We start from the raw sequence: 52,475 nt of genomic DNA on the forward strand, positions 1-52,475 counted from the left end.
GGCGCGATCCAGCATCTGGCCGGCATGAAAGACAGCCGCGTCATCGTCGCCATCAACAAGGACGAAGAAGCGCCGATCTTCCAGGTTGCCGATTACGGCCTCGTCGGTGATCTCTTCACCGTGCTGCCGGAAATGGAAAAGCTGGCCTGATCTTTCCGACGGAGCGACAGAATGAAAAACCCCGCATAAGCGGGGTTTTTGTTGCTTAGTCTGCCAGCACCAGCAGATCGTGTGCCGCGAAATGTACGGTCACCTTGTCACCGCGCTGTGGCGGCGGCTGTGTCGGATCGTTGAACGTGTCGAAGGACAGGCGGTTTTTGCCGAGCGCCACGCGCGTGCGGATGACGGAGCCGAGGAAATGCACATCCTCGATGGTCGCATCCAGCGAAGTGTCGTGGCTCTTGCGCGCTTCGAGGCTGACGGCTTCAGGACGCAGCGCCAGTGTCACCGGTTTGCCCTTTGGATGATGGCCGAGCGTGTCGCGCACGGTGATCATGCGGCCGTCGAGGTCGATGCTGTTCTTTTCCGGTTCACTGACCGAAGCTTCCAGCATATTGAGCGTGCCCACGAAGGACGCCACAAAACGCGAGGCCGGACGGTTGTAAATGTCGAAAGGCGAGCCGATCTGGTCGGCGCGGCCTTCGTGCATAACGACGATGCGATCGGAAATCGACAGCGCTTCTTCCTGATCGTGCGTCACGAAAACCGTCGTGATGCCGAGCTTTTGCTGGATGGTGCGGATTTCTTCGCGCAGGCTGATGCGGATCTTGGCATCAAGCGCCGAGAGCGGTTCATCGAGCAGCAGCACCTGCGGCTTGGTGGCAAGCGCGCGGGCAAGCGCCACACGCTGCTGCTGGCCGCCGGACATCTGATAGGGATAGCGGTCCGCCAGATGGTCGAGGCGGATGAGGCCGAGCATTTCCTTCACCGTGGCGTCGATTTCCGCCTTCGGCTTGCCAGCAACGCGCAGGCCGAACGAAACGTTCTGCGCAACCGTCATGTTGGGAAACAGCGCATAGGCCTGAAACACCATGCCGATATTGCGCTGGTTCGGCTTGAGGTCGACCACGTCGGTGCCGTTGATCTCGATGGAGCCGTTATCCGGATCTTCGAAACCGGCGATCATCCGCAGCACGGTGGTCTTGCCGCAGCCCGATGGCCCGAGGAAGGAGACGAATTCGCCCTTTTCCACGGCGAGGTTGAAATCGTGGACGACGGTATTGGCGCCGAAGCTCTTTTTCAGGTTCTTGATATTGAGAAAAGCCATGAACGTTACCCGGCGGTTGTCTTGAATTTATTGAGGCGCGAAACGAGCTGCAACATGATGATCGCCAGCCACGTAATGCCAAACGAAATGATCGCCAGCGCGGACGGTTCATAAGCGCGGTTGGCGCCGACCAGCTGGAGATAGGGTCCGAAGGCCGGACGGTTCAGCAACGAAGCCAGCGTGAACTCGCCGATGACGATGGCGAAAGTGATGAAGGCGCCGCTCATCACGCCCGAAATCACATTCGGGAAGATGACCTTGAACATGATGGTGGGCCAGCTTGCACCAAGGCTTTGGGCCGCTTCCGTCAGCGTATTCACGTCGATGGTGCGCATGGCGGTATCAACGGCGCGATACATGTAAGGCAGCGACAATGTCATATAGCCGAACATCAAAAGCACGTCGGTTGCACGTGTCGATGCGGTGAACGGCAGCCAGGAAGACGAGTTGTAGATGCGCAGATAACCGAACACGATGACGATGGCCGGAATGACCAGCGGCATCAGCGTGATGAATTCCATCACCGGGCGCAATTGCGGCAGGCGCAGGCGCACCCAATAGGCGGTCGGTACAACCAGCAGGACACCGAAAATGATGGTCAGAATGCCCAGCAGGATCGAATAGCCGAAGGTTGCCTGGAAATTCGGGTCGGTGAAGACGACGCGATAGGCGTCGAAGGAATATTCGCCGCGCCGCATGCGCAACGAGAATTCGAACGTGCCGATGAGCGGCACGAGGAAGTAGACCGCGCCAATGAAAAAGGCGATCCACGCTCCGATTTTCTGAGCTGTCGAGCCTTTCATCGCTGCCACCTTTCGGCGCGGATACGCAGCCAGATATAGATCAGGTTGGATATGCCGGTGATGACGATCATGCCGAGCGCCAGCGCATAGCCGAGATTCTGGTTATGCAGAACGTCGCCGCGGATCTGCGCATAAAGCAGGATCGGCACGATGTTGAGCGAAGAGCCGGTCAGCGCATAGGCGGTAGCAATTGCGCCGAAGGCATTGGCGAAAAGCAATAGCGTCGTGCCGAGCAGGCTAGGCCACAGGATCGGGAAGGCCACCATGCGCCAGTATTGCGCATTGGTTGCACCGAGGATCGAGGAAGCCTCGCGCCATTCCTTCTTCAGACCATCGAGCGCTGGCGTCAGGATGAGCACCATCAGCGGGATCTGGAAGAAAAGATAGGTCAGCGTCAGGCCGAAGAAGCTGAGGAGGTTAAAGCCGGTCGAATAGAGATTGAAGCCGAACCACTCGCGCAGCAGGATCGTCACGAAGCCGGTGCGCCCGAGCGTCGCCAGAAAGGCGAAGGCGAGCGGTACGCCCGCAAAGTTGGACGCCACGCCGGAGAAGGTCAGAACGGTCGGGCGCAGCCATGACGGCAGATTGCCCAACACCACAGCCCAGGCCAGAAAGAAGCCGATAATTGCGCCGCCGATGGCCGATGCAAGGCTGACCTTGATCGAAATCCAGTAGGCGCTCATGATCTGCGGCTGGAACAGGTCGTTGATGTTCTGGAGCGTGAAATTGCCCGCCGGGTCCTGAAACGCGCCGATGATGAGATACATCGTCGGCCAGATCAGGAAGAGAATGGCGAAGAGGAAAAACGGCGCCACGCCAAGCCATGTCAACGGTAGTCGGCGTTTGCGAACGCTACCGACCGGACTGGCTGGGGCTGCTGTATCGGCTACTGAACTCATGCGCTCTTTCTTCGGCTGTTTGTTTCGCACGCGCTGCATGCGAAAACAGGCAAGATACACGACATATCCGTCGAGTAGAGGCCAACAAAACGGGAAAATCGGAATTGGACCAACCGGGAAATGCCCGGCTGGTCCAACGCCTTTTTCACAGGTCCATCGTCAGAAACGAACGAAGTCGCTTACTTGACGTTGGCGCCGACGACGCTGTCCCATTCCTTGGTGATCGTTGCCTGTGCGGCGTCAATCTGTTCCAGGGTCGGGAAGATTGCCTTTTCATAGGCGGTTGCGTCCGGCAGCTTGTCGAGCAGATCCTTCGGGATCTTGCCAGCCTTGCTCATCGCATTGAAGCGGATCGGGTGGCAGTAGCCCTTCAGATAGCCGATCTGGCCTTCATCCGAATAGATGTGTTCCATCCAGAGCTTGGCTGCGTTCGGATGCGGTGCGTAGGCGCTGATGGCCTGCACGTAGACACCGGCAATCACGCCCGACTTCGGGATGATTGTTTCAACTTCCGGGTTGCCCTTCAGCGTGTCGCGGTCGGCAAGCGCGTTGTAATCCCAACGGATGATGATCGGGGTCGAGCCCTGCGCCAGCGACGCGGCCTTGCCGATAACCGGCACGAAGTTGCCCTTTGCATTCAGGTCCTTGAAGAACTCGAGGCCCTTCTTGCCAGCGGCTTCGCCCGGCTCTGCGCCAGCAGCAATACCGGCAGCGTGAACGCCGAGAATGGCCTGTGCCGAAACGCGCGGATCGCCAGCCAGCGAAACGGCATTGGCATAATCGCTCTTCAGAAGGTCAGCCCAATCCTGCGGAGCGTCCTTGATGATGTCCTTGTTCACTTCGAAGGCCAGAACGCCGTAATAGTCGCCGTACCAGAAGCCTTCGGCATCCTTGGCGCTATCCGGAATTTCGTCCCAGGTCGAAACCTTGTAAGGCTGGATCAGGCCGTCTTTCTTGGCCGAGGTGCCGAAAGCAAAGCCGACGTCGATGACGTCCGGAGCCTGCGGGCCCTTATTGTCCTTGTTGGCCTTGATGGCTTCAATTTCATCGCCCGAACCGGCATCCGGGTTCAGCTCGTTGACCTTGAGGCCATACTTGTCCTTGAAGCTCTTGATGATTTCGCCATAGCCGCACCAGTCGTGCGGGAGTGCGATGGTGGTCAGTTCGCCTTCTGCCTTGGCTGCAGCGATCAGTTCGGCTGACGGCTCGGCAGCGGCGATGGAAACTCCGGCAACGGCGATAGCGGTCGAAAGCGACAGCAGACGCGCTGTATAGCTAAGCATTGTTTGACTCCCCTAATATAGGTCGACGAAAGCCCCCGGCCAATTCCGGAGCCCGCCTACCCGTTACCCGCCCGACATGACGGTTGGATGACAGTTTGCTGCTTGTCACAAATTGCCAACAGCAGAAAGTGAAACACGTTTTCAGTAGCTTAGCAATTCATCCCTGTGGGGAAGGGGCATTTTTATGACAAGAAATGTGACAGAAGTTTCGCGGTTGTCACATTTTGAACGGAAGCTGTTCCCGCTACGACAAGGATTTGCCTGCTCGCGGCGTGGTTGTGTTTTCGGGCCCTTTAAACGAAAAAACCCGAAAGGCTTATGAACCTTTCGGGTTTCGTATGAAAGCTTGGGAGGGTGCTTTCAGGGTGTCTTTTCCGGCTCGCGGAGCTGGCTAGTGCCCGCCACCACCACCGGCCACCTGCTTTGGCTTGCGCAACAGGATGGCGCAGACGGCCAGCGAACAGAACATCATCGTCAGGATGAAGAACACGTCGATGAAGGACAGGAGCGTCGCCTGCTGCCGGACCATGCCCGACAATTTGGAAATCGCGATTGTTGCGCCGTCGAGACCGGCGGCATTGTATTTCGCTGTCAGGTCGGCGAGCATCTGCTCGGCTTCCGCATTGCCCCAGCGCACATGTTCGGCAAGCCGGTCATAATGCATGTCGCCGCGGCGCGTCAGGATGGTGTTGATGACGGCAAGGCCGACAGCGCCGCCGAGGTTACGCGTCAGGTTGAAGAGGCCGGAGGCGTTCTTCAAAAGCGCAGGTGGCAGCGTGCCCAGCGCCAGATTGTTGATCGGCACCATGCAGAGCATCAGCGAACAGCCGCGCAGGATCTGCGGGATCAGCAATTCATGGAAATCCCAATCGGCGGTCAGGCCAGTGACGGTCCATGTACCGGCGGCAAAACCGAGGAAGCCGATCATCATCATCAGGCGCGGGTCCATGCGATTGGACAGGAAACCTGCAACCGGCGCGGTCATGAACATGGCAAGACCGCTGACGAACAGCGCTTCGCCGATCTGCAACGCATCATAGCCACGCACGCTGGCGAGATAGAGCGGATAGAGATAGGTCAGCCCGTAAAGTCCCACGCCCATGACGAAGGAAAACAGCGAGCCGAACGCGAAATTGACGTTCTTGAAGGCACGCAAATCCACGATGGGTTCTTCGGATGTGAAGGCGCGATAGAAGAAGAGAATGCCGCCAACGGTCATCACAATGGTCAGGATGAAAATCGCCTGATCCTGCAACCAGTCGTTACGCGGGCCTTCTTCCAGCACATATTCCATGGAGCCGAGGAAGGCTGCCATGCCGATAAGACCCCACCAGTCGAACTTGCTGAGAAGCGAGCTGTCGCCTTCGTCGAAGTCGATCAGGTTCCAGGCGGCGATGGTGACCAGAATGCCGGGGCCGACATTGACCAGAAACAGCCAGTGCCAGGAAAAGGCGTGGCTGAGATAGCCGCCGACCGTCGGGCCGATGGTCGGTGCAAGCGTGGCCACAAGGCCGATCATCGGTGACACGATGGAGCGCTTGGAGGGTGGGAAGATGGTGAAGGCTGCCGCGAACACGCTGGGGATCATGCCGCCGCCGATGAAGCCCTGAATGGCACGATAGACGATCATCTGATCGATATTCGTCGCGGTGGCGCAGAGCATACTGGCCAGTGTGAAGCCCGCCGCCGAAAGCGTAAACAGCACGCGCGTCGACAACAGTCGTCCGAGGAAGCCGGACAGCGGGATCATGATGACTTCCGCGATCAGATAGGACGTCTGCACCCACGAAATTTCGTCGGAGCTGGCGCTCAGGCCCGCCTGAATTTCGGACAGCGATGCCGAGACGATCTGGATGTCGAGAATCGCCATGAACATGCCGAAGACCATGGCCAGAAAGGCGATAGCCTTTTTGGGGTCGATGCGGTCATCTACCGGGGCTATTGGCCCCATTGTCGTGTCTGCGGCCATGATGGCGCACTCTCCAGGACAAAGCATTTCCAGCAAAAGTGCGAAGCGGTTTTGCGTTGGACAATGCAGTGCGAAACAAGACTGCATTTCCAGCAAAAGTGCGAAGCGGTTTTGCGTTGGATAATGCGTAAAAATAACTAGAGCGGTTCCGGCGATTCCGTAAAGCCGGAACCACTCTGGAAGAAAAGACGGCGCGGAACACAAAAGCCGCGCCGCTGCTTATCCTTGCGACAATCGTATCGTCGAATTTTTAGTTCGACTTGTCTTCAGGGGCGGTACGCGTATCGATGTCCACGACAACGCTCAGACCGGCGCGGATTTTACCGGATCCCAGCGCATCCTGCGGAATGGCGATACGGACCGGCACGCGCTGCACCACCTTGGTGAAGTTGCCGGTGGCGTTTTCCGGCGGCAGAAGCGAGAACACCGCACCCGAAGCGGGGGCAACCGAAACGACCTTGCCGTCAAACTTGGTACCGTCGATGGCGTCGACATAGATATGCGCCGTCTCGCCGGTCTTGATGTTGGCGAGCTGCGTTTCCTTGTAGTTGGCGTCGATATAGAGCTGACCGACTGGCACCAGTGCTGCGATCTTCTGACCGGCGGATACGAGGTCGCCCTTCTTGCCGGAGAGATTGCCAACCACGCCGTCAAACGGTGCGCGTAATGTAGTGAAGGCCAAATCACGGGCCGCTTTATCACGAGCAAGTTCTAGCGATTTTGTGCCGCTGTCGGTTTCTTTATACTGCGCATTGAGAACGTCGATATTCGCCTTGGCGGAAGCGATCTGCGCATCGGCGCTGGCGACATTGGCGCGTGCCTGGTCGAGCGACGACTGGGCCGTATCGAGGTCGGCCTGCGCGACAAAACGCGTGGCGTGCAATTTCTGCACGCGCGTCAAGGTGGCCTGAGCATTGGTCAGGACAGCGTTTGCTGCCTGTTTCTGTGCTTCGGCCTGCTGTTGGGTTGCCTTTGCTGCGGTCGTCTGCGCGACGATGCGGGCCAGCGTTTCCTTTTGCGTGGAAAGCTTGGCTTCCGTTTCGTCGAGAGCGATCTGATAATCGCCGGAATCAAGCTGGAAGATCACATCGCCAGCCTTGACATGCTGGTTGGCGACGACCGGAATATTGTCGATATAGCCCGTAACTTTCGGCGCAATGGACGCGATATCGCCCTGTACATAGGCGTCGTCGGTCGAAACCATGAAACGGCCTACGGTCCAATAATCATAGCCATACCAGAGGCCTGCGGCCACAGCGACGATCAAAACACCCGGCAGCACAACGCGCTTGCCGAAGCCCTTTTTCTCGCCACCTTTCGCATTTTCCTTGTGCGGCGTCTCCTGTGGACGCGCATTGGGTACAGCGTGGGGCTGCGTTCTCTCGTTCTGCGGTGCATCATTTGTTGCCGGAGCTTCGTCCGGCGTAAAGGTTTTGGCCGTCGGAAACTGGCGAATATCGGCCTGATCTACAGACTTCTTGGCAGTCATAGGAGAAACTTTCTGCACATCCAGTGGATTGAACCGCTCGGTTCGATGTTGACATAATCCAATAAGATGCGCATATCAAGCGATATCGAACCGCTCGGTTCGAAAAAATATAAGAGTTTTGTGATATGAAGCCCGAACGGCATACCGAAGGAAGCCCAGAAACGCTCACCACGCCTGATCTCGATCGGCAAGATGCGGGCGAAGTTGCGGCCAATTTCGTCAAGACGGGCTCAAAATCCGAAAAGCTTGCAAAATCCGAAAAGTTTAAAGCCAGTTCGCTTGCATGCGCGCCTGAAACCGAATGCGGACGCACGCGGCTTGGCGCGGGTCAGGACCCGGCAAAGCGCAGCCAGATACTGGAAGGCGCGCAAAGCGTATTCCTGCGCATGGGCTTCGATGCCGCCAGCATGAACGATATCACCCGTGAAGCGGGCGTGTCGAAGGGCACGATCTACGTCTATTTCAACAGCAAGGAAGACCTGTTCGTCGCTTTGTGCGAACACTACCGTCATACCATGTTCAGCACGCTGATCGGCAAGCTGGACAATGGTTTTTCCAATCGTGAGGAACTGACGGAGTTCGGCATCGCGCTCGTGACGCTGATTACGTCTTCGACCGCCATTCGCGCGCAGCGCATCGTTCTGGGCGTCAGCGAGCGTAAGCCGGAACTTTCCGCCCGTTTCTATGACCGGGGTCCGAAGCGCAGTCTGGTCGCCATGGCCGAATATCTTGAAAAGATGATCGAGGACGGCGTTCTGGAGCCGTTCGATGTCGATCGGGTCGCCTATCAGCTCTCCGATCTGTTTCTCGCCGGGCTTTATCGCCCGCGTCTGTTCGGTGTGATTGCCGACGAGCCATCAGACGAAGCCATTCGCAAAAACGTGGAAACGGCGGTGGATTTCTTCTTCCGAGCCTATGGCAAGACTAGTTAAGCGGCGTATTTGTTCCAATTGGGAACAAGCTTTTTGAAACTGTGCCTTATTTTCACTCTGTTCTTGTGTGTAACAACTTGCGGCACAATAATTGCGAGTTGCCATGAGGCGTATTTTTTTTGTCACTTATAAACAATTAAGCAGTTTGTCGGGCGCGATTCGAAACATGGTCGCCAGCAGGACATAAGGCGACGGACCGAAAGCTTAAGCGGCTTGATTCTTAAGGATATTTCGCATGACTCTTGACCTGATTCATTTTCCTAATTTCAAGAAGACGTTTTTTGGAGCAGCATTTCAGAGCGATACGCTCACACTTTTGACCCGCATCCGCGATGAAGTTGGCTGCCGGCACATCATGCACGCCTATCGTGGCCGCATGAATGAGTGTGCCAAGCTCAATTCCAACGATCTGACGCTGGTGATGACCGTTCCGACCGCCTGGTCGGCGCGCTATTCGACGAAGAACTACTTCGCCATCGATCCGATCTTTCAGGAGGATGCACCTTATTTCTCCAATGACGGCAGCGGCATCGTGCATGATCTGCAGGAAGACGCCAATATTTGTCCGTCAGTTGCGGAACTGTTGCAGGATGCTGAAAAGCACGGGCTCGGCAATATTTTCATTGCTGTTTCCGCGCGCAATCCGAAGGGCGCTTCCGGCTGCACGCTGTTCTCGTTCGAGATCGACAAGGACGAGGATCGCGAACAGTTCGTGGCCAAGCTGCGTCCGCGTCTGCTCAGTGTGTCTGGTGTGATCCACAATGCGCTGTGCGGCCATAAGGATGCCAGCTCGGTGGCGAGCCTGCTCACACCGCGTGAGGTGGATTGTCTGCGTTGGGCGGCAAATGGCAAAACCGACGGTGAAATTGCTGATATTCTCAGCATCGCCCGCTGGACGGTGGTGACCTATCTGCAAAACGCGAAAATCAAGCTGAATTGCTCCAACCGCACGTCGGCTGTGGCGACAGCTTTGTCACTTGGCATTATTGAAATGCCGGGCACCGAACATCTTATGTAATTCAGCAATTGCCGGCTCGGTGACGGGCCGGTCACGATGCTTCCGGATAGACCGGAAGCGCAGACTGTTTTGATTTATTTTGTTTTATTGATTGCATTTCCGAACGCGGGGCGTTCAGCCCCGCTGGAAATAAACTAGCCGCTTAAACTGCTTGATGGCACCGGATGCGTTTGCTCGCGTCCGGTGTCATATTTTCAGGCCCGTTTCTTGAGAGGCAGTCTTGCCTCGCGGAAAGCGTTTCGCAGGTGCGCCGTGTTCTTTGCGGGATCCTGATCGGCATCTTCAAAGGTGATGTGGTTCAGCTCCACGCCAGCCGTTTTATCCGTCAGGATCAGCCGGAAATAGGCATAGACGCCCTGATTGCGGAATTCCATGTCCAGCACCACCGATGGCGGTGATTGCCAGTCGCAGCGATAGTCGCCGCCATGGCCCAGTTCCAGCGTGCCGGGGAAGAAGTAAAGCTCCGTCGCAGAGCTGACGACATCGGCAATATTGGCAAACAGTTCGCAGCGGATGAAGGCGATGTAGTCAGCCGGATCGACAAGACGCAGCTCTGTCACCACTTCATGCAGGTTCTCGGCGATGATCGCTTCACGTTCGTTGGAAAATTGCAGACTCTTCATCGTGTCACCATCGATCGTTGAGAACAGGCCAATAATATTTGGGAATAGGGCAAAGTCATAGCTATACCATTAGTGTAATGCATGCCGCGTATTGATGATGCGGATGAGTTCGGCAACGGCTTTATAGAATTCCGGTGCAATCATCTGATCGACATTCACCTGTTTATAAAGTGCGCGTGCGAGAGGCACGTCCTCGAAGACTGGTATCGAGTGCTGGGCGGCCACTTCTCTTATCTTGAGCGCGATCAGATCCTGCCCCTTTGCAACGACGACCGGTGCGGCGTCTTCATTCGGCTTGTAGCGTAGTGCTACGGAGAAATGCGTCGGATTTGCGACAATCAGCGTGGCGGTCGGCACGGCGCTGATCATACGGCGGCGGGCGCGATCACGTCCGAGTGAGCGCAGGCGCGATTTGACCAGCGGGTCGCCTTCCGACTGCTTCAGCTCGTCCTTGACTTCCTGCCGCGTCATGCGCAGTTCCTGACGCCAGTGGATGCGCGACCAGGCAAGGTCGAAGGCTGCGATCGCTGTAATTGCCAGCACATTGGCGACCAGAAGGCGCACCATGTTTTCGCGCAGGAATTCCGGCAGGGCGCTCGGTTCGGTCGCAACCGCGTCCGTGAACAGGCTGTTGCCCTGAAAGAAGACGATGAAAACGATGAGGCTGGCGGCGAGAAACTTCGCCACCGATTTCAGAAATTCCACCTGACCGCTGCGGCCGAAAATGCGCTGCCACCCCTTGAGTGGCGAAATGCGCGAAGCCTGCGGGCGAATACGCTCGCCGACGATGCGCGGCGCGTTCTGGAAGGCGGAGGACGCGATGCCTGCCAGCGGAATGATGATGAAGACCGGCACAAGTGCTGCGCCGACCGCCAGCGCCAGCACGCTGAACAGGCGGCTTGCATCTTCGGCGCTGTTGAGAACCCAGTCCTCGGGACGGTCGATCAGTTCGCGCAGAAACACGGCGAGTTTTGTCGTGGCGGGTGCGGCGACAAAGACGGCGATGATCAGAAACGAGGCGACGCCAGCGAGGATCGGCGTTTCGCGGGAAAAGGGCATATTGCCCTTTTCCAAGGCGTCGCGGATCTTCTGCTCGGTCGCTTCTTCTGTTTTGCTTTCCTTATCGGTATCGTCCGCCATGCGTCACACCGGTCCTCAGGCAGAAGCTTCGTTCGCGTCGAGGGTGATGATGCCGCGCTCGGAAAGATCAATGGCAATGCGCGAGATCGTACGGCGTGCGTCGGCGATATTCTGGGCGGTGATATTGCCCTGCTCGGCGCCAAGTTCCGTTTCCACCATGCGGCGACCGCGGGTGGAGAGCGAGGACAGGACGAGTTCCTGAAGCTTGGCATCTGCGCCACGCAGCGCAGTTGCGATCTGTTCGGTCTGCACTTCATCGAAGAGCAGCAGACGAGCGCGCTGTGACAGGCGCTCGATGTCTTCGAAGGTGAAGAGCTTGGCCTTGATGCGATTGAGATCGTCGCGGTTGAGGTCCTCAAGGCTTGCCATCAGTTCTTCCATCTCGCTCTTGTCGAGTTGGTTGAAGATATTGGCAATCTGGCCGTGATGGGCTTTGACCGGGCCGGAATCACTGCGACCCAGAAGATCGCGGCGCAGCACATCTTCCAGCAGTTCGGCTGCGGCGGGCGCGACATTGCCGATATGCAGCGAGCGCTGCACGACGGCATTGCGCAGCTGCGGCGGCAAGGCCACGAACAGGCGCGCGGCAAGGTCCGACGGCAGTTTGGAGACGATATAGGCGATGATCTGCGGATGCTGGTCGGCCAGATAGGCTTGCAGGCTGTCGACCGGCAGGCGACCGAGCTGCACCCAGACCGATTCCTGTACCAGCTGTGGCTGCACGCGCTCTTCGAACACGGCGTCCACTTCTTCCTGCGGCAGCGTATCGCGCAGCAGGCCCTCAAAGCGTTGCCCGGCTTCCGAAACCGGCGCGCCCTCGGCGAACGAGTCCTCGAATTCCTTCACGAGCTGTTCGAAATCGAGCGGCGAGATCGGGTCCAGCGTGCGGGCATGACCGGCAAGCTTGCGCAGATCCTCGGCGCTGAAATGCTTGAGAAGGCGCGACGCAGCCGGGCGGCCGATAGCCACCAGAATAGCTGCCGCCTTTTGCGCGCCGCTCAGCGTATCGATGATGCCGCTGGCGCTTTCTTCAGCGAGGTTTTGCTGCTCTTTGTCGGTCATGGAGATGTCCGGGCCGTTCCGTTACTTGCCGATGATTTCGGTGAGGCTGACGCCGAAACGCGAAGAATCGTCTTCGAGCACGATGACTTCACCGCGTGCGATCACGCGACCGTTCACGACGATATCGACAGGATCGCCGATCTGCTTGTCGAGGGTGATCACCGCGCCGCGACCGAGCTTCATCAGATTGGCGACCGGCATGGTCGTGCCGCCGAGAACCACCTGCACATCAACGGGAATACCCATGATGAGTTCGAGATTGGGCTTGGAAGCACCTTTCTGTGCGCTACGCGGCTTATCTTCGCGCAGTTCCTCGATGGCTTCGTCCAGTTCCTGCTGCATGTTCTTGTCCTTGTTGTCAGCGCTCATGCCTGCCCCGCAATTTCAACGGTCGCCTTGCGGACCGCGCGATGCACGAACACCGGCAGCGCATTCTTTTCTTTCTGTTCGACGGCTGGCTCGCGGTTGCGGCCAGCACTGTCAGCGACCGAGCGGGCCAGGGTATCGGCCTGACGCATGTCGCGGGAGAGCGCCTTGCGCAGGCGGTTCAGCTCCTCAATGGCTTCTTCCATCTCGCGGCGCACGCGCTGGGTTTCGCCAAGGCGGGCCTCAAGCTTCACATTCTCATCGACGAGATCGGTGCGCTCGCTCTGGATCGCCTTTACGGCGCGTTCCAGACCATTGGAGGCAGCCGCGACGCGTAGCGCCAGCACCTTGCCGAGCTTGATCGTTTCGTTGGCCTTGCGACCGACCACGATCAGCGCGCCCAGCGAAGCAAGAGCCATCAGCGTGGAAAGAATATTAGCCAGCAACAAGCTCATCGATGAAATCCTCTTCCTGATTGACCGGGTCGCCGACCTTGACGGTGAAATGAATGCCCGATTTGCCGAGCGAACATTTGAAAAGCTGCTGGTTGCCTGCGCGCAGACGCACCTGCTCCATGGCGTCGGCAGGCAGTTTCAACACCTGTCCGATCTCCAGTTTGGACAGCGCGTCCAGCGTCATCGAACCTTGCTGAATGAAGGCTTCAAGCTCAATGCGGGCGCGGCTGACTTCATTGCGCAGCTTCTTGGCCCAGGTCGGGTCGGCCTGATTCATGGGGCGACGCAGGAAGGCAGCGACGGCGTCCTGCATCGGCTTGTGGGTGCTGCGCGGCAGCAGAAGATGCACCTGTCCGGTCTTGCCCGCTGCCGTCACATCAATCCGGCAGGCGAAAAGACGCGACCGTTCGAAATTGGTGCGGTCGAATTCGGCGATGTCGACGCATTCACCGGCGGCGAACATCGACTGCACACTGCCCGCCCAGCCCGACAGGGAGCCCGCGTTGAACACTTGATCCAGCGCACCGGCAAGATGGTCGGCGAGAAGGGCGGAAATCTTGTGTTCGACCATGCCGAACGGGCGCTCGACATCGACATTGCCGAGATTGCCTTGCGCGCCATACATGGCTTCGATGATCGAGAAGACCAGCGGCGCATCGACAGTCAGATAAAGCGTCGAGCCCCAGCGCTCCACCTTGAGCGGCGCAATGATGGCTGCGCTGTCGAGAATGGCGGAGAAAGCCGTGTCGTCCGCGCTTTCCACCGCACCGGCCTCAACTTCGAAAGCCGCCGCGCAACCATGCTTCAACCGCTCGCAGAAATGCGTGGAGGCATCCTTGAACACATGGGCAAGCGACTTCAGATCGTCGCCAGACAGTCCGGCTGCGCGCAGCAGATTGTCGGCCAGCACGTCATTCTTGCGGTGTTGTTCCGACATGGTCGCTTCAACAGTCGTTTCGGACGTTGTCATCTTATGCGGCCTGCTGTGTCGGCGCGCTCGCCATGGTTTCCTGTTCGACCACGTCGATGGTCGGGCGGTCGTAAGCGGAGATGGTCTTGCGTCCGTATTCAACCGCGATCTGTGGCAGCGAACCGTTCATATAGGCAAGCAGCGTCTGCTTCACGACGACATAGAGACGGTTCTTTTTCTCGCGGGTCGATTTGATCTTGGTCGCGATGGGACCGACAACGCCATAGGAAAAGAAGATACCGGCGAAGGTGCCGACAAGGGCTGCACCAATCAGGTGGCCGAGCACTTCCGGTGACTGGTCCAGCGCGCCCATGGCCTTGATAACGCCGAGAACGGCGGCAACGATGCCAAGCGCTGGCAGGGCTTCCGAGATCGTGACCATGGCCTGATAAGGCTTCAGCTTGTCGCGGGCGATGGTGTGGATTTCCTCGTCCATCAGCGCTTCGATTTCGTGCGAGCGCACATTGCCGACAATGATGAGGCGGCAATAATCGCAGATGAAGTGGGTGAGGTCTTCGTTTTTCAGAACGCTCGGATAGGCCAGAAAGATCGGCGATTCCTTGGGATTGTCGATATGGACTTCCACTTCATTGCGCGACTTGGCGCGCAATTCGCGCATCAGGCTATAGAGCAGGCCCAGAACATCCAGATAATCGCGCTGCTTGGGCACGGCGTTGGTGAACGCTTCCATGCAGGCGCGGCCGGTATCCTTCACGAGCGAAAACGGGTTGGCGACGAAGAACGTGCCGAGCGCCGCGCCCAGAATGATGACGAACTCCCATGGCTGGATGAGCACGCTGACATGTCCGCCCATGGCGATAAAGCCGCCCAGCATACAGCCCAGTGTGATGGCGAGACCAATGATAATGCCCAAAGCCCGAGACTCCCGCAGAATAGTTCTTTGAATCAAACATAGGCAGCGCGGCTTGCGCGAAACTTGCCGATGATCACCCGAGGGCCACGGAGTTTCATCAGCTTCGGACAAGCTTGGTCTCGCATAAAGGATGGAACTATCAGCAGGGGGTCATGCACATGGTCGATACGATGACGAGCTATCGCCTGATCGCGTCGGATATGACGCGGTCTTTGCAGCGCGTTTCGAAAGAACCGGTAGTGTCTCGGGAAACGGCGTATTTCCAGGAAAACATCGGCAATGTGAAATCAATCGACGATTTCATGTCGGATACCCGCCTTTTCAATTATGCGATGAAGGCGTTCGGTCTGGAAGACATGGCCTATGCCAAAGCTTTCGTGCGCAAGATCCTGACGGAAGGCGTCACGGATGACGACGCCATGGCCAACAAGCTGACCGACAAGCGCTATAAGGAATTTGCGACCGTTTTCGACTTTGCGGGCAAGGGCGCCGAGGCAACCCAAAGCACCGATGCACAGCAGGGCGTGGTGGATAAATATCTACGCCAGACGCTGGAAACTGAAGCCGGTGACCAGAATGAAGGTGTGCGTCTGGCGCTCTATTTCCAGCGCAAGGCTTCGACCATCACCAATGCTTATGAAATCCTTGGCGACAAGGCTTTGCTGACCACCGTGCAGACCATGTTCGGCTGGCCGACCACCATGTCCAATGCCGATATCGACAAGCAGGCAAAGATGGTCGAAGGCAAGATCGATATCTCGCAATTGTCCGATCCCGACTATGTGTCGAAACTCATTTCGCGCTTCACGGCCATGTATGAAATGAACAATCCGAGCGCCAGCAGCCCTGCCTCCATCGCGTCGTTTCTGCTCGGTAGTACGTCGTCTATCGGCATCTCGACGGCTATTCTTACCACCTTGCAGAACTTCAAGCCGGGCGGTCGCTGATCCATGCAGAATAATTCGATCTATGTCGGGCTTTCCTCGCTCATTACGCTTGAACGGCGAATGGATTCGATTGCCCAGAATGTCGCCAACGTTTCCACCGTCGGTTTCCGGGGCGAGGGCACCAAGTTCGATTCGATTGTCTCCAAAAAGGCAAGCGACGATGTGAGCTTTGCCAGCGCGGGCAAAAGCTATATTCGCACCGAGCCCGGCCCGATGGTCAAGACGGACAATCCGCTCGACATCGCCGTCAAGGGCGATGCGTGGCTGTCGCTCAACACGCCGCAGGGCCAGATCTACACGCGCGACGGGCGCATGAAGATGCTGGCGACTGGCGAGCTGGTTTCGATGATGGGCTATTCGGTGCTTGATGTCGGCGGCGCGCCGATGATGCTCAATCCGGATGGCGGCGCGCCCAAGATTTCCGCCGATGGCGCGGTCTATCAGAATGGCGCGCAGATCGGTTCTCTTGGTCTTTATTCCATTCCTGCCGATGCCGAGCTGAAATATGCGGGCAATTCCGGCGTGATCCCCAACAAGGCTGCAACGCCGGTTTTCGACGACAACAGCGTCGGCGTGGTGCAGGGCATGATCGAAGGCTCGAATGTTGACGCCATGACGGAAATGACGCGCCTCATCAGCGTCAGCCGCGCCTTTGAACAGGTCAATAATCTGCTGTCCCAGCAGGAAGCGACCGTGTCTGAAGCCATCAAGACGCTGGGCTCCAAAAACGGATGACGCCAGATTTACCGCTCGCGCGGCTTGCCGCCTTTGCTCGTCAACAGGCCGTGGAACCGAAGTCCTTATCCGGCATCGGGGGCACGGTCAGCGACGTGTCACGCTCGGCGATAGCCGTGCGCGGGCTGTCGCGCGATGCGCGGCTTGGCGATGCGGTGGCGATAAGGGCTGCGGGCGGCACCAGTCTGGCGGAAATCATCCGCGTTGCGGATACGCAGGTTCTCGTGAAGCCCTTCGATGACCGGATCATTCCCTCATTGGGGGCCGCGGTTTTCGAGGAAGGTCAGCTCAGCATCCGTCCGGCGCTCGAATGGCGCGGGCGGGTGATCAATGCGCTGGGGCAGCCGATTGACGGCAGGGGCGCGCTTCTGCCCGGTCCGCGTCCGATGGCGTCTGAAAATCTGGCGCCGGCTGCTTTGCGCCGGGGTCGTGTGGATCGCGGGCTGCGCACTGGCGTCGATGTGATCGACATTTTCACGCCGCTTTGCTTTGGCCAGCGTATCGGCATTTTTGCCGGTTCCGGCGTCGGTAAATCCACGCTGCTGGCCATGATGACGCGTGCTGCCGATTTCGACACGGTGGTGCTGGCGCTGACCGGCGAGCGCGGACGCGAAGTGCGCGAGATGTTGGAAGAAACCATGGCCGGCCATCTCGACAAGACCATCACCGTCGTCGCGACAGGTGATGAAAGCCCGATGATGCGCCGTCTCGCACCCAATACGGCGACGGCGATTGCGGAATATTTCCGCGATCTTGGCCAGAATGTTCTGCTGATTGTTGATTCCGTCACGCGCTTTGCCCATGCGGCGCGCGAGGTGGCGATTGCGGCGGAAGAGCCGCCGGTTTCGCGCGGTTATCCGCCGAGCGTGTTCAGCCAGCTGCCGCGCCTTCTGGAGCGTGCCGGGCCGGGCAGCGCTGATACAGGCGGTAGCATTACCGGCATTTACTCGGTGCTCGTAGATGGCGACGATCATAATGATCCGGTATCCGATACGATTCGTGGCACGCTGGACGGCCATATCGTGCTCGACCGTACGATTGCAGCGCTGGGGCGCTTTCCGGCGGTCGATGTGCCGGGCTCGGTTTCGCGTCTCGCCAAGCACAACTGGACGGCGGAGCAGCGCAAGCTCGTCAGCCAGCTTCGCAGCATGGTGGCCCGCTTCGAGGAAACACGCGATCTGCGCGCCATTGGTGCGTATCAGAAGGGACATGACGGGATTCTCGATCAGGCGGTGGATCTCGTTCCGCGCATCTATGATGCCTTGCAGCAATCCCCCGAGACACCGCGTTCAGACGATCCCTATCAGAAACTCGCCGCCGCGTTGCGCGGGGAAAAACAGGCATCCAATCCATGATGACGGGCAACAAGAACCGACGCAAAAACGCCGAAGAAAAGATTTTGGCCGATCTGGAAGCGGAAGTGGAAACCGTCGCCGCGCAAGAGGGCGGCAAGAGACCGCATAGCAAGGTCGATCGCTATCTCAAGATTGCAGCGGTCACGCTGGCTGCTGGTTGTGCCATGCTGCCTTTCATCACCTATCTCCAGCGCATCGAGCTTGCACCTGCCGAAAAGGCGGAACGCAAGATCATCGATCCGCTGGACCGTTCGGAACAGAAGACGGTGCGCCGCTTTCCGTCCTTTCGCCCCTCGGATCGTGTTGCCCCCAGTGCGGATATCGATAACACCATGACCGGCTCGGTCATGTCCAACGGCAAAGGTCTGCCGGGGACCGGGGCTGGCACTGGCGGCGAAGGCGGTGGTGACGGACAGGCTTTCCCGAAGCCGGTCTTTGCGCTGCGCGAAGTCGTGGGTGGCATGGCGATGATCGAGGATACATCCGGCTACTGGTTCGTGGAAAAAGGATCGCTGCTGCCGGATGGCAGCCGCCTTGTTTCCATCGGTCAGGGCTCTGGAACCTGGCAATTGACTACGTCGTCGGGCGACGTGATTGAAATGCGGAGGTAGGGGAGTAGGGCAGTAAGGGAATAGGGGAAGTATGTTTTGGTTGCGGACGACCGCAGCGACCGTAATCTCCTACTGCCCTACTGCCCTACTGCCCTACTGCCCTACTGCCCTACTGCCTTAATCCCCTACTCCCTTACCCCCCGCAAGCTTGACGCAAGTTCCGCCCCGTAAATTAACGAACGGTAAAGGCGGGAAACTCCATGAGCTCCATTCATCTTTTCGATCTGGCCGCAAGGCAAGTGCAGTGGCTGTCGGTTCGGCAAGCGACTGTCGCTGGCAATGTCGCCAATGCGAACACGCCGGATTTCAAGGCGCGCGACGTTCAGCCCTTCGCCGATGTGCTCGACAAGACGCAGCTCACCATGGCTGCGACCAGTCCGCAGCATCTTGAAGCCGAAGCAAACGGCATCGCGGGCGCACGCCTGCGCCCCGACGACATCACCGAGGAAACCCATTCGGGCAATACCGTCGATGTCGAGCAGGAAATGATGAAGGCAGGCGAGATTTCCCGCGAATATTCGCTCAACACCAGCATCGTCAAAGCGTTCCATCGCATGATGCTTTCAGTCGCGAAGGGATAATCCATGTCTTCCGACGCCTTGCAGAATTCACTGAAGATCGCAGCCTCGGGCCTTTCGGCCCAGTCGACACGTCTGCGCATCGTTTCGGAAAACATCGCTAATGCCCAGTCGACGGGCAAGACGGCGACCGACGATCCCTATCGCCGCAAGACGGTTTCTTTCCGCACCGAGCTGGAACATGGCACGGGCGCCGCAGAAGTGCGCGTTGCGGAAGTGGGCAAGGATACCTCGCCCTTCGTCGAACAATACGATCCGAGCCATCCCGCCGCCGATGAGCGCGGCTATGTCCGTTACCCGAACGTCAACATGGTCGTCGAAATGGCGGACATGCGTGAAGCCAACCGTTCTTATGAAGCCAATTTGCAGGTCGTCAAGCAGGCGCGTGAGCTGATCTCGATGACCATCGATCTCCTGAGGAGCACATAATGTACGACTCGATCATGAGCATTTCGGCGCGCAATGCCCTGTCGCGCCTTTCCGAAACCGTCGCCGAGAATGGCGTCGGTTCTGCCGCTTCCACGACTGCGCCGCAGGCTGTTCCGACAGCGCCCGGCGCGTCCTTCGGCGATGTGCTGTCGCAGATGACGGATTCGGTCGGCCAGAAATTGCAGGCGGCGGAAGCCACCTCCATTCAGGGCATCAAGGGCAATGCGCCGGTGAACGAGGTGGTCAGCTCGGTCATGGAAGCAGAGCAGTCGCTCCAGACGGCAATCGCGATCCGCGACAAGATTGTGCAGGCCTATCTCGAGATCAGCCGCATGTCGATTTAAAGCATTTCCAGCAAAAGTGCGAAGCGGTTTTGCGTCGGATAATGCGTAAAAACAAATAGTTAGAGCGGATTCAACGATACCGTTCTAACTGAGCCGCTCTCATCCCGCATACGCTCAGCAGATCAAGGACGCGCCATGAAAGCCCTGACGATTGCCGCAACCGGCATGAACGCCCAGCAGCTCAATCTGGAAGTGATCGCCAACAATATCGCCAATATCAATACAACGGGCTTCAAGCGCGCGCGTGCCGAATTTTCGGATCTGCTCTACCAGTCCGAGCGCACGGCGGGCATTCCCAATCAGGCCAATGAGAGCATTGTGCCCGAAGGCGCGCTGGTCGGTCTCGGCGTCCAGACAGCCGCTGTTCGCAACCTGCATATTCAGGGCAGCTTTAACCAGACCGGAAATCCGTTCGATCTGGCGCTGACCGGGCAGGGCTGGTTCCAGATCCAGAGCCCAACGGGCGAAACGCTCTATACCCGCGCTGGCGCATTCAACAAGAATGCCGACGGCCAGATCGTGACGCTCGACGGCAATATCGTGCAGCCGGGCATCGTGGTTCCGGAAAATGCGCTTGAAGTCACCGTCAGCGACACCGGACAGGTTTTCGCGAAGGTGCAGGAGCAAAACGGCATTCAGATCAACCAGATCGGCCAGCTTCAGCTTGCGAATTTCACCAATGAAGCTGGTCTCGAACCGCTGGGCGACAATCTCTATCGCGAAACGGAAGCCTCCGGCGGACCACTGGTGGGCGATCCGGGCGATCCGGGTTTTGGTTCGATCAAGCAGGGATATCTGGAAGCATCGAATGTCGATCCGGTGAAGGAAATCACCGATCTGATTACGGCGCAGCGCGCCTATGAAATGAATTCCAAGGTCATTCAGGCCGCCGACGAAATGGCGGCGACCGTATCGAAGAACATGCGCTAACGGTGATCGCCATGAAACGCGCCAAAGGAAGTGACATCAAAGCCCGGTCCTGGTTCAGACGCGCCGCATTGGCGGCTGCCGGAGCGGCCGGTCTTGCAGCTGCTGCGATTTCGGGGGCTTCCGCCACCGATCGCATCGCTTTCGTCGTGCCTTCGGCGACCGTTTACCCCGGACAGGTCGTCAGCAATGTCGCGCTGGTCGAGAAGAAGTTCTACATCAGCGCCCCTGCTGCGCAGCAATATGTGCTGTCGGTGGATCAGGCAGACGGCAAGGTCGCGCGCAAGACGCTGATCGCCGGCAAGCCGATCCTCGTTGCCGCCCTTTCGGAGCCGTCGCTGGTCAAGCGCGGCGTGCCGGTGACGATGGTGTTCGATTCCGGCGTCATGACAATTACCGCCGTCGGCATTCCGCTGGAATCCGGCGCGGCAGGCGATTTCATCAAGGTACGCAACAGCGACAGCGGCGTCATCGTGCCCGGCACGGTGCTGGCTGATGGCCGTATTCAAGTGGGGATGCGGTGAGAAAAACCTGGGCTACGCTGATCGCCATTCTGGCTCTCGCGCTTCAACCCGTTGCGGTTCTGGCGGATGAGTCGGCCAAGAACGTGAAGGATTTCGGCAGCGCCGTGGAAGCGGATGCCGATTGGCTTGGCGCGGGCGGCGATCCGTCCAAGATGGCCTATGCGGAGCTTGGCCGTGGCAGCGCTGTTGCGCGCCTCAAGGACATCGCGACCATTCAGGGCGTGCGCGAAAACCAGCTTGTCGGGTACGGTCTGGTGATCGGTCTCAAGGGTACGGGCGATAGCCTGCGCAATTCGCCTTTCACCGAACAGTCCATGCGCGCCATGCTCGATAATCTCGGTATCAATGCGCCGCGCAACTCCACGCGTTCGAAGAATACCGCTGCTGTCATCGTAACCGCCAATCTGCCCGCCTTTGCCGGTTCCGGCTCGCGCATCGATGTGACCGTTTCGTCCATTGGCGATTCCACCTCATTGCAGGGCGGCACGCTGGTCATGACGCAGTTGATGGGCGCGGACAATCAGATCTACGCTGTCGCGCAGGGCAATATGATCGTCTCCGGCTTTACTGCCGAAGGTGATGCGGCCTCCGTCACACAGGGCGTACCGACGTCGGGCCGCATTCCGAACGGCGCGCTGGTCGAGCGCGAGGTTGCCGGTAACTTCGGCAAGGACAGTGAGATGATCGTCGAGCTGCGCGATCCCGATTTCACAACTGCCGTGCGCACTGCCGATACGATCAATATTTTTGCCAAGCGTCGTTATGGACGCGGCGTTGCTCTGGCGCGCGATGCCAAGACGATCCGCCTGTCGCGTCCGAAAAATGTGCCAGCCGCCCGCTTCCTCGCGGAGCTGGAAGGCCTGCCGATCACCACGGATGAAGTGGCGCGCGTGGTCGTTGACGAACGGACCGGCACCGTGGTCATCGGTGCGAAGGTGCGCATTTCCAAAGTGGCGATCAGCCATGGCAGCCTGACGGTGCGCGTGACGGAAACGCCGATGGTCGTGCAGCCTGAACCGTTCAGCGACGGCGTGACGGCGATGGAGCCGAACACTGATATTGCCGTCAACCAGCCGAATGCCAAGATCGGGATTCTGACCGGCGCCAATCTGGAAAATCTGGTCAAGGGTCTCAACCAGATGGGCGTGAAGCCGACGGGCATCATCGCCATCCTTCAGGCGATCAAGTCGTCCGGCGCGCTTCACGCGGAACTGGTGGTGCAATGATGAAGCCGGGGATGAGAGCGGACATGATGGTGAAACAGGCAATCCGCTGCGGTTCGGCTCTGGCGCTCCTTTTTGCGAGCGCCTTGCCGGTATTGGCCCAGGAAACACCGGCTGCCGCATCGCAGCCGGCAGTGCAGGCAAGCGCGCAGCCCTCTGCGACGCCAGCCTCCATGCCGCCCGCAAATCTCGGCAATCTGGATGAAATCCGCAAATATTGCGGCAATATCGACAATCAGGCGGCCGATGCCCGCTATTCGTTGCAGGCCAAGCAGCTCACCGACCTCAAGGCCGAGGTCGACGAGCGGATGCAGGCGCTGGAAGAAAAGCGCAAGGAATACGAGATGTGGCTGAAGCGCCGTGACGACTTCGTCAGCAAGGCGCAGGATTCGCTGGTCGACATCATTTCCAAGATGAAACCCGACGCGGCGGCAGCCCAGATGGCGATGATCGGCGATGAGGCCGCAGCCGCCTTGATCCTCAAGCTCAATCCTCGTGTTTCGAGCATCATTTTGAATGAAATGCCGCCAGACAAGGCGGCGAAGCTTGCGCGCATCATCGTCGGCTCGCAGCGCACAACGACCCCGCCGCCAGCGGCGAAGGACCAGCGCGCCCAGGCGCAAACCGGGAATACGGTGCAATGACAGGAAGCATGAACAAGACTATTTTCGCTGCGACCGCTCTGGCGCTTCTGGCCGGTTGCGCCGTGAAGCCGGAAGAAATTGGTCGTGCGCCGGACCTGTCGCCGGTCGCCGCCAATCTCGGCATGCAGAACAATCCGCAATATAATGGCTATCCATCGCGTCCGGCCAAGCCGGATTATTCGTTGTGGAACCAGCGCTCGACCAATTTCTTCAAGGATCCGCGCGCTGCCGAGCCGGGCGATGTCTTGACCGTGATCATCTCCATCAATGATCGCGCCAATCTCGACAACAAGACCGACCGCGAGCGTGTGTCGAAGGGCATTTATGGCGCTGGCGGTTCGTTCAAGACCAGCAGCAGCACCGGTGCCGGTGCTGGTGGCGACATGGATGGTTCCATCAACACCCATTCGGACACCTCGGCCAAGGGCAAGGGGACGATCAAGCGCAGTGAAGATATCAGCCTTCAGGTTGCGGCTATCGTCACCGACACCTTGCCCAATGGCAACATGATCATTCGCGGTTCGCAGGAAGTGCGCGTCAACAATGAGCTGCGTGTGCTGAATGTCACGGGTGTCGTGCGTCCGCGCGATATTTCCGGCTCCAACACCATTTCCTACGACAAGATCGCCGAGGCCCGCATTTCCTATGGCGGTCGCGGACGGTTGAGCGAGGTGCAGCAGCCGCCTTACGGCCAGCAGATCCTCGATCAGGTTTCGCCTTTCTGACCTTTTGTTTCCATGCACATCCCAATTTTCGGGATGTGCTTCAAAGTTGAGCATCGATGAGCGACACGGCACTGGACAAGAATGACGGCAAGGCAAAGGGCTCCATGATGGGGCTGCTGGCGGCTGTCGTTGCTCTCACCGCTATCGCTGCCGGTGGCGGCTGGTATCTGGGCGGGATGATTTCCGCCGACCAGCAGGCAACCGCCAAGACGACGGGCAAGGAAGACAAGCCGAAGCCGGGCGATTTCGAATCGCGCTCCATCGGCGCAGTCGTGCCGTTGAAGCCTATTGTCACCAATCTGGGCATTCCACAGAACACCTGGGTACGGCTGGAGGCGTCTCTGGTCGCCAAGCCCGGCCATGAAATACCGGCGGCCATGGCTGCCAATGTTGGCGATGATTTCCTGAGCTTTCTGCGCAGCGTCAATCTCATGCAATTGCAAGGCGCGGCAGGACTTGCCTATCTGCGCGCCGATCTCGAAGAACGCGCCCGCCTGCGCTCGGAAGGCGCGGTGGACCGGGTCTTTATTTCGGCACTGGTCGTAGAATGAAAAAACTCCTTGGTCTCGGCGTTCTCCTGACGCTTGCATTCACTGTTGCTGCCCATGCGCAGCAGGCCCAGCCCGCGCTGACGCTGGAAAATCTGCTGCCCGCAGGCAGCGGCGCCGCCAGCGGGCAGATCGTCCAGCTCTTCGGGCTCCTGACGGTGCTGTCCATCGCGCCGGGCATTTTGATCATGGTGACAAGCTTCACGCGCTTCGCCATCGCCTTCTCGCTTCTGCGTTCAGGCCTTGGTCTTCAGACCGCGCCTGCCAGCATGGTGATGATCTCGCTTGCCCTGTTCATGACGTTCTATGTCATGGCGCCCGCCTTTGATCGCGCCTGGAACAATGGCGTGCAGCCCCTGATGCGTAACGAGATAACGCAACAGGCCGCGTTGACCGAGATTTCGCAGCCCTTTCGCGAATTCATGATGGGGCAGGTGCGCGACAAGGATCTGCGCCTGTTCGAAGACCTTGCCGATCCGTCTTTCCGCACTGGAGAGGACGGCATCGTGGATTTCCGCGTACTGGTTCCGGCCTTCATGATTTCGGAATTGCGCCGCGGCTTTGAAATCGGCTTCCTGATCGTGCTGCCGTTTCTGGTGATCGATCTCGTCGTGGCGACGCTCACAATGTCCATGGGCATGATGATGCTGCCGCCAACGGTAATCTCGCTGCCGTTCAAGATTCTGTTCTTCGTGCTGATCGACGGCTGGAATATTCTGGTCGGAAGCCTGATTCGCTCGTTCTCCTGACCCGATTTGGTACAGTTGCGAAAGCGCCCGGCAAAATTCGGCATCAGAATCTGAGTGTTCGTTATAATTCGACCGAATAAATTAGTATTTCTTTAATGTTTGGGTCTTAAGTCTCGGCACATGGTGGGTTTCCGCGTCTTAGCGGAGACAGGCATGATGCCGCTCCACTATGCCGGTATCCCTCAAGTCCGGCCTGTCCCTCAGTTTGATTTTTCCCAAGGGGCAAAACAATGGCTAGCATTCTTACAAATTCGTCGGCTCTGACCGCTCTCCAGACTCTGGCTTCGACCAACAAGGCTCTGGAAACCACGCAGAACCGCATTTCGACCGGTCTGCGCATCGGCGAAGCTTCGGACAATGCTTCGTACTGGTCCATCGCAACGTCGATGAAGTCCGACAACAAGGCCAACTCGGCTGTTCAGGACGCTCTCGGCCTCGGCGCTGGTAAGGTTGACACGGCTTACACCGCGATCAACGACATCAAGGATCAGGTCGACAAGATGAAGACCCTCCTGATCAGCGCGCAGGGTGCAAGCCTGGAAGATCAGCAGAAAATTTCGACTGAAATCACGGCTATTCAGGGCCAGATCAAGTCGTCTGCAACCAACGCTAACTACGCTGGTGCTAACCTGCTGGTAAACGACGGCGCTGCCACGGAAGACCTTAAGGTTGTCGCTTCGTACAACCGCGTTGGCACTGACGTAACCATCGACACTGTTGATGTTGCTGCTGCTGACGTTCAGGTTCTCGACACGGCTGGCACCGGCGGCATCGTTGGCGGTCTCCTTGCTTCGACCTTCTTCGACACGACCGGCACGACCGCTCTGGATTCGGCTGCGATCAAGACCGCTCTGGAATCCGTTGAAACCGCGCTGGGCAAGCTGACCACCGGTGCAGCGTCCCTCGGTGCTGCAAAGTCGCGCATCGAAACCCAGACGAGCTTCATTTCGAAGCTGTCGGACTCGGTTGAAAAGGGCGTTGGCCAGCTCGTCGACGCTGACATGAACGCTGAATCTGCTCGCCTTTCGGCTCTGCAGACCCAGCAGCAGCTCGGCATCCAGGCTCTCTCGATCGCTAACTCGTCGAGCCAGTCGATCCTGTCGCTGTTCCGCGGCTAATCGATAACTGAGTAGACAGCAAAGGAGCCGGTTCGCTGGCTCCTGCGAGTTCTCAGGCAAATCAGGGGTTCGCATCCGGACCGACCTGATCGGACCGGATGTCTTTGGGCGGAAAAGGGGCGCGGGATTTATTCCGCGCCCCATTTCGTTGTTGGGCCATCTCACTCCCGAAAGCTTCTGCTTTATCAGCCGCCACTTTCGCGCAAGCTTCGCGGTCTAGTTTGCATCCATCATGATGGCGGTGGTGTCGATGCAGCAGAATTTCCAGCAATTGATCGAACAACTCAGGGGAACGCTTGGCAAGCTTGGCGTGCGCAAGCTTGTTGCGCTCGGGCTTGTGGGTGCCGCCCTGATGGGTGCGATCCTCTACACGAGCTTCTATCTCAGCCGTCCATCCTATGAGACGCTCTATGTCGGTCTGTCGCGCGATGACGTGAACCGCATGGGCCTGGCGCTCGGCGAAGCCGGTATACCCTTCGATGTGAAGTCGGATGGTTCATCCATTCTGGTGCCGATCGGCAAGGCCGAAACCGCGCGCATGTATCTGGCCGAAAAGGGCCTGCCCACTTCGAACAATGCCGGTTATGAGCTGTTCGACAATATGGGCTCGCTGGGCCTCACCTCCTTCATGCAGGAAATCACCCGCGTTCGCGCGCTTGAAGGCGAGATCGCCCGCACAATTCAGGCGATTCGCGGCGTGAAGGCCGCCCGCGTGCACATCGTTCTGGCTGAAAAAGGCTCGTTCCGCCGTGGCGACCAGAAGCCGTCCGCTTCGGTGGTCATCCGCGCGGAAGGCGGCTTTGCAGCCGAATCGGCGCAGTCGATCCGCCAGCTCGTTGCCGCCGCCGTGCCGTCGCTCGATGCATCGTCTGTCACCGTTCTTGATACCAATGGCCGTCTGCTGGCCTCCGCAGGCGAAGCCGCCAATGGCGCTGCCCTCCTGACCGCCTCGCTGGAACAGCAGGTTGCCGGTAATGTCGACGACAGCATCCGCAAGGCGCTGGCACCTTATCTCGGTCTCGGTCATTTCCAGACCAGCGTGCAGGCAACGCTCAATACCGACCGCCGCCAGATCAACGAAACGACCTTCGATCCCGAATCGCGTGTCGAACGTTCGGTCCGCGTGGTGCGCGAAAGCGGCGATTCCCGCAACAATCGCGATAACAACGCGACCGGTGTGGAACAGAACATTCCGCAGGAAGAAATTCAGAACCGCAATGGCGAGACCTCGTCGGAAAAGACCGACCGCCGTGAGGAACTGACCAATTACGAAATGAACAGCAAGACGATTGCGACTGTCAGCGACGGCTATTCCGTCAAGCGCCTGTCGATTGCCGTTGTCATCGACCAGGCCCGCCTGCTGCAAACCGCCGGAACCACGCCGCCGCCTGCCAATTTCGTCGATCAGCAGATCACCAAGATTCGCGATCTCGTTGCTACCGCTGCCGGTCTCAATGCAGACCGCGGCGATGTCATCAACGTAACGGCCGTCAACTTCCTTGACCCGGCAGGCGCCGACATGGAGCCGGTTTCGGCGCCATGGACCGATACGCTGCTGCGCCAGAGCGGAAGCTACGTCAACGCGCTGGCCATCCTCGCCGCCGTCGGTCTGCTGATCTGGTTTGGTCTGCGTCCGCTGTTGCGTGACCAGACGGCCAAGCCAGCGGGCACGGAAGTCGCCATCCGCGAAGCCGGTGAAATCGCAGCGCCGAATTTCGTCGGTACACAGGCAGGCACCGAAGGCCATCAGGCTGTCATTGGCGGACCGGAAGCCTATGCCGATCAGATGAAGACCAGTCTCAGCGATCTGCGCCAGCGTATGCGTATGCCCGCCAAGCTTCGTCTGGAGCAGATGATCGAGATGGATGAAGAACGTGTTGCTGCCGTTCTCAAGCAGTGGATCGGCGGAAATGCTGCGAAGCAGCCTGTCCCTGCCGAACGGGTCAACGCACCGGAGCTTGAGGCTGCCTGATAATGAGCGCGCTCCCTCTCAGCCGTTATCTTCCTGATTTTTCGACCCATCGCATTGCCGATGAGGCGGTGGAGATCATTGCCGCCCCGGTGCAGCCGCAGCCATTGAAGCAGGAGCCGGTCCAGCGTGCGCGTTCAGCCGAACGGGCAAAGGAGACCAAAGCTCCCCATTTCGCTGACAAGCTGGATGCAGTCCAACAGGCGGAAGTGGCGGCGATTATCGCGGTCGAGGAAGAAAAGCGCACGGCCTTCGAGACCGGTCACGCGCAGGGCCACACGCTTGGCCGCGAGGAAGGGCACAGGGAAGCCGAAGCGCTTTACGAAGCCGAGAAAGCCCGGCTCTCGCGTGAACATGAGACGGAAATCGAAAATCTTCGCGCCGCCTTCTCGCGTGAACAGGCGTTGTTGCTGGCGCGCAGCCTGACGGAAGCGCTGACCGCGCTGGAACAGAACTGTTCCGCCCAGATCACCGAGATTCTGGCACCGCTTCTCGTCGGGAAGCTTGAGCACGACGCAGTTTTGGAATTTGCCCATCGTATTGCTGCGCTGGCGCTGGAAGGCGAAGCACCGGAAATCTCCGGTCCGGCAAGGCTGCTGGCCCCGCTGCGCGATCATGCGGCCCTGCTGCCATCCGGCTGCCGGTTTTCTGAAAACGCATCGGATGAACTGTCCTTTTCCTTTGGCGAACGGGTGCTGGAAACGCGCATCGCGCCGCTTCTTGAAGAATTGAAGGCTGCGGTCCAATGAGCATTGATCCCGAAACCAAGCGCGAAATCATCATTGTTCGCCGTGGCGGGCATGACGACCATGACGGCCACCATGGCGGCGTGTGGAAAATCGCCTATGCCGACTTCATGACCGCCATGATGGCGTTCTTCCTCGTCATGTGGCTGATCAATGCCGCCAATGAGGAAACCAAGGCGGCTGTCGCCAGCTATTTCAATCCCGTCAAGTTGATGGACCGGCAGTCCAGCCCGAAGGGCGTGCAGGACATTGACGAGAAAGACGGCAAAGTTCGCTTTGACAGTGACCAGAAGGTCGATGATAGCACCAAGGTCATCAACGACACCAAGGTGCAGCCACCAAGCGAGCAGGAGGAGCGCCAGCTTTTCCGCGAGCCTTACGCGGTTCTGTCGGAACTGGCGCATGAAACGGGCGTGTTGCAGAATCAGTCTGCCAAGGGTGACGGCGGCACATCGCAATCCGGCCCGGCCACTGGCGCCGATGGCGGCGATGCCTATCGCGATCCGTTCAGCCCGGATTACTGGTCGAGCAAGGCTGCGGACGAGCTGACGCCTCCAAATGCCGCTCCCTCCACGCCGCCCAAGCCGGAAACAGCGGAGGCAAAGCCGGGAGAGGCTGCAAAGCCTGCCGAAGCGCCTGCAAAAGATCAGGATCAGCTCATCGCGGAACTGAAAAAGGCTGCCGAAGGCGAAAAGTCCACTGCGGCCAAGCAGGGCAGCAAGGCTGAACCCATGCCGGATGTGACGGTGGTGCCGGTTGATGGCGGTGTGATGATCCAGCTGACCGACAAGATCGATTATGGCATGTTCACCATCGGCTCTGCCAAACCCGATGCACGCGTGGTCCAGATGCTGGAACGCATAGCGCAGGTGATTTCCCGTCAGCCGGGAGAAGTCATCATCAGCGGTCACACCGATTCGCGCCCGTTCAAGAGCGCAAGCTATGACAACTGGCGTCTGTCTTCGGCGCGTGCGCAGATGGCCTATTACATGCTGGTGCGCGGCGGGCTGGACGAAAAACGCGTGCTGCGCGTCGAAGGCTATGCTGATCGCCAGCCAAAAATCGCCAATGATCCGAATGCGGCAGAGAACCGCCGCATCGATATTTTCCTCAAGTCTGCCCCATGAAGCGGCTCATTCAGCGCTCCCTGATGATTGCTCTGACCGTGAGCCTGCCTCTGGCGGACACGCCGATGCATGCCGATGCGCAGGCGCAGCAGGGCAGCAGCACGGGCGCTACCTTGCCGGTGCTGGAGCCTTACAAGCTCGTGCGTTCGCTGCGCATGTTGCAGGATCAGGTGGTAGCCGGAAAGCCGGAAGCCGTGGTCATGCTGAACAAGCTTCTGGCTTTTATCAGCGCTGACATGGCCCGCGCGCCGAAGGAAGCCTGGGACAATCCCGAAAACATCTATGCGGCGATTATCTACCTTTTCAATGGCGGTAATCCCGACGCGGTGCGCAAGGTTCTGGCCGATCTCAACACGGATGTGGTGCCGCAGGAGCTGGTCAAAGGCGCTTTGGCTTATGCCTCCGGGCAGATGATCGAAGTCGTGAAGCTGTTCTCCGTTCCGCTGTCGCCCGATGTGCCTTCGGAGCTGAAGGCTTCCATCGTGCTCGTGACTGCCAGCCAGATGACCGCCTTCGATCCGGCCACGGCGCTGCTGCGGCTGGATCAAGTGCGGCTCGAAGCGCCGGGCACGCTTTTCGAGGAAGCGGCGATCCGTCGTTCAATGCCGATTGCCGCCAAGCTTGGCGATGCCGAAAAGATCAGAATGCTGGCGCGCAATTATCTTCAGCGCTTTCCTCGCTCACCCTATATGCGTGATTTCATGGGACAATTCGTCAGCGCGGCGCTCAAGCTCAATGACCGTATCGGCAATGCCGAACTGGTGAAGCTGATTGCTGCCGCCGATCCGGTGATGCAATATTCGCTCTATCTCCAGATCGCGCGCGGCGCTCTGGTGGACGGCCAGACCGAGCGGGCGCGTTTCATGTCTGCCGAGGCGCGCAAGCTCGCCGACCGCCTGAAGGCCGATCCGACACGCGCCAATCTTTATGCGGCGGCGAGCGGTGTCGCTTCCGATTCGGCAGGAAGTGCCTTGCGTGAACTGTCGCAGATTTCGCCTGATCGTTTGCAGGAGCCTGACCGCAAGCTGTTGAAGGCTGCCGAGACCGTTGGTTCGGTCGTGACCCGCGCGCCGGACGCCCTGCCGCCTGCAAAAGCAGCGCCTGAGCAGGATGCGGAAGACCGCAAGGTGCCGGCCATGGCGGTGGCGGATGCGCCCGTCACAGCACCTGTCGCAACGGCGATTGCCACGCCTGTGGCGGCACAGGTGTCGTCGCCGGTTGCGGGTTGGAAGCCCACACCGTCACAGCCCACAGACGATTTGCAGAAGACCATGGACGATGCCCGGCGCAAGCTTGCCGAGATCGACGCTTTGCTAGGGGAGACCATTCGATGAGCGTGGATATTTTGCTCGGTCAGGCCGGACGGATCGCTTCGCCGACCCGCAGTCTGGCGCCCCAGCAGGCCAACGGACAAGGTAAGGCGGCAGTGGATGGGCAGGAAAATTCCGACCAGTCGCAACTGTTCGGCGCGCTTCTGGAAAAGCCGCATGGCAAGCCGGTCACCAAGGGTGAAGATGCGGAAACTGTGCAGACCGATGAGCAGGACGAGCAGAAATCGGACGCGTCAACGCAGGCTTCATCCTGGGCTGTGTCACAAAATGTCCTTTCTTTAGCCGCAAATTTGCCTAATTTGAGCAGTGAAAGCCACATTTCCGCCACAGAAAATCTGGCGAAAAAGGCCGGAAAGTCTGCGCTTGCACAAGCTGATGGCGTGGATGCAGACGCCATCGAAGGCAAGGAAGCGCAGGTCGGGGCAGACGCCGCCATCGACGTGAAGCGCAAGGGCGAGACAGCTCAGACTGCACAAAATCTTGCATCCGCTGCAAACACAAAGCCGTCTTCCAAATCCGGTCAGGCCGCGTCTGGTGAGGCAACCGGCGCGCAACAAGACACTGCTACCGAAAAGCCCGAAGCGGATCTTGCCGATCTCCTGAAAGGCGACAAGCCAGCCGGTAGTCAGCCGGCTAATTCCGGTGCCGCTGATCGCGGTGTCTTCCAGTCGCAGCAGACCGCCAGCAAGTCCGCCGTGCCAGTGGAAGGTAAGGCGGCGGCCACCCAGCAGGCTGTGCGGGTGGCGGACGTGCAGGTGGTTTCCGAGCGCAGCTTCGGTTCGGTGAAGACCTTGCAAATTCGGCTCGATCCGGTCGATCTGGGGCAGGTGACGGCACGCATCCGCGTGGTGCCGGACGGCGTGGAAGTGCACCTCGTTGCGGACAAGGCGCAAGCCGCCGAGGCGCTTTCCGCTGACCGCTCGGTGATCGAAAAGGCGCTGAAAAGTGCAGGTATAGGCGACGATGCCCGCATTACCGTAACCGTTGCCGATCGCAGCGCGCCAAGCGCTGTACAGCACGTCGCTGCAAGCCAGAATGCTGGTCAGCAACAGGCGGGCGCTCAACAGCAATCATCCGGCCAGCAGCAGGCTTTCAACATGCAAGGCGGCTTCGATGGTCGCAATGGCGCGCAATCTCAAGCACAGGCACAGTTTGCAAGCGGCGAGGGCAGGCAGAATGGCGATTCCAGCCAAACGGGACAAGACCGGTCCGGCAAGCAGACTGGTTCCGAAACTGCGGCGCGTGACACTGTTGCAGGCACTGCTGGCCGCAGTCGCGGTCTGGTTGTGTAGCACCAGCATCGCTGTGGCCGAAAATGTCTGCGAGCGCGAAATGCATCGTGCTTCCGCGCGCTATGATGTGCCGCTCGGCATCCTCTACGCTGTCGGACTGACCGAAACCGGACGCAAGAATTCATTGCAACCTTATGCGATGAATATCGAGGGCCGGGCAGAATTTCTCCCGTCGCAAGGGGCAGCCCTGAAGCGCTTTACCGAGGTGCGTGCCGGGGGCGCAAAGCTGATTGACCTTGGTTGCATGCAGATCAACTACTACTATCACGGGCAGGAATTTCCGTCAGTCGCGTCCATGCTGATACCGAGCCTCAATGTCGATTACGCGGCTCGCTTTCTAAAGCAACTTCGCACCCGCGAAGGCAACTGGACGATGGCCGTGGCACGCTACCACGCAGGCCCGAACAACAACCCGGCACAGAAGCGATATGTCTGCCGGGTGATGGCCAATATGGTCGCGACCGGCTTCGGAAACTGGACGCCAGACGCAAAAATATTTTGCGGCGTCTGAAACCTGTCCTCGCAATATCACTAAAATTTTAACGGTTGTAGAGCGGCGCTGCATACACGCTGTTCGAGGCTGTACAATCAGTGATTGTCTTTCGAATTGCAGACTAATTTAGGTTAGCAATAATTAAGCCCTTGTAATGAATCGTAAAACATCGTGAGCCGTTAACGTCTCGTTAAGGGTCGGCCCGCTATTCTTCCCATGTGCAATGCAATCTGCACGATTCCCCTTAAATTAGATAATGCTAAAATGCCTCCCAATTTATTGCGGGCAATTTCTTGCCATTGTCGCCGAGTCGCTCCGCCAGTTACCTCTGTCTTGCTTGGGCTAACATATTGATTCGGAAGGCGGGCCGATGATTGTCGTCGTGGATGACAGAGATATTGTCACTGAAGGCTATGCCTCATGGTTTGGCCGTGAAGGCATCACGACGACGGGCTTCACACCGGCAGATTTCGACGAATGGGTAGAGACCGTTCCGCGGCAGGATATTATGGCCGTCGAAGCGTTCCTCATTGGCGAATGCGCAACCCAGCATCGTCTTCCCGCCCGAATTCGTGAACGCTGCAAGGCCCCCGTCATTGCGCTCAACGACCGTCCCTCGCTCGAGCATACGCTGGAGCTTTTTCAATCCGGGGTTGACGATGTTGTGCGCAAGCCCATCCACGTTCGTGAGATCCTGGCCCGCATCAATGCGATCCGCCGCCGCGCGGCTGGTTCGCAGAGCGTTGCAGAGGCCGGCACCGATCTCGGCCCCATCCGCGTTTTCTCCGATGGGCGCGATCCGCAGATCAACGGCGTTGATTTTCCGCTGCCGCGCCGTGAGCGCCGCATTCTGGAATATCTAATTGCCAATCGCGGTCGCCGCATCAACAAGGCGCAGATTTTCGGCGCGATCTACGGCATTTTCGATAGTGAAGTCGAAGAGAACGTCGTGGAAAGCCACATCAGCAAGCTGCGCAAGAAGTTGCGCGAGCAGCTTGGCTTCGACCCCATCGATTCCAAGCGCTTCCTCGGCTACTGCATCAGCATCGAGTAGTGCCCCATTCGTTCTTTGAATGGTTTGCTTGTTTCAGGTTCTGAGTTCCCAGTTCCCAGTCAGTGTCTCAGTGTAGTTCAGAGCCGGATTCCGGTCTTTCAAAAGCTGCGCCCGTGCCCCGGTAAAAAGGCAAAATCTCGCGACGCTACAGCTTCACGCAAGCATGGCACGTTAGAATCGTAACAAGTTCTAAAATTCTCGGCTAGAAATGTCAGGAGCTGGCAATGAGTCTCTACGGTATGATGCGGACGGGTGTTTCGGGCATGAATGCTCAGGCAAACCGTCTCTCGGCTGTCGCGGACAATATCGCGAATGCGAGCACGATCGGGTACAAGCGCGCTGAAACGCAGTTTTCGTCGCTTGTTCTGCCGAGCAGTGGCGGCCAGTACAATTCCGGCAGCGTGCTGACCTCGGTGCGTTACGGTATTTCGGATCAGGGCGGCATCCGCTCCACATCGTCGACGACTGACCTTGCCATTGACGGCAACGGCTATTTCCTCGTGCAGGGCGCGGATGGCGCGACCTATCTGACGCGCGCGGGCTCGTTCGTGCCCGACAAGGATGGCAATCTGGTCAATACGGCTGGCTATTACCTGCTTGGTTCGGCTGACGGCAGCGTTGCGCCGGACCTGAACGGCCTTTCGATCGTCAATGTCAATGCGCCTGATCTGACCGCTATCGGCAGCACGGCGGGCACGTTCACGGTCAACCTGCCGACAACCGATACGCCGCCTGCGACTGCGGGTGACTATAACCACAAGACCTCGCTGATCTCCTACAACAATGCCGGTGAGGCGGTTAAGCTCGACGTCTATTTCACCAAGAATGCGGATGATACCTGGTCGGTTTCGGTCAAGAACGCTGCCGACAATGTCGAAATCGGCACCGGCACGCTGACCTTCGATCCGGTAACGGGTGCGGTGGTTTCCGGCGGTAACGTTTCTGTCGACCTGACCGGCTACAATGGCGGCACGCTGGACCTCAATCTCGGCGCATCGACGGCGCGTACAGGCAGCTACACGATTTCGCAGGCCACCATCAACGGCCAGGCGCCGTCATCGCTGCAAAGTGTCGATGTGGGCGCGGACGGTTCGGTTGTCGCGATTTACGAAAACGGCTCGCAGCAGGTGCTCTACCGTTTGCCGCTGGCAACCGTGGCCAGCCCCGACCGCATGACGGTGGTAAGCGGCAACGTGTTTTCGCCAAGTGCTGCATCGGGCGCGGTCACCGTCGGCTATCCGCAGAGCGATGGCATGGGCAAGATCATGTCCGGCTCGCTTGAGGAATCAAACGCCGATATCGCGCAAGAGCTGACCGATATGATCGAAGCCCAGCGCAGCTATACGGCCAATTCGAAAGTCTTCCAGACCGGCTCAGAACTGATGGACGTTCTGGTCAATCTGAAGAGATAAGTTAAGCGTTTGCGGGAAGCCTAACCTTCCCGCAAACGCTCTGTTTTGTTTATGAGGGGAAAAGGATGTCACTCAGTTCTGCTCTATCGACGGCCAAAAGCTCGCTTGCGGCGACGTCCAAGCAGACCTCGGTCGTTTCGCGCAATATTGCAGGCGTGAACGATCCCGACTATTCGCGGCGCACTGCCTCCCTCGTTTCTGGGCCTTATGGCTCGCTTTATGTGAATGTCACCCGCTCGGCGGATGAGGCGCTGTTCAATCGCTACATCCAGTCCAACAGCACGGCAGCCTCCTCCTCGGCTCTCGCAAGCGGTCTCGACCGCCTTTCGTCGATTTATTCCGCAGACAATTACTCAGGCTCGCCATCGGCTTTGATGGGCGATCTGCGCGATGCTCTCCAGACCTATTCGGCCTCGCCGGCCAATTCGTCGCTCGGCGACAGCGTCGTGTCCACGGCGCAGGCGCTTGCCAATGCGCTGAACGACGGCACCAAGCAGGTGCAGGCGCTGCGTGAGGATGCCGATAGCGAAATCGCTGTCTCGGTCGCCAATATCAACGATCTTCTGTCCAAGTTCGAACAGGTTAACAAGGACGTCGTCAGCGGCACGCGCGCCGGGCGCGACGTGTCGGACGCGCTGGACCAGCGCGACGCGCTTCTGAAGCAGATTTCGGGTGAACTCGGCATCACCACCATGACGCGCGGCGACAACGACATGGTGATCTTCGCCGATAATGGCGTGACGCTGTTTGAAACCACCGCACGCGCCGTGACCTTTGCGCCATCGGGCAGCCTCACTGCCGGTACTGCTGGCAATGCCGTGCTGGTGGATGGCGTGCCGCTCAGCCACGATACGTTCGACCAGCCTTATGGCACGGGCCGTCTCAGCGGGCTTCTGCAGTTGCGCGACCAGATTGCGCCACAATATCAGATGCAGCTCGATGAGATTGCGCGCGGCCTCGTTTCGATGTTTTCTGAATCGGATCAGTCCGGCAATGGCGGCGCGGACAAGACAGGCCTCTTCAGCTGGTCGGGTTCGCCAGCCGTGCCGGGCGCAAGCCTGACTTCCGGGATTGCAGGGACGATCAAGGTATCGTCGGCCTTCGTTTCATCGGAAGGCGGCAGCCCGAGCTATCTGCGTGACGGCGGCGCAAATGGCGCCGACTATGTCTATAATTCGGACAATGCCGCCGGTTTCAACGACCGTCTGCTCGCGCTCAATGAAGCGTTTTCGACGCCGTTCAGCTTCGACGCTTCGGCCGGGCTCAAGGCCAATTCTAGCCTGATCGACTATGGTTCGTCCTCGGTCAGCTGGCTTGAAGGCAAGCGCAAGACGGCCAATAGCGATTATACCTACAACCAGACGGTAGCGACCCAGGCCGATCAGGCCATGTCCAACGCCAACGGTGTCAATATCGATACCGAAATGGCGCTGCTTCTCGATCTGGAACATTCCTATCAGGCATCGAGCCGCGTGCTGACGACGGTCAATTCGATGCTCGACGATTTGCTCGCGGCGGTGTGAGGCTCATGAAAGCGCAATCAGTTTCCAACTATGGTGCAGCTTCCGCCCTTCGGGCGCTTGTCAGCAAGAGCAAGGCTGATCTGGTCAAGGCCCAGCAGGAAGCGACGACGGGAACCGTCTTCGATGTCGGGCTGGCACTTGGCACGAAGTCCGGCCAGAGCGTTTCCTTGCGCAAGGAATATGACCGGCTGAGCGTTTTGCTGGACATGAACAATCTTGTGCAGCAGCGGATGACGACGACGCAGACCGCGACGAGTTCCGTCATTGAAACGACGCAGGATTTTCTCGCCAGTCTGACTGGCGTGAGCAATTCCAGTGAAAGCGGCCAGACGATTGCCGAAACCGCCCGCGCCGCGCTGAACAGCGTTACGGGCCTGCTCAACACCAGCTATAACGGCGAATATATCTTCTCCGGCGTCAATACGGATGTGAAGCCGGTTGCCGACTATACCGACGGCGGCACCGTGCAGACGGCGATCCGCGATGCTTTTGCAGCACATTTCGGCTTCACGGTCGACGATCCTCAGGTCGCCAACATCACCGCTGACGAAATGACCACATTTCTCCAGGGCGATTATGCCGACCAGTTCAACGATGCCAATTGGGACGCCAACTGGTCCGACGCATCGGATACGGCCATCAAGAGCCGTATTTCACCGACCGAAACGGCTGATACCTCGATCAGCGCCAATGCCAATGGTTTCCGCAAGGCGATCATGTCTTTTGCGATGATCGCGGAGTTCGCCAATATCGGACTGAACAATTCGGCGTTTCAGGCGCTGACCTCCGAGGCGATGCAGACGACCACGCAGGCCGTGACCGAGGTGACGGCGTCGCAGACGACGCTTGGCCTTGCGCAGTCGCGCACCTCACAGGCAGTGACGCGCATCACCGCGCAGCAGAAGATCCTGAACGACTCGGTTCTCAATCTTGAGGAAGTCGATCCTTATGAGGCGGCGACCCGCGTCAACGATCTGAAGACGCAGATTGAAACCTCCTATCAGCTGACGGTTCAGCTCCAGAGCATGAGCCTGCTCAACTATTTGAAATAAAGCGGGCAACATCATAACGGCGGTAGCATGAGGCGACCCGCACCGATGATGCCCATAAGCGGAGACGACATGTATCAGTTGCGCTACGAAGATGTCATGAATGACGATATGGCGAGCGCCAAGGACCGCGAACGGATGCTTTTCGACCGTTCGATAGACATGCTCGCGGCTGCCAAGGTCAATGGCGCCGGTTCGCGTGAAGGCATTGATGCCGGCTATTTCACGATGCGGCTCTGGACCACGATCATCGACGATCTGGGTTCGGAGGAGAATGCGCTGCCAAAAGAGCTGAAAGCGGCAATCATCTCCATCGGCATTTTCGTGCTCAAGGAGCTGGAACGCATTCGCCAGGGCGAGAGCAACGATTACGACACGCTGATCGATATTACGCGGTCGATCCGGGACGGTCTTTGAAATGGCGGTCAACGGTAAATCGGCAATCCGCCTGTCGCTTCGGGCGGGCGAGAAAATCTACATCAACGGCGCAGTGCTGAAGGCTGACCGCAAAGTATCGCTGGAACTGCTCAACGATGCGACGTTCCTTCTGGAAAACCACGTGCTCCAGCCGGACCAGACGACGTCACCGCTGCGCCAGCTTTATTTCACCGCGCAGATGATGCTCATCGAGCCTTCCTTGCGCGAGCAGGCGCGCCAGACCTTCGGGCAAATGCTGAAAGGCATGTTCAAGGCGTTTTCCGATCCGGAAATCCTGAATGCGCTGAAGATCGTCGATGAGCTGGTGCATAACGGGCGCGTTTTCGAAGCATTGAAAACGATCCGCGCGCAATATCCGCGCGAGGCGGAGCTGATGCCGGAACAGAGCGTCATGCCGCGAGCCAAGAATCCGGATCAGGTCAGGGAGACAGGTCTATGACCACGACAACAGCGGTTACCAATACGACGACCAACACCAGCTCGTCATCGAGCTCCAGCTCGGCGGCGAAGGCGGACGTTGATTACAACTCGTTTTTGAAACTGCTGGTCGCCCAGATGAAGAATCAGGACCCGACACAGCCGATGGACGCGACGCAATATGTCTCGCAGCTCGCGACCTTTTCCGGCGTCGAGCAGTCCGTGCAGATGAACACCAAGCTGGAAACGCTGATCGCCAACTCGTCGTTGTCGCAGGCGGAAGGCTGGATCGGTCGCACGGTGACCAGTGCCGATGGCACGATTTCGGGCGTGGTGAAATCGGTCACGATCCAGCAGTCCGGCATGCTCGCCGAGCTGGAAGACGGGCAGACCGTCACCATCGGCCAAGGCGTCAAGGTCAGCTAAGGGCGATCCCGGTGAACGAAGCTGATGCGCTGGATATCGTCAACTCGGCGGTTTGGACCGTGCTGATGGCCAGCGGCCCGGCGGTCCTTGCCGCCATGCTTATCGGCATCGGCATCGCGCTGTTTCAGGCACTGACGCAGGTGCAGGAAATGACCCTGACGTTTGTTCCGAAGATCGTCGTCATCTTCATCGTACTGGCCGTAACCGCACCTTTTGTTGGCGCGCAGATCAATTCCTTCACGCTGCTCGTTTATTCGCGCATCGAAAAGGGGTTCTAAAGCATTTCCAGCAAAAGCGCGAAGCGCCTATGCGGGGAAATCAGTCCACTGGACTGATTTCTGATCCCGCTCCGATGCGTAGGACAATGTGACAAAGCCAAAGAGATCACAAAATCCTCGCGCAAGCTTCGCAAGCTAAGGTCCGCTTCGTAACAGGAGACGGACGTGCAGCAGGCAGCGGCTAAACCCTTCATAAAAAGCGGATTTCTGACCGGCAGCGATATGGGCCTGGCGGCAGGCATCATCATCATCCTGACGGTGCTTTTCCTGCCCGTTCCGGCCATGGTGCTGGATATCGGTCTGGCCTTTTCCATCGCTTTCTCGGTGCTTATCCTGATGGTGGCGCTGTGGATTCAGCGGCCGCTCGATTTCTCGGCCTTTCCGACCGTCCTACTGATCGCGACCATGATGCGCCTCTCGCTCAATATTGCGACGACGCGTGTGATTCTCACCCACGGCAATGAAGGCTATCTCGCTGCGGGCCACGTGATTCACGGCTTCTCGCAATTCGTGATGGGCGGCGATTTTGTCATCGGTCTCGTCGTTTTCTGTATCCTGATCATCGTCAACTTCCTCGTTATCACCAAGGGTGCGACGCGTATCGCAGAAGTGGGCGCACGCTTTACCCTCGACGCCATTCCCGGCAAGCAGATGGCCATCGATGCCGATCTTTCGTCGGGGCTGATCGATGAAAAGGAAGCGCAGCGCCGCCGCCGCGAACTGGAAGAAGAAAGCTCCTTCTTCGGTTCGATGGACGGTGCCTCGAAATTCGTACGTGGCGACGCCATTGCCGGTCTGATCATCACCGCCGTCAACATCTTCGGTGGTATCATCATCGGCGTTACCCGCCATGACATGAACATTTCCCACGCGGCTGACGTCTTCACCAAGTTGTCGGTCGGTGACGGTCTCGTCACGCAGATTCCTGCCCTTATCGTTTCGCTCGCCGCCGGTCTTCTGGTGTCGAAGGGCGGAACGCGCGGCTCCGCCGATCAGGCGATTTTCGGCCAGCTTGGCGCTTATCCAAAGGCGCTTCTGGTTGCGTCCATGCTGCTGTTCGTTCTCGGCATCATGCCGGGCCTTCCGGCATTTCCGTTCTTCATGCTCGGCGGCGCAATGGCGTTTGTCGGTATCGCCGTGCCCCGCCGTCAGGCGCGCCAGCGCGAGGCCGAAGCCGCTGAAGCCGGCAAGAAGCAGCGCGAGGCCGAGGATCAGGAGCGCAATTCCGTCAAGGCATCGCTGGAAACCAGCCAGATTGAACTGTGCCTCGGCAAGCAGCTTTCCGCACGCCTGATGGCGTCGCAGCAGGAGCTGGCGCATCGCGTCAACAAGATGCGTCGCAAATTCGCGCAGGAATATGGCTTCGTCATTCCCGAGATCAAGGTGACGGACGATCTCGCCCTGCAGCCGAAAAGCTACCGCATCAAGATTCACGGCACGTCGGTGGCAAGCCATGAACTGCGCGTCGGTGAAATTCTGGTGGTGCTGGGCGAGCGCCCGATTCCGTCGATCCCCGGCGAGGAAACGCGCGAGCCGGCCTTCGGCATGCGCGCCTATTCAGTGCCGGAAACCTTCGCTTCGGATCTGCGCCGCGACGGCTATATGACGGTCGATAATCTGTCCGTCCTGCTCACCCATCTCAGCGAAATCGTGCGCAACAATCTGGCTCAGCTCCTGTCCTACAAGGATATGCGCATTCTGCTGGATCGTCTGGGGCCGGAATATCGCAAGCTGGTTGAGGATATCAGCCCGGCGCATATTTCCTATTCCGGTTTGCAGGCCGTGCTGAAGCTTCTGCTGGCCGAGCGGGTGTCGATCCGCAACCTGCATCTCATTCTTGAAGCCATCGCGGAAATCGCGCCGCTGGTGCGCCGTCCGGAAATGATTGTCGAACATGTGCGCATGCGCATGGCGCAGCAGATCTGCGGCGATCTTTCCGACAATGGCGTGCTCAATGTGCTGCGTCTTGGCAACCGCTGGGATCTGGTGTTTCACCAGAGCCTCAAGCGCGACGCCAAGGGCGAAATCGTCGAGTTCGATATCGACCCGCGCCTGCTGGAACAGTTCGGCACGGAAGCATCGACGGTTATCCGCAAGCATTTCGACAATGGCGAGCGATTCGTCCTCGTATCGTCGCCAGAAGCGCGGCCCTATATCCGGATGATCATCGAGCGCCTGTTCGCAACCTTGCCGGTGCTGTCGCATGTCGAGATCGCGCGCGGCGTGGAAGTGAAATCGCTCGGCGCGATTTCATAGGTCCAGGTTCTTTGATTCTCTCGACCCCTCGATCCTTCGAGACGCCCCTCCTTCGCTACGCTTGGAGGGGCTCCTCAGGATGAGGGGGAGGGGAGCCAGACTTCCCCTCATCCTGAGGAGGTGCCCTGAGCGCAGCGAAGGGAACCGTCTCGAAGGATCGAAGAATCGAAGGACGAGGGGATCAAGAGGACGGTAATATGATTCTTACGCGGAAAGGGGCCTGAGTGCCGATCGCGCAACTGCCGCTCAACGATATCATTCTGGCAGCCGTTCTGGCGTTCTGCCGCGTCGGCGCATGCCTGATGCTGATGCCGGGGATTTCGAGCGCGCGTATTCCCTTGCAGGTTCGGCTCTTCATCGCGCTGGCGTGCTCCTTCGCTGTGTTGCCGCTGGTGTTGTCACGCATTGTCACAGCCGTCGATGGCGGTGCGCCGTGGACGCTGTTTCGCCTGATGGCGAGCGAGATGTTTGTCGGCGCGGTGATCGGCATTCTGGCGCATATCTATTTCTGGGCTCTGCAATTCATGGCCAACACCATGGCGATGGCCATTGGCTTTAGCGGCTCACCCGCCGATGCGATTACCGAATCGGAGCCGCAGGCAACGCTTGCGACCATCGTGACGTTCAGTGCGCTGTTGTTGTTCTTCGTCACCGACATGCATCTGGAAATTCTGCGCGCACTGCTGAATTCCTATACGGCCATTCCGGTGGACGGACGATTCCGGCCCGATGCGGCGATGATCGATTTTACCGATGCGCTGTCATCGGCGTTCATGGCGACATTGCGAATCGCAGCGCCATTCATCGTCTTTGCGATTCTCGTCAATTTCGCGATCGGTCTGGTCAACAAGCTGACGCCGTCGATCCCGATCTACTTCGTGTCGATGCCTTTCGTGCTGGGGGGCGGGCTGCTGGTGATCTATTTCATCCTGCCGGAACTCCTGCGCTTCTTTACGAACGAAACCGCTACGCAAATGCGCGCTTTGTTTTGAGGTGGCCATGGCCCAGACCAACACACGCAACCTCAAGAAGCTGATCGATTTGCAGAAGCTCGGCAGCGCCCGGCTCGAATCGGCGCTTGCCGTTTCCAATGCGCGCAAGCTGGCGCTGGAAGAGGAGCGCCTGGCGCTCATCGCCATGCAGGACCGGCGCTATGACGGCGCGGTCTTCGATATCGATCCGTCGCTGCTCATCAAGCGTCTTGGCGCAAACGCAGTCGAATCGATGGCGCTCGAATCAAAGCTCGAGTCGGAGCGCAGCGCGCTTTTGAAGGAACAACGGCGGGTTGAATTGCTGGAAGATCGGCTGGAAGAGGCCAAAAGCGAGCTGGACCGGCACGAACTGGCCAGTCTGATCGAGGAATTTGTTAGCCGGAAAACCACGAAAACGCCGTCTGGGCCGCGCTGAACTCGCCCACAAGTTTCAGTCAAGTTTGACCCATTATGGTGCACTCATAGGATGAAGAAGGAAACCTTGCATGGCGATCAACCCGCCGTCAGATCTGGTGATGGATGTAGCCCGCGCGGCCGATCCGCAGGCCTATCGCATGGCGGCGGAACGGTTGAAGTCGGTATCCGGCACCATGCAGGCGACGGCGTCGTCCGTGACGGGACTGACACGGGATAATTTCGCGAGCTTTTCCGACAGTCTTTCGGCGGGCGTGACCATGCGGCCCGACGCGCAGAATACGATCAATCCGGCCTATCGGAAATTCGAGGCCTTCATGCTGCAATCCTTTGTTCAGTCGATGTTTACAAGTGACACGACAGCGACCTTCGGCAAGGGCATAGCGGGCGATTACTGGAAGTCGATGATGGCGGAAGCCATGGCGAACAAGATGGCGGATGTCGGCGGTGTCGGCATTGCCAAACTGCTTGAGGAGCAGGCGGCGCGCAAAGGGCGGGCAGATGCGCCGACCACTGCAGCATTAGGAGATGTGATCAACAATCTGGGAGAGACTATGAGCAACAATGCGGTTTCGAACGATCTGATACACGGGTTCGAACGCACGCTCATCCAAAAGCAGCTTGAGAAAAACGACGACGCGGATAGCGCGCGCGGCTGAACGATAAATACCGCAGAGCGCAACGCGACGTCCCCCGAAATTGAGGAACCTTGAAATGACCGAGACAAGCTCTGAAACCAGCCTGCCGCCGGAAGAATCGCTGGTTCTCGCCCAGGCGAGCGAACAGGTGCATGATCTGGTGAAGTCGGAACAGGCGATAGAACCGGTGCAGAATCCGACTTTGAAGCCGGTGGTTCGTGCCATCCAGCGTCTTGAGGACGTCATCGAGACCGAAACGCGCCTTCTCATGGAAGGTGGTAATCCCGATCTCGCTGAAATCAATTCCCGCAAAAGCCGTGGTCTCTATGATTTCAACAAGGCCATCAAGAAGGCTGCCGGTCTGGCCGAGCCTGCATCGCTGAAAGGCTTGCAGCCGCTGCTCGACAGTCTGAAGCAGAAGCTTGAGAAGAACTGTGAAGCGTTGCAGCTGCATCTGCGTGCAGTCGGCGAGCTTGCCGACGTGATCCGCGGCGCATTGGAAACACAGGAAGCCGACGGCACCTATTCCATGCAGAGCGCGAGGCTCGGTCACGCGCGATGATCCGCATTTTCGTCATTGGCCTGTGGATTTGCGCTGTCGCCTTCGGGTCGCTGTTCATGGCGACCCGTCAGAACGCGGCATCGTCCGGCGAGGCGCAGGCCGCTGTTGGCGGCTTCGGCGGCGTGGATTACGTCAAGACGGACGTGATGAGCGTGCCGATCATCTCCAATGGTGGTGTCGCGGGCTATGTCGTGGCGCAGCTCGTCTATACGGTCGATTCGAATATCCGCAAGAAGCTGAGCGTGCCGCTGGAACTGTTCATCAGCGACGAGATTTTCCGCAAGTTCTACGGCAGCTATTCGGATACGAAAGAGGTCGAGAAAGTGCAGTTCGAGGATGTCCGCGCCTCGATCATCTCAGACCTGAATGCGCGGTTCCCGGAACCGGTGATCAAGGACCTGCTGGTTGAGCAGTTCAACTATATTTCTGCGGAAGAAATCCGCGCCATGAACATGCGCGGCGAGCCGACATCAACCGCCCCGGCCAATCAGACGCCCGGAAAGCAGGCCAATGCCAATATCAACAATGGGCAGGCGGCTCACAGCGAATAGTATTTTCCGCCAAGCTGGGCCAGGCGTTCGCTGTCCAGCGGTGTGACGGTCGGATCGGTGATCAGCTCGACGCCGATTTCCCGGCCGTTGCGCCAGGCGATGCGGGCCAAAAGGGCGCGCTTGTAATAGTCGTCGAACAGCCAGAACCTGTCGGGCAAGGTCGGTGTTTCCATAGTTCTCAGCTTGGCGCCATGGGGGGACAAGTCGCTGAACTGGCACTCAACGATAAACTGTCCGTCCAGGTCTATCAGTTTCCCCGAACGTAACCTTGTCCTCTGTCTTTCTTCCCTGCGCCGCTCCTGCGGCGACTTCATACGCGCCATATGAAAATCTTACCCACTAATCCCCTGAACTAGGTATTTTTAGCAGATTTCGATTTCCGAAGCGTTACTTTTAAAGTTTCACTTCCAAAATTAGGTACTTCCAATGGGTTAGGCTCTTGATAGGCTTGGGGGACCTAGTGATCGCCACAGGCCTGGCACAAGCCGCGCAGTTCGAGCGTCGTCTTGCGCGACTTGAAACCGTTTTGCAGGCTCCAGGCGCTGACGAGATTTTCAATCGCCGCATCGGAAAATTCCGTCACCTGACCGCATTTCTCGCAGATCGCAAAGGCGACGAGACCCTGCTGATGGCATTGCGGATGCGCGCAGGCCACGAAAGCATTGAGGCTTTCGAGGCGATGGATAAGCCCGTAATCGAGCAGCTTTTCCAGCGCACGATAGACCTGAAGCGGCGCGCGAAAGCCGTCATCCCGCAGCTGGTCGAGTATCGTATAGGCGCTGAGCGGCCCTTCCGCCTTGGACAGAACATCGAAAACGAGAGTCTGGTTGCGGGTCAGATCCTGTTGCGTGTGATGATGGTGGTGATGCGTGCTCATTGTTCAGCAGTCCGTTCCGGTGTGGCCTCAGCTCTCTTATGTAAGGGCAGAAGGCTGAAAATGAAAATGGCAAGCGCCGCGACCACGATCGAAGGGCCCGACGGCGTGTCGAAATGGATGGAGCCATAAAGGCCGCCGACAACGCCTGCCGCGCCGATCAGCGATGAAAGCACCGCCATTTGCTCAGGCGTGGAGGCGAAACGGCGGGATGTCGCAGCCGGTATGATCAGCAGCGACGTGATCAGCAGAATGCCGACGATCTTCATCGCAATGGCAATGACGATTGCCAGAAGCAGCATGAAGATGACACGCGAGACGGCGGGATTCATGCCTTCAGCCCGTGCGATATCTTCGCTAACGGTCGCGGCCAGCATGGGCCGCCACAACCAGGCCAGCACAGCGAGCACGAAAGCACCGCCACCGTAGATATAGACGATATCTATGCGCGAAACGGCCAGAAGATCGCCGAACAGGAAGGAAAGAAGATCGACGCGAACCCATGTCATGAAGGCGACGATCACCAGACCGAGCGACAGGGTGGCATGGGACAGGATGCCGAGCAGCGAATCCGCCGACAATGTGTGGCGGCGCTGCAAAAGCAGCAGGATCGCGGAAATCGCAACCGACACAGCGAAGACGCCAATCATCAGATTGATGTCGAAGATGAGCGCCAGCGCCACGCCGAGCAAGGCGGAATGGGCCATGGTGTCGCCGAAATAGGCCATGCGTCGCCAGACGATGAAGCAACCGAGAGGCCCGGTCGTCAGCGCCAGCCCGATACCGGCAATCAAAGCGCGGGTGAAAAAGTCGTCAAGCACGGTGTACACCTTCCCCATGATGATGTTGGTGATGCTCGTGCTCGTGCTCGTGCTCGTGCTCGTGCTCGTGATGATGACCGTCATCGGCATGGCAATGATCCGTCACCGAACCGTCGCTGTGCAGCACGCGCCCGTCTGGCAGATGCGTGTGATCGTGATGATGTTCATAAACGGCGAGCGGCCCAACGGCGCGACTGCCGAACAGGCGCATATATTCCGGGCTTGCGGTCACGTCGCGCGGGGTTCCGCTGCAACAGACATGACCGTTGAGGCAGATGACCCGGTCGGTCGCCGCCATGACGAGATGCAGATCGTGCGAGATCAGCAGCACGCCGCAACCGGTCTCGTCGCGGAGCCGCGCAATCAGTTCATAAAGAGCGGCCTCGCCGGAAAAATCCACGCCCTGCACAGGTTCGTCCAGCACCATGATATCCGGCTTTCGCGCCAGCGCACGCGCCATCAAGGCGCGCTGGAATTCGCCGCCGGAAAGATGAGCCGTCTCGGCTTTCAGGAGGTGGGGGATGCCGACCGCCTCAAGCGCCGCGGTGATTTCCTGTTTGCTCAAGGGGCCTGTCAGCGTCAGCAGGCGTTCCACGGAAAGCGGCAGGGTGCGGTCGATATTGATCTTCTGCGGAACATAGCCAATGCGCAGGCCGGGCTTGTGGATGATTTCGCCTTCGTCGGGCTTGAGAATGCGCAGCGCCATCTTGGCTGCGGTGCTTTTGCCCGCGCCATTCGGCCCGATAAGCGTGACGATCTCGCCGCGCTCGACCTTTAGATCGACATTGCGCACGAGCCAGCGCCCGTCGCGATAAACACCGGCGTTCTTCAGTTCAATCAGCGTATCCCGCGCCTGACTGGTGGGGATTGTATTCTTTCTGACCATTGCAATCGGGGCTTTCGCTGCCTGTATCTTCGTATCGATCTCATTCAGTCAGACCGATACGCGTTCTAACGGATCATCTGCCGATTCGGACTTTTTCCCAGCGTCTTTTTCGGGCGGCATGACACGCCATATCCCGATTATGAAATCCACCCGCCCATGCTGTCACACAGGACAGCAATTTCAGGATGAATGCGATATCGCCAAAAAAAGCCGGGGTGAATTTCTCCAAAAAAGGGTTGCTTGACCTTATGGCAGACGTTATAGCATAACGCAACTGACGTAATAAAATAACATATCATCAGATATGACGCTCATCCCCGCTCATTCAAGAGAGATAACATGAAACATATGCGTTCCCTGCTGCTCGCCTCGGCATTCCTCACCGGTCTGGGCGGCAGCGCCTTTGCCGCAGAACGAGACGGCGTTGTCGTTTCGATCAAGCCGCTCCATTCGCTTGTTTCTGCCGTCATGCAGGGCGTCGGCGAGCCGAAACTGATCGTGCAGGGCGCGGGTTCGGAGCATGTCTATAGCCTCAAGCCTTCGGATGCCGAGGCCATCGAACATGCCAAGGTGATCTTCTGGGCTGGCCCGTCGATGGAAACCTTCCTCGACAAGCCGTTTGATACGTTGGGCGAAGGCGCCAAGGTTGTCGCCCTTGGTGAATCAGAAGGGCTGACCCGGCTGAAATTCCGCGAAGGCGGTCCGTTCGAGGCGCATGATCATGGCCATGAGGGCGAAGGTCATTCGGACGCGGGCGAGGGGCACTCCCATGAAGGTCACGACCATGCCCATGGGCATGATGACGGCGACAAGAAGGAAGCGGAAGCCGGTCACGATCACGCTGCCGAAGCGGGCGAAGGTGCACACGAACACCACCATCACCACGGCGAATATGATCTCCATTTCTGGCTCGATCCGGAAAACGGCAAGGTGCTGGTCACCAACATTGCCAAGGTGCTGAGCGAGAACGATCCGGCCCATGCCGCACAATATGAGCAGAACGCAAAGAACTATGCCGAAAAGCTGGACGCGCTGACCAAGGACATTGCGACGGAATTGCAGCCGGTGAAGGACAAGCCGTTTGTCGTGTTCCACGATGCCTATCAGTATTTTGAAAATCGCTTCGGCGTGAAGGCTGCCGGTTCCATCACGGTCAGCCCGGAAAAGGCGCCTGGCGCCGCCCGCATCCAGCAGATCCACGACAAGATCAAGTCGCTCAAGGTGGCCTGCGTGTTCTCCGAACCGCAGTTCGAACCGAAGCTCGTCAATACGGTTATCGATGGAACGGATGCCAAGACCGGCGTTCTGGATCCGCTCGGTGCAGAATTGAAGGACGGCCCTGATCTTTATCCGCAGCTGATCCACAATCTGGCGGATTCGCTGAAAACTTGCCTGTCCTCGTAATAGCTGCGGTTGCTGTCCCTTCCTAAAGCGTTTGCAACCGCGACGGCGCCGGGCCATCCCTTGGGTGGCCCGGCGCAAGATAATCCGTCAATGGCGGCGTTGCCGCCTGTTTTTTGCACTTCATATGTAATGATATAACATTAAAAGGACGATGTTATGAGAAAACGGCTCCCGGTCACAGTCCTCTCCGGCTTCCTCGGTGCTGGCAAGACGACGCTTCTCAATCACGTGCTCAACAATCGCGAGAACCGCCGCGTTGCGGTTATCGTCAACGATATGAGCGAGATCAATATCGATGCCTCGCTGGTGCGCGAAGGGGGTGCCAATCTCTCACGCACCGAAGAGGAGCTGGTGGAAATGACCAATGGCTGCATCTGCTGCACGCTGCGCGACGATCTTCTGAAGGAAGTCTCGCAACTGGCCGAGCAGGGGCGCTTCGATTATCTGCTGATCGAATCGACGGGTATTTCGGAGCCGCTGCCCGTGGCGGCGACTTTCGAGTTTCGTGACGAGCAGGACAAGAGCCTGGCCGATGTGGCGCGGCTTGATACGATGGTGACGGTCGTGGATGCGGCCAATCTGCTGAAAGACTATGCGTCGAACGATTTTCTCCGCGACCGGGGAGAGTCGCTGGGCGATGAAGATGAGCGAACCCTTGTCGATCTTCTGGTCGAGCAGATCGAGTTTGCCGATGTGGTGGTGCTGAACAAGGTTTCGACGGCGTCGCCCGAAGAACGCGATCTGGCCCGCAAGGTCATTCATTCGCTCAACCCCGATGCGCGTATCGAAGAGGTTGATTTCGGGCAGGTTCCGCTCGATGCCATACTGGACACGCGCCTGTTCGACTTCAACAAGGCGCATGAACATCCGCTTTGGTACAAGGAGCTTTACGGCTTCAACGACCATGTGCCGGAAAGCGAGGAATATGGCGTTCGCTCCTTCGTCTATCGCGCGCGTCGGCCTTTCGACCCTGCAAAGTTCCAGTCTTTTCTCGATAAAAGCTGGCCGGGCGTGGTGCGGGCCAAGGGGTTTTTCTGGCTGGCGACCCAGCCGGATTTCGTCGGCGAGATCAGTCAGGCTGGCGCTTTGGTGCGTACAACCAAGCGCGGGCGCTGGTGGTCGGCGGTGCCGAAAAACTATTGGCCGACCGAGCCGGGCTGGACGAGCGCGATGGAGCCATACTTCCACAAGGTCTGGGGTGATCGCCGTCAGGAGATCGTCTTCATCGGCGTTGATCCGATGCGCGAGGAATCGCTGACCGCCGAGCTGGACACATGTCTGGTGGAAGATGAGACCTTTGCGCCGGAACGCTGGTCGGCGCTGGCCGATCCGTTCCCGAACTGGTCGGTCGCAGCCTGAACTAAAATGCTATTCCGACAGCGAGGCGAGCGCCTTGCTGTCGGCAAGCGTGCGGTGATCCAGCACATTGGCAATGGCTTCACGCACATCCAGCATCATCAGGCGCACTTCGCATTCTTCTTCATCGCAGTCGTCGCAAGGGTGATAGTCGGTCTTGCTTGCACAGGCGATGGGAGCCAGCGCGCCATCCAGCGCACGGATGATATTGCCGATGGCAATTTCATTGGCCGGACGCGCTAGACAAAATCCGCCGCCCTTGCCTTTGCGGCTGACGACGAAACCGGCATTGCGCAGCTCGGTGAAAATATTGTCGAGGAACTTTCGCGGAATATGATGCTTTTCGGCGATCTCACTGGCTGAGGCCAGTTGTCCATCGGCTACTCCGGCCAGATGAACCATGGCTTTCAGGCCGTATTTGCCTTTCTTGGTAAGCATGCCACCCCTGCGAGACTTTCAGACAAAAAGCGTAGCGGCTAAACCGAGCTGCGACAAGTCTTTTCGCCCTGTCGGCTCATCTTATTGGCCGTCCCGCAAGGCAAGCGCCAATGCGCCTTGCAAGGCATCGCCAAGCGGCGGCTTATAAAGTGCGCGGTGCGGCAGACAGGGCAGCGCGGCATAGGCATTTGCCAGCCCGCCGGTCATGCTGAAGCGACCTACCTCCTCGACGCCCAGGCGGTCCAGTCCGCGGCGGAGGGAATCGCAGGCTCGTTGCGTGATCGAAAGGCCGACAGGGTCACCTTCCATCGCCCCTTTAAAGACCAATGGCGCTAACGCGGCATAGTCGGCGGCCGTCGCGTTGCGTGAAAAGGTGGTGATCTCACGCGCATCATTCTTGAACTGTGCCAGTGCGGCGTCGATCAGCTCACTGCGCGCAGCCATGCCATCCGCAACGAGCAGCGCCTCTTCCAATAGCTCGCGTCCCAACCGCGCGCCGCCCGCATGGTCGCTGAGCATGAAGCCGCGCCCGCCGACAATCTCAATGGTCTCGCCTGTTCGCTTGATAAAGGCCGAGCCAGTTCCGACAATGACCATTACGCCGTCGCCATCGCCGAGCGCGCCTTGCAGCGCGGTGACCGCATCCGACACGATCCTGACTTGCCCGAATGGCAGCGCATTATAATGCGCCTCGCGGTTGGCCAGCGAATTGGCCCCGGCGAGACCCAGCACCGCACGCGCTTCACTTAAGACTGCGACTTCGAGCCCGGCATTCGCGGCGGCCTGTTCCGCCGCTTCTATTATATGTGCGAGAGCCGCTGGCGTATCTGCGCCGATATTGGCCGGCCCGCCGGTGGCGCGGCCCAGAATGTTCCCGGCTCCGTCCGTCAGGATTGCCCTGCAGCCGGTGCCTCCGCCATCGACTGCGATGCGATACGGTATGTGCTTGATTGTCATATGTTTGTCGCAACTGTTCGAATCGACAGGTTTTGTCGGTTGATTTTACGTTAAAAGACACCATATTGGCTGTGGAAAAGAAAACCGGATTTTTGTTTGAAGTGGTGTTGACAGTTTGGCTTAGTCCGCCCTATATAGCGCCACAACGAGGGCGGCGACGCTGC

The 52,475-nt window shown here is 58.6% G+C and carries 58 protein-coding genes and 1 pseudogene; 40 read left to right on the forward strand and 19 right to left on the reverse strand.

The features are described from left to right. A pseudogene (locus FHW00_RS22200) lies at positions 1-150 on the forward strand (electron transfer flavoprotein subunit alpha/FixB family protein); the annotation flags it as partial. Between the two features lie 55 nt (positions 151-205). Here the strand turns inward: FHW00_RS22200 and FHW00_RS22205 are convergent. From FHW00_RS22205 to FHW00_RS22230, 6 genes are all read right to left on the reverse strand, one after another. Next, positions 206-1,267, reverse strand: a complete 1,062-nt coding sequence (locus FHW00_RS22205; protein WP_078340843.1) for an ABC transporter ATP-binding protein — start codon at positions 1,265-1,267, stop codon at positions 206-208. A gap of 5 nt (positions 1,268-1,272) precedes the next feature. After that, positions 1,273-2,070, reverse strand: coding sequence for an ABC transporter permease (locus FHW00_RS22210; RefSeq protein WP_078340844.1), 798 nt, complete (start codon positions 2,068-2,070; stop codon positions 1,273-1,275). Beyond that, positions 2,067-2,969: an ABC transporter permease gene (locus FHW00_RS22215; RefSeq protein WP_078340894.1), complete on the reverse strand. Its 903-nt coding sequence runs from the start codon at positions 2,967-2,969 to the stop codon at positions 2,067-2,069. Before FHW00_RS22215 ends, FHW00_RS22210 begins: the two co-directional genes overlap by 4 nt. Before the next feature lie 179 nt (positions 2,970-3,148). Further along, positions 3,149-4,252, reverse strand: coding sequence for an ABC transporter substrate-binding protein (locus FHW00_RS22220; RefSeq protein WP_078340845.1), 1,104 nt, complete (start codon positions 4,250-4,252; stop codon positions 3,149-3,151). 391 nt (positions 4,253-4,643) lie between these two features. Further along, entirely contained in the window at positions 4,644-6,221 is a 1,578-nt protein-coding gene (locus FHW00_RS22225; protein ID WP_078340846.1) for a DHA2 family efflux MFS transporter permease subunit, read from the reverse strand. A 250-nt stretch (positions 6,222-6,471) separates the two neighbouring features. Beyond that, positions 6,472-7,710 carry an HlyD family secretion protein gene (locus FHW00_RS22230; RefSeq protein WP_078340847.1) on the reverse strand — a complete coding sequence of 413 codons (1,239 nt, stop codon included), beginning with the start codon at positions 7,708-7,710 and terminating at the stop codon, positions 6,472-6,474. Between the two features lie 125 nt (positions 7,711-7,835). On the opposite strand from FHW00_RS22230, the gene FHW00_RS22235 reads away from it, so the two are divergent. Together FHW00_RS22235 and FHW00_RS22240 are read left to right on the forward strand one after the other, a co-directional pair. Continuing rightward, on the forward strand, positions 7,836-8,642 hold the full coding sequence (locus tag FHW00_RS22235; RefSeq protein ID WP_078340848.1) for a TetR/AcrR family transcriptional regulator: 807 nt from the start codon (positions 7,836-7,838) through the stop codon (positions 8,640-8,642). A 235-nt stretch (positions 8,643-8,877) separates the two neighbouring features. Continuing rightward, complete coding sequence (locus tag FHW00_RS22240) at positions 8,878-9,660, forward strand: helix-turn-helix transcriptional regulator (RefSeq protein ID WP_078340849.1); 783 nt, start codon at positions 8,878-8,880, stop codon at positions 9,658-9,660. A gap of 194 nt (positions 9,661-9,854) precedes the next feature. On the opposite strand, the gene FHW00_RS22245 is transcribed toward FHW00_RS22240, so the two are convergent. From FHW00_RS22245 to motA, 7 genes are all read right to left on the reverse strand, one after another. Further along, positions 9,855-10,283, reverse strand: a complete 429-nt coding sequence (locus FHW00_RS22245; protein ID WP_078340850.1) for a hypothetical protein — start codon at positions 10,281-10,283, stop codon at positions 9,855-9,857. Positions 10,284-10,352: 69 nt separating this feature from the next. Beyond that, entirely contained in the window at positions 10,353-11,423 is a 1,071-nt protein-coding gene (gene flhB, locus FHW00_RS22250; RefSeq protein ID WP_078340851.1) for a flagellar biosynthesis protein FlhB, read from the reverse strand. Between the two features lie 15 nt (positions 11,424-11,438). After that, positions 11,439-12,485 carry a flagellar motor switch protein FliG gene (locus tag FHW00_RS22255; protein ID WP_078340852.1) on the reverse strand — a complete coding sequence of 349 codons (1,047 nt, stop codon included), beginning with the start codon at positions 12,483-12,485 and terminating at the stop codon, positions 11,439-11,441. A 21-nt stretch (positions 12,486-12,506) separates the two neighbouring features. Beyond that, the gene (fliN, locus tag FHW00_RS22260; protein ID WP_078340853.1) at positions 12,507-12,854 is read right to left on the reverse strand and encodes a flagellar motor switch protein FliN; all 348 of its coding nucleotides are present in this window, start codon (positions 12,852-12,854) and stop codon (positions 12,507-12,509) included. Further along, complete coding sequence (locus FHW00_RS22265) at positions 12,851-13,306, reverse strand: BAB2_0123 family type IV secretion system effector (RefSeq protein WP_078340854.1); 456 nt, start codon at positions 13,304-13,306, stop codon at positions 12,851-12,853. The genes fliN and FHW00_RS22265 overlap by 4 nt, the downstream gene beginning before the upstream one ends. Further along, positions 13,287-14,276 carry a FliM/FliN family flagellar motor switch protein gene (locus tag FHW00_RS22270; protein ID WP_078340855.1) on the reverse strand — a complete coding sequence of 330 codons (990 nt, stop codon included), beginning with the start codon at positions 14,274-14,276 and terminating at the stop codon, positions 13,287-13,289. Before FHW00_RS22270 ends, FHW00_RS22265 begins: the two co-directional genes overlap by 20 nt. Position 14,277: 1 nt before the next feature. Beyond that, positions 14,278-15,150, reverse strand: a complete 873-nt coding sequence (gene motA / locus FHW00_RS22275; RefSeq protein ID WP_078340856.1) for a flagellar motor stator protein MotA — start codon at positions 15,148-15,150, stop codon at positions 14,278-14,280. Positions 15,151-15,308: 158 nt separating this feature from the next. On the opposite strand from motA, the gene FHW00_RS22280 reads away from it, so the two are divergent. The 35 genes from FHW00_RS22280 to FHW00_RS22450 all read left to right on the forward strand — a co-directional run bounded on the left by FHW00_RS22280 (position 15,309) and on the right by FHW00_RS22450 (position 45,575). Beyond that, the gene (locus FHW00_RS22280) at positions 15,309-16,097 is read left to right on the forward strand and encodes a DUF1217 domain-containing protein (RefSeq protein WP_078340857.1); all 789 of its coding nucleotides are present in this window, start codon (positions 15,309-15,311) and stop codon (positions 16,095-16,097) included. A gap of 3 nt (positions 16,098-16,100) precedes the next feature. Then, entirely contained in the window at positions 16,101-16,832 is a 732-nt protein-coding gene (gene flgF, locus FHW00_RS22285; RefSeq protein WP_113534932.1) for a flagellar basal-body rod protein FlgF, read from the forward strand. Next, positions 16,829-18,187: a flagellar protein export ATPase FliI gene (gene fliI, locus FHW00_RS22290; RefSeq protein ID WP_113534933.1), complete on the forward strand. Its 1,359-nt coding sequence runs from the start codon at positions 16,829-16,831 to the stop codon at positions 18,185-18,187. Before flgF ends, fliI begins: the two co-directional genes overlap by 4 nt. Next, positions 18,184-18,798, forward strand: a complete 615-nt coding sequence (locus FHW00_RS22295) for a hypothetical protein (protein ID WP_078340858.1) — start codon at positions 18,184-18,186, stop codon at positions 18,796-18,798. Before fliI ends, FHW00_RS22295 begins: the two co-directional genes overlap by 4 nt. A 200-nt stretch (positions 18,799-18,998) precedes the next feature. Continuing rightward, complete coding sequence (gene flgB, locus FHW00_RS22300; protein WP_078340859.1) at positions 18,999-19,379, forward strand: flagellar basal body rod protein FlgB; 381 nt, start codon at positions 18,999-19,001, stop codon at positions 19,377-19,379. Between the two features lie 3 nt (positions 19,380-19,382). Then, positions 19,383-19,805: a flagellar basal body rod protein FlgC gene (gene flgC / locus FHW00_RS22305; RefSeq protein ID WP_078340860.1), complete on the forward strand. Its 423-nt coding sequence runs from the start codon at positions 19,383-19,385 to the stop codon at positions 19,803-19,805. Then, on the forward strand, positions 19,805-20,149 hold the full coding sequence (locus tag FHW00_RS22310; protein WP_078340861.1) for a flagellar hook-basal body complex protein FliE: 345 nt from the start codon (positions 19,805-19,807) through the stop codon (positions 20,147-20,149). Before flgC ends, FHW00_RS22310 begins: the two co-directional genes overlap by 1 nt. A gap of 135 nt (positions 20,150-20,284) precedes the next feature. Continuing rightward, positions 20,285-21,079, forward strand: coding sequence for a flagellar basal-body rod protein FlgG (flgG, locus tag FHW00_RS22315; protein ID WP_078340862.1), 795 nt, complete (start codon positions 20,285-20,287; stop codon positions 21,077-21,079). Between the two features lie 11 nt (positions 21,080-21,090). Beyond that, positions 21,091-21,600 carry a flagellar basal body P-ring formation chaperone FlgA gene (gene flgA, locus FHW00_RS22320; RefSeq protein WP_078340895.1) on the forward strand — a complete coding sequence of 170 codons (510 nt, stop codon included), beginning with the start codon at positions 21,091-21,093 and terminating at the stop codon, positions 21,598-21,600. Beyond that, complete coding sequence (locus FHW00_RS22325) at positions 21,597-22,826, forward strand: flagellar basal body P-ring protein FlgI (protein ID WP_078340863.1); 1,230 nt, start codon at positions 21,597-21,599, stop codon at positions 22,824-22,826. Before flgA ends, FHW00_RS22325 begins: the two co-directional genes overlap by 4 nt. A gap of 170 nt (positions 22,827-22,996) precedes the next feature. Then, positions 22,997-23,467: a MotE family protein gene (locus FHW00_RS22330; protein WP_280993566.1), complete on the forward strand. Its 471-nt coding sequence runs from the start codon at positions 22,997-22,999 to the stop codon at positions 23,465-23,467. Continuing rightward, positions 23,464-24,192, forward strand: a complete 729-nt coding sequence (flgH, locus tag FHW00_RS22335) for a flagellar basal body L-ring protein FlgH (RefSeq protein WP_078340864.1) — start codon at positions 23,464-23,466, stop codon at positions 24,190-24,192. The genes FHW00_RS22330 and flgH overlap by 4 nt, the downstream gene beginning before the upstream one ends. 56 nt (positions 24,193-24,248) lie before the next feature. Then, positions 24,249-24,743: a flagellar basal body-associated FliL family protein gene (locus FHW00_RS22340; protein ID WP_078340865.1), complete on the forward strand. Its 495-nt coding sequence runs from the start codon at positions 24,249-24,251 to the stop codon at positions 24,741-24,743. After that, positions 24,740-25,489 carry a flagellar type III secretion system pore protein FliP gene (gene fliP, locus FHW00_RS22345; protein WP_078340866.1) on the forward strand — a complete coding sequence of 250 codons (750 nt, stop codon included), beginning with the start codon at positions 24,740-24,742 and terminating at the stop codon, positions 25,487-25,489. Before FHW00_RS22340 ends, fliP begins: the two co-directional genes overlap by 4 nt. A gap of 230 nt (positions 25,490-25,719) precedes the next feature. After that, on the forward strand, positions 25,720-26,607 hold the full coding sequence (locus tag FHW00_RS22350) for a flagellin N-terminal helical domain-containing protein (protein ID WP_078340867.1): 888 nt from the start codon (positions 25,720-25,722) through the stop codon (positions 26,605-26,607). 235 nt (positions 26,608-26,842) lie between these two features. Next, positions 26,843-28,579, forward strand: a complete 1,737-nt coding sequence (fliF, locus tag FHW00_RS22355) for a flagellar basal-body MS-ring/collar protein FliF (protein WP_078340897.1) — start codon at positions 26,843-26,845, stop codon at positions 28,577-28,579. A 2-nt stretch (positions 28,580-28,581) separates the two neighbouring features. Continuing rightward, entirely contained in the window at positions 28,582-29,325 is a 744-nt protein-coding gene (locus FHW00_RS22360) for a hypothetical protein (RefSeq protein WP_078340868.1), read from the forward strand. Continuing rightward, the gene (locus FHW00_RS22365) at positions 29,322-30,449 is read left to right on the forward strand and encodes a flagellar motor protein MotB (RefSeq protein WP_078340869.1); all 1,128 of its coding nucleotides are present in this window, start codon (positions 29,322-29,324) and stop codon (positions 30,447-30,449) included. The genes FHW00_RS22360 and FHW00_RS22365 overlap by 4 nt, the downstream gene beginning before the upstream one ends. After that, the gene (locus tag FHW00_RS22370; RefSeq protein WP_078340870.1) at positions 30,446-31,783 is read left to right on the forward strand and encodes a chemotaxis protein; all 1,338 of its coding nucleotides are present in this window, start codon (positions 30,446-30,448) and stop codon (positions 31,781-31,783) included. The genes FHW00_RS22365 and FHW00_RS22370 overlap by 4 nt, the downstream gene beginning before the upstream one ends. Beyond that, positions 31,780-33,072 carry a flagellar hook-length control protein FliK gene (gene fliK, locus FHW00_RS22375; protein WP_139364441.1) on the forward strand — a complete coding sequence of 431 codons (1,293 nt, stop codon included), beginning with the start codon at positions 31,780-31,782 and terminating at the stop codon, positions 33,070-33,072. Before FHW00_RS22370 ends, fliK begins: the two co-directional genes overlap by 4 nt. Next, on the forward strand, positions 33,029-33,583 hold the full coding sequence (locus FHW00_RS22380; RefSeq protein ID WP_445558217.1) for a transglycosylase SLT domain-containing protein: 555 nt from the start codon (positions 33,029-33,031) through the stop codon (positions 33,581-33,583). The genes fliK and FHW00_RS22380 overlap by 44 nt, the downstream gene beginning before the upstream one ends. 352 nt (positions 33,584-33,935) lie before the next feature. Then, on the forward strand, positions 33,936-34,619 hold the full coding sequence (gene ftcR, locus FHW00_RS22385; protein WP_078340871.1) for a flagellar transcriptional regulator FtcR: 684 nt from the start codon (positions 33,936-33,938) through the stop codon (positions 34,617-34,619). A gap of 224 nt (positions 34,620-34,843) precedes the next feature. Next, positions 34,844-36,031: a flagellar hook protein FlgE gene (locus FHW00_RS22390; RefSeq protein WP_078340872.1), complete on the forward strand. Its 1,188-nt coding sequence runs from the start codon at positions 34,844-34,846 to the stop codon at positions 36,029-36,031. Between the two features lie 65 nt (positions 36,032-36,096). Then, positions 36,097-37,554 (forward strand): flagellar hook-associated protein FlgK, encoded by a 1,458-nt coding sequence (flgK, locus tag FHW00_RS22395; RefSeq protein ID WP_078340873.1) that lies wholly within the window; start codon positions 36,097-36,099, stop codon positions 37,552-37,554. Positions 37,555-37,559: 5 nt separating this feature from the next. Then, positions 37,560-38,606, forward strand: coding sequence for a flagellar hook-associated family protein (locus FHW00_RS22400; protein ID WP_078340874.1), 1,047 nt, complete (start codon positions 37,560-37,562; stop codon positions 38,604-38,606). A 69-nt stretch (positions 38,607-38,675) separates the two neighbouring features. Further along, positions 38,676-39,020, forward strand: a complete 345-nt coding sequence (gene flaF, locus FHW00_RS22405; RefSeq protein WP_078340875.1) for a flagellar biosynthesis regulator FlaF — start codon at positions 38,676-38,678, stop codon at positions 39,018-39,020. Between the two features lies 1 nt (position 39,021). Then, complete coding sequence (flbT, locus tag FHW00_RS22410; protein WP_078340876.1) at positions 39,022-39,480, forward strand: flagellar biosynthesis repressor FlbT; 459 nt, start codon at positions 39,022-39,024, stop codon at positions 39,478-39,480. Continuing rightward, on the forward strand, positions 39,477-39,884 hold the full coding sequence (flgD, locus tag FHW00_RS22415; protein ID WP_078340877.1) for a flagellar hook assembly protein FlgD: 408 nt from the start codon (positions 39,477-39,479) through the stop codon (positions 39,882-39,884). The genes flbT and flgD overlap by 4 nt, the downstream gene beginning before the upstream one ends. 11 nt (positions 39,885-39,895) lie before the next feature. Further along, entirely contained in the window at positions 39,896-40,162 is a 267-nt protein-coding gene (gene fliQ, locus FHW00_RS22420) for a flagellar biosynthesis protein FliQ (protein WP_078340878.1), read from the forward strand. Between the two features lie 165 nt (positions 40,163-40,327). Next, positions 40,328-42,418: a flagellar biosynthesis protein FlhA gene (gene flhA / locus FHW00_RS22425; RefSeq protein WP_078340880.1), complete on the forward strand. Its 2,091-nt coding sequence runs from the start codon at positions 40,328-40,330 to the stop codon at positions 42,416-42,418. A gap of 224 nt (positions 42,419-42,642) precedes the next feature. Beyond that, the gene (fliR, locus tag FHW00_RS22430; protein ID WP_078340881.1) at positions 42,643-43,410 is read left to right on the forward strand and encodes a flagellar biosynthetic protein FliR; all 768 of its coding nucleotides are present in this window, start codon (positions 42,643-42,645) and stop codon (positions 43,408-43,410) included. Positions 43,411-43,417: 7 nt separating this feature from the next. Then, entirely contained in the window at positions 43,418-43,825 is a 408-nt protein-coding gene (locus tag FHW00_RS22435; protein WP_078340882.1) for a hypothetical protein, read from the forward strand. Positions 43,826-43,895: 70 nt separating this feature from the next. Next, positions 43,896-44,483, forward strand: coding sequence for a rod-binding protein (locus tag FHW00_RS22440; RefSeq protein WP_078340883.1), 588 nt, complete (start codon positions 43,896-43,898; stop codon positions 44,481-44,483). 55 nt (positions 44,484-44,538) lie between these two features. Beyond that, positions 44,539-45,024, forward strand: coding sequence for a flagellar protein FlgN (locus FHW00_RS22445; RefSeq protein ID WP_078340884.1), 486 nt, complete (start codon positions 44,539-44,541; stop codon positions 45,022-45,024). Next, a complete protein-coding gene (locus FHW00_RS22450; protein ID WP_078340885.1) occupies positions 45,021-45,575 on the forward strand; it encodes a hypothetical protein in 555 nt (184 codons plus the stop codon). Before FHW00_RS22445 ends, FHW00_RS22450 begins: the two co-directional genes overlap by 4 nt. Here the strand turns inward: FHW00_RS22450 and FHW00_RS22455 are convergent. The 4 genes from FHW00_RS22455 to FHW00_RS22470 all read right to left on the reverse strand — a co-directional run bounded on the left by FHW00_RS22455 (position 45,563) and on the right by FHW00_RS22470 (position 48,156). Beyond that, positions 45,563-45,898: a PilZ domain-containing protein gene (locus tag FHW00_RS22455; RefSeq protein ID WP_078340886.1), complete on the reverse strand. Its 336-nt coding sequence runs from the start codon at positions 45,896-45,898 to the stop codon at positions 45,563-45,565. The genes FHW00_RS22450 and FHW00_RS22455 overlap by 13 nt on opposite strands. A 134-nt stretch (positions 45,899-46,032) precedes the next feature. Continuing rightward, positions 46,033-46,452 carry a Fur family transcriptional regulator gene (locus FHW00_RS22460; protein WP_078340887.1) on the reverse strand — a complete coding sequence of 140 codons (420 nt, stop codon included), beginning with the start codon at positions 46,450-46,452 and terminating at the stop codon, positions 46,033-46,035. Next, positions 46,449-47,288 carry a zinc ABC transporter permease subunit ZnuB gene (znuB, locus tag FHW00_RS22465; RefSeq protein WP_078340888.1) on the reverse strand — a complete coding sequence of 280 codons (840 nt, stop codon included), beginning with the start codon at positions 47,286-47,288 and terminating at the stop codon, positions 46,449-46,451. The genes FHW00_RS22460 and znuB overlap by 4 nt, the downstream gene beginning before the upstream one ends. Then, positions 47,263-48,156: an ATP-binding cassette domain-containing protein gene (locus tag FHW00_RS22470; RefSeq protein WP_078340889.1), complete on the reverse strand. Its 894-nt coding sequence runs from the start codon at positions 48,154-48,156 to the stop codon at positions 47,263-47,265. The genes znuB and FHW00_RS22470 overlap by 26 nt, the downstream gene beginning before the upstream one ends. A gap of 339 nt (positions 48,157-48,495) precedes the next feature. Between FHW00_RS22470 and znuA the strand changes: the two genes are divergently transcribed. Continuing rightward, entirely contained in the window at positions 48,496-49,560 is a 1,065-nt protein-coding gene (gene znuA / locus FHW00_RS22475) for a zinc ABC transporter substrate-binding protein ZnuA (RefSeq protein WP_078340890.1), read from the forward strand. Between the two features lie 156 nt (positions 49,561-49,716). Next, positions 49,717-50,919 (forward strand): zinc metallochaperone GTPase ZigA, encoded by a 1,203-nt coding sequence (zigA, locus tag FHW00_RS22480; protein ID WP_078340891.1) that lies wholly within the window; start codon positions 49,717-49,719, stop codon positions 50,917-50,919. A gap of 9 nt (positions 50,920-50,928) precedes the next feature. Here the strand turns inward: zigA and FHW00_RS22485 are convergent, their stop codons facing one another. Next, on the reverse strand, positions 50,929-51,354 hold the full coding sequence (locus FHW00_RS22485; RefSeq protein ID WP_078340892.1) for an RrF2 family transcriptional regulator: 426 nt from the start codon (positions 51,352-51,354) through the stop codon (positions 50,929-50,931). Positions 51,355-51,435: 81 nt separating this feature from the next. Next, entirely contained in the window at positions 51,436-52,311 is an 876-nt protein-coding gene (locus tag FHW00_RS22490; protein ID WP_078340893.1) for a BadF/BadG/BcrA/BcrD ATPase family protein, read from the reverse strand. Positions 52,312-52,475 lie beyond the last annotated feature (164 nt).

It is taken from the genome of Ochrobactrum sp. P6BSIII, from assembly GCF_014138065.1.
Classification (GTDB): domain Bacteria; phylum Pseudomonadota; class Alphaproteobacteria; order Rhizobiales; family Rhizobiaceae; genus Brucella.

Excerpts from the sequence above, each read along its gene's own strand:
- FHW00_RS22340 (WP_078340865.1), top strand. The coding sequence starts at position 24,249 with ATGAGCGACACGGCACTGGACAAGAATGACGGCAAGGCAAAGGGCTCC.
- zigA (WP_078340891.1), top strand. The coding sequence starts at position 49,717 with ATGAGAAAACGGCTCCCGGTCACAGTCCTCTCCGGCTTCCTCGGTGCT.
- flgD (WP_078340877.1), top strand. The coding sequence starts at position 39,477 with ATGACCACGACAACAGCGGTTACCAATACGACGACCAACACCAGCTCG.
- znuB (WP_078340888.1), bottom strand. The coding sequence starts at position 47,288 with ATGGGGAAGGTGTACACCGTGCTTGACGACTTTTTCACCCGCGCTTTG.
- FHW00_RS22270 (WP_078340855.1), bottom strand. The coding sequence starts at position 14,276 with ATGACAACGTCCGAAACGACTGTTGAAGCGACCATGTCGGAACAACAC.
- FHW00_RS22265 (WP_078340854.1), bottom strand. The coding sequence starts at position 13,306 with ATGAGCTTGTTGCTGGCTAATATTCTTTCCACGCTGATGGCTCTTGCT.
- FHW00_RS22400 (WP_078340874.1), top strand. The coding sequence starts at position 37,560 with ATGAAAGCGCAATCAGTTTCCAACTATGGTGCAGCTTCCGCCCTTCGG.
- FHW00_RS22225 (WP_078340846.1), bottom strand. The coding sequence starts at position 6,221 with ATGGCCGCAGACACGACAATGGGGCCAATAGCCCCGGTAGATGACCGC.
- FHW00_RS22490 (WP_078340893.1), bottom strand. The coding sequence starts at position 52,311 with ATGACAATCAAGCACATACCGTATCGCATCGCAGTCGATGGCGGAGGC.
- FHW00_RS22255 (WP_078340852.1), bottom strand. The coding sequence starts at position 12,485 with ATGACCGACAAAGAGCAGCAAAACCTCGCTGAAGAAAGCGCCAGCGGC.
- FHW00_RS22440 (WP_078340883.1), top strand. The coding sequence starts at position 43,896 with ATGGCGATCAACCCGCCGTCAGATCTGGTGATGGATGTAGCCCGCGCG.
- FHW00_RS22210 (WP_078340844.1), bottom strand. The coding sequence starts at position 2,070 with ATGAAAGGCTCGACAGCTCAGAAAATCGGAGCGTGGATCGCCTTTTTC.
- flgF (WP_113534932.1), top strand. The coding sequence starts at position 16,101 with ATGCAGAATAATTCGATCTATGTCGGGCTTTCCTCGCTCATTACGCTT.
- flgA (WP_078340895.1), top strand. The coding sequence starts at position 21,091 with ATGAAACGCGCCAAAGGAAGTGACATCAAAGCCCGGTCCTGGTTCAGA.
- flgC (WP_078340860.1), top strand. The coding sequence starts at position 19,383 with ATGTCTTCCGACGCCTTGCAGAATTCACTGAAGATCGCAGCCTCGGGC.
- flgG (WP_078340862.1), top strand. The coding sequence starts at position 20,285 with ATGAAAGCCCTGACGATTGCCGCAACCGGCATGAACGCCCAGCAGCTC.
- FHW00_RS22295 (WP_078340858.1), top strand. The coding sequence starts at position 18,184 with ATGATGACGGGCAACAAGAACCGACGCAAAAACGCCGAAGAAAAGATT.
- FHW00_RS22450 (WP_078340885.1), top strand. The coding sequence starts at position 45,021 with ATGATCCGCATTTTCGTCATTGGCCTGTGGATTTGCGCTGTCGCCTTC.
- FHW00_RS22205 (WP_078340843.1), bottom strand. The coding sequence starts at position 1,267 with ATGGCTTTTCTCAATATCAAGAACCTGAAAAAGAGCTTCGGCGCCAAT.
- FHW00_RS22310 (WP_078340861.1), top strand. The coding sequence starts at position 19,805 with ATGTACGACTCGATCATGAGCATTTCGGCGCGCAATGCCCTGTCGCGC.
- flgH (WP_078340864.1), top strand. The coding sequence starts at position 23,464 with ATGACAGGAAGCATGAACAAGACTATTTTCGCTGCGACCGCTCTGGCG.
- FHW00_RS22435 (WP_078340882.1), top strand. The coding sequence starts at position 43,418 with ATGGCCCAGACCAACACACGCAACCTCAAGAAGCTGATCGATTTGCAG.
- flaF (WP_078340875.1), top strand. The coding sequence starts at position 38,676 with ATGTATCAGTTGCGCTACGAAGATGTCATGAATGACGATATGGCGAGC.
- flgB (WP_078340859.1), top strand. The coding sequence starts at position 18,999 with ATGAGCTCCATTCATCTTTTCGATCTGGCCGCAAGGCAAGTGCAGTGG.
- FHW00_RS22240 (WP_078340849.1), top strand. The coding sequence starts at position 8,878 with ATGACTCTTGACCTGATTCATTTTCCTAATTTCAAGAAGACGTTTTTT.
- FHW00_RS22235 (WP_078340848.1), top strand. The coding sequence starts at position 7,836 with ATGAAGCCCGAACGGCATACCGAAGGAAGCCCAGAAACGCTCACCACG.
- FHW00_RS22455 (WP_078340886.1), bottom strand. The coding sequence starts at position 45,898 with ATGGCGCGTATGAAGTCGCCGCAGGAGCGGCGCAGGGAAGAAAGACAG.
- FHW00_RS22330 (WP_280993566.1), top strand. The coding sequence starts at position 22,997 with ATGCCGCCCGCAAATCTCGGCAATCTGGATGAAATCCGCAAATATTGC.
- flhB (WP_078340851.1), bottom strand. The coding sequence starts at position 11,423 with ATGGCGGACGATACCGATAAGGAAAGCAAAACAGAAGAAGCGACCGAG.
- flgK (WP_078340873.1), top strand. The coding sequence starts at position 36,097 with ATGTCACTCAGTTCTGCTCTATCGACGGCCAAAAGCTCGCTTGCGGCG.
- FHW00_RS22445 (WP_078340884.1), top strand. The coding sequence starts at position 44,539 with ATGACCGAGACAAGCTCTGAAACCAGCCTGCCGCCGGAAGAATCGCTG.
- flbT (WP_078340876.1), top strand. The coding sequence starts at position 39,022 with ATGGCGGTCAACGGTAAATCGGCAATCCGCCTGTCGCTTCGGGCGGGC.
- fliK (WP_139364441.1), top strand. The coding sequence starts at position 31,780 with ATGAGCGTGGATATTTTGCTCGGTCAGGCCGGACGGATCGCTTCGCCG.
- FHW00_RS22220 (WP_078340845.1), bottom strand. The coding sequence starts at position 4,252 with ATGCTTAGCTATACAGCGCGTCTGCTGTCGCTTTCGACCGCTATCGCC.
- FHW00_RS22390 (WP_078340872.1), top strand. The coding sequence starts at position 34,844 with ATGAGTCTCTACGGTATGATGCGGACGGGTGTTTCGGGCATGAATGCT.
- FHW00_RS22365 (WP_078340869.1), top strand. The coding sequence starts at position 29,322 with ATGAGCATTGATCCCGAAACCAAGCGCGAAATCATCATTGTTCGCCGT.
- FHW00_RS22370 (WP_078340870.1), top strand. The coding sequence starts at position 30,446 with ATGAAGCGGCTCATTCAGCGCTCCCTGATGATTGCTCTGACCGTGAGC.
- FHW00_RS22215 (WP_078340894.1), bottom strand. The coding sequence starts at position 2,969 with ATGAGTTCAGTAGCCGATACAGCAGCCCCAGCCAGTCCGGTCGGTAGC.
- ftcR (WP_078340871.1), top strand. The coding sequence starts at position 33,936 with ATGATTGTCGTCGTGGATGACAGAGATATTGTCACTGAAGGCTATGCC.
- FHW00_RS22245 (WP_078340850.1), bottom strand. The coding sequence starts at position 10,283 with ATGAAGAGTCTGCAATTTTCCAACGAACGTGAAGCGATCATCGCCGAG.
- FHW00_RS22470 (WP_078340889.1), bottom strand. The coding sequence starts at position 48,156 with ATGGTCAGAAAGAATACAATCCCCACCAGTCAGGCGCGGGATACGCTG.
- fliI (WP_113534933.1), top strand. The coding sequence starts at position 16,829 with ATGACGCCAGATTTACCGCTCGCGCGGCTTGCCGCCTTTGCTCGTCAA.
- fliN (WP_078340853.1), bottom strand. The coding sequence starts at position 12,854 with ATGAGCGCTGACAACAAGGACAAGAACATGCAGCAGGAACTGGACGAA.
- FHW00_RS22460 (WP_078340887.1), bottom strand. The coding sequence starts at position 46,452 with ATGAGCACGCATCACCACCATCATCACACGCAACAGGATCTGACCCGC.
- FHW00_RS22350 (WP_078340867.1), top strand. The coding sequence starts at position 25,720 with ATGGCTAGCATTCTTACAAATTCGTCGGCTCTGACCGCTCTCCAGACT.
- FHW00_RS22230 (WP_078340847.1), bottom strand. The coding sequence starts at position 7,710 with ATGACTGCCAAGAAGTCTGTAGATCAGGCCGATATTCGCCAGTTTCCG.
- FHW00_RS22280 (WP_078340857.1), top strand. The coding sequence starts at position 15,309 with ATGGTCGATACGATGACGAGCTATCGCCTGATCGCGTCGGATATGACG.
- FHW00_RS22485 (WP_078340892.1), bottom strand. The coding sequence starts at position 51,354 with ATGCTTACCAAGAAAGGCAAATACGGCCTGAAAGCCATGGTTCATCTG.
- fliF (WP_078340897.1), top strand. The coding sequence starts at position 26,843 with ATGGCGGTGGTGTCGATGCAGCAGAATTTCCAGCAATTGATCGAACAA.
- fliP (WP_078340866.1), top strand. The coding sequence starts at position 24,740 with ATGAAAAAACTCCTTGGTCTCGGCGTTCTCCTGACGCTTGCATTCACT.
- FHW00_RS22360 (WP_078340868.1), top strand. The coding sequence starts at position 28,582 with ATGAGCGCGCTCCCTCTCAGCCGTTATCTTCCTGATTTTTCGACCCAT.
- znuA (WP_078340890.1), top strand. The coding sequence starts at position 48,496 with ATGAAACATATGCGTTCCCTGCTGCTCGCCTCGGCATTCCTCACCGGT.